The sequence below is a fragment of the Falsiroseomonas algicola genome (assembly GCF_011040385.1).
In the GTDB taxonomy this organism is placed as follows: domain Bacteria; phylum Pseudomonadota; class Alphaproteobacteria; order Acetobacterales; family Acetobacteraceae; genus Falsiroseomonas; species Falsiroseomonas algicola.
Genome location: NZ_JAAIKB010000003.1, coordinates 225,341 through 281,675, shown reverse-complemented (window position 1 = coordinate 281,675; position 56,335 = coordinate 225,341). Strand labels below are relative to the sequence as shown.

Below are 56,335 nucleotides of genomic sequence, written 5' to 3'. Positions count from 1 at the left end.
GGGCGACCTGGATGCGAACAGCTACCAGCACCAGCCCTTCCTGGACCAGCAGGTGCGCGACCGCCGCCTGGCGATCGTGGCCGCGGGCAAGACGATGATCTTCCCGATGGGCCTCTACAGCCGCCGCCATCGCAGCGCGGAGGCGATCCCGGCCGGCGGGCGCGTCGCCATCCCGAACGACCCGACCAATGGCGGCCGCGCGCTGGTGCTGCTGGCGCGCAACAACGTCTTCAAGCTGCGCGACGGCGCCGATTTCCGCGCCACCATCGCCGACATCACGGAGAACCCCCGCCGCATCCGCGTGGTGGAGCTGGAAGCGGCGCAGCTGCCGCGCGTGCTGGATGAGGTGGAGGCCGCCACCATCAACACCAACTTCGCCATCCCCGCGGGGCTGAACCCGGTGCGGGATGCGATTGCGCTGGAATCCAGCGAAAGCCCCTACGCCAACCTCATCGCCGTGCGCCAGGTGGATGCGCAGGCCGCCTGGGTGCGGCGCCTCGTCTCCGCCTACCAGACGCAGGAGGTGAAGGACTTCGTGCAGACGACGTTCCAGGGCGCGGTCGTCCCCGCCTTCTGAGGAGAAGCATCATGCAGCGTCGCGCCGTACTCACCCTTCCTGCCCTGCTGCTGCCGGGCCTTGCCGTCGCGCAGGCGCCGGAACTGGGCACGGCGGCGCGGCCGCTGCGCGTCGGCGTCACCCAGGGCGTCCATGGCCAGACCTTCGAGAAGGTGCGTGAGGTCCTGGCGCGGGACGGCTTCGTGACGCGCGGCATCGAGTTCGGCGACTTCATCCAGCCCAATGCGGCGCTGGCGGCCGGCGACCTCGATGCCAATGCCTACCAGCACCTGCCCTTCCTGGAGGCGCAGCGCGCGCAGCGCGGCTATGATTTCGTGCCGGTCGGCAAGACGGTGCTGACGCTGATGGGCGTCTTCTCCCGCCGCCACCGCGACCTGACGGCGCTGCCCCAGGGCGCGCGCATCGCCATCCCGAACGACCCGACCAATGGCGGCCGCGCGCTGCTGCTGCTGTCGGAAGCCGGCGTCTTCAGGCTGCGCGCCGGTGCCGACCACCGCGCGACCATCGCCGACATCACGGAGAACCCGAAGCGCATCCGCATCGTGGAGCTGGAGGCGGCGTCCATCGTCCGCGCGCTGGAGGATGTGGACGCCGCCGCCATCACCGGCAACTTCGCCGTTCCCGCCGGGCTCAACCCGCTGCGCGACGCGCTGGCGCGGGAGACGGAGCAGAGCGTCTACACCGTGCTGGTCGTGGTACGCCGCGCCGATGCCGAACGCCCCTGGGCGCGACGCCTGGCGCAGGGCTATGCGCATCCCGAGGTGAAGGCCTTCGTGGAAAGCACCTTCGGCGGCGCGGTGATTTCCGGTGCGTGACAGGAAGCTCCATCTGGGCGCCTTCATGCGCCCGGTCAGCATCCACACCGGCGCCTGGCGCTACCCCGGCGCCTGGGCGGATGCGAATTTCAGCTTCCCGCGCCTGAAGTATCTCATCCAGCGGCTGGAGGCGGCGAAGTTCGACGCCTTCTTCATGGCGGACCACCTGGCGCTGCTGAACATGCCGATCGAGGCGCTGCGCCGCAGCCATACCGTGACCAGCTTCGACCCGCTGACCCTGCTGCCCGCGCTGGCCGCGGTGACGGAGCGCATCGGGCTGATCGCCACGGCCTCCACCACCTACAACGATGCCTATCACGTCGCCCGGAAATTCGCCTCGCTGGACCATATCAGCAATGGCCGCGCGGGGTGGAACCTGGTGACCACCGCCAACCCCGATGCCGCGCTGAATTTCGGCCATGACGCCCACATGGCGCATGGGGAGCGCTACAAGCGCGCGCGGGAATTCTACGACGTCGTCACCGGCCTCTGGGACAGCTTCGCCGACGACGCCTTCATCCGCGACCAGGAGAGCGGCATCTTCTGGGACCCCGCGCGGATGCATGTGCTGGACCACAAGGGGCCGGAGCTGTCGGTGCGCGGGCCGCTCAACGTCGCGCGGCCGGTGCAGGGCTGGCCAGTGATCGTGCAGGCCGGCGCTTCCGACGCCGGGCGGCAGATCGCCGCCGAGACGGCGGAGATGGTCTTCGCGGCGGGCGGCAGGCTCGAGGATGCGCAGGCCTACTACGCCGATGTGAAGGCGCGGGCCGCCGCCCATGGCCGCGATCCCGACCGGATCAAGATCCTGCCCGGCGCGTTGGTCATCGTGGGCGACACGGTGGAGGAGGCGCGCGCCAAGCACCGGCACCTCGACAGCCTCGTGCATCTCGACAGCGCGATCGGATCGCTGTCGGTGGCGCTCGGCGTCGATGCGCGGCAATTCGACCTGGACGGCCCGCTGCCGGAGATTCCGGAAACCGAGGGGGGCAAATCCGGGCGCGAGCGCGCCATCGCCATGGCACGGCGGGAGAAGCTGACGGTGCGCCAACTCGCGCAGCGGCTGGGCGGCTATGGCGGGCTGGCGCTGGTCGGCACGGCGGCGACCATCGCGGATGAGATGCAGCATTGGCTGGAGAGCCGCGGCTGCGACGGCTTCAACGTGATGTTCCCCTTCGTGCCCGCGGGCCTCGAGGAATTCTGCGACAAGGTGGTGCCGGAGCTGCAGCGCCGCGGCCTGTTCCGTACGGAGTACGAAGGCACGACGCTGCGCGATCACCTCGGCCTGGAACGGCCGGCGAACCGCTTCTTCCCGGGCTAGGCCGCCGCGCGGCGGTTCCAGGGCATCGCCGCCAGCGCATTCGCCATCGGGCAGAAGCCGGTGATGCCGGCCATCGCTAGCCCCGCGCCGACGAGGCCGGACAGGGCGATGAAGCCGGGATGCACCGTCGCCGCCAGCACGGCGCCCAGCAGCGCCAGGCTGCCCGCGACGATCTGCACCTGGCGCATCAGCGGGAGCGGCGCGCGGCGATCCTCCGCCACCGCGACGCCGGCGGCCCGCAGCGCGGCCAGGCCACCCTTGACGGCGAAGGCGTCGCAGACCCCGGCCCTGGCGGCCAGCGCCGCGGCATTCTGGGTGGTCCGGGCGCCGGAGGCGCAGTGGAAGATCAGCACCTCGGCGGTGGGGACCGGTGACTGATCCAGCCGCGAAAGCGGCCAATGGGCGGAGCCCGGCACATGGGCGCGCGCGCGTTCATCGGCCTCCCGCACATCCACCAGCGTGGCGCGGCCGTCGCGGAGCAGGGCGGCGGCTTCGGCGGCATCGATCAGGGGCAGGGACATGGCACCCTCCTTGGGTAGCGTGACGAGGTTACTATATCAGTCTTCACTAACTTAGTGGTTCCTTATATAAAGGGAAGACCCCGATGAGCGACTCCCTCACCCTCCCCTGTCCCCACTGCGCCGCGGCCAACCGCGTGCCGGCGGCGCGACTGGCGGAGACCCCCCGCTGCGGCGCCTGCCACCAGCCCCTCTTCACCGGCAAGCCGCTGGCGCTGGACGAGGCGGGCTTCCAGCGGCACCTGCGCCTGTCCTCCATCCCGCTGCTGGTGGATTTCTGGGCCTCCTGGTGCGGTCCGTGCCGCGCCATGGCCCCGGCTTTCGAGGCCGCGGCGGCGGAGCTGGAGCCGGCGATGCGGCTGGTGAAGGTCTCCACGGAGGAGGCGCCGGCGCTGGCCGCGCAGCTGCGGATCACGAGCATCCCGACCCTGGCGCTGTTCCGCGACGGGCGGGAGGTCGCGCGCCAGGCCGGGGCGCTCCCGGCCCGGCAGATCGTCACCTGGGCCCGGAGTCACCAGGCCCGCTAGCAAGGAGCCTTCTCCATGACCCGCAATGTCGGCGGTATCGATCGCGTGCTGCGCCTGGTGGCGGGCGCCCTGCTTCTGGCACTCGGCGCCTTCGGGCCGTTGGGCTGGTGGGGGCTGGTCGGGCTCGTGCCGATCGGCACGGCGCTGGCGGGGTTCTGTCCGCTCTATCCCCTCATCGGGGTCAACACCTGCCGCCGGGCTGGCTGAGGTCAGGCCACGTCGCCGCAGAACAGGTCCTTCAAGGTGCCGATCAGCGCGGCGACGCGTGGATCGGCGATGCGGTAATGGATGGTGGTGCCGCTGCGGCGCGTCGCCACCAGCCCGTCATCCCGCAGCTTCGCCAGGTGCTGGGAGAGTGCAGGCTGGGATAGGCCGACATGGGCGGCCAGGCTGCCGACGCTGGCCTCCCCTTCCACCAGAAGCTGGCACAGCAGCAGCAGGCGCCGTTCATTGCCGAGCAGGCGCAGCAGGGCGGCCGCTTCCGCGGCACGTTCCTGCATCAGGGCGGCGCCAGGCGGCGTGAGGGTATCGGGCATCACGGGGGTCATGTGTGCCGGTTGCGGCGATCAATCAAGCGACCTTGTTGCGAGTGCTTCTCATTTGCGTCATACTCGCTCCAACAGAGTTGGGACCTGCATCGTGACCGAGACACCCGTTCCTCCTGAGCCTGCCCCGGCCGCGGCGCCCACCGTGACCAGCGAGGAACTCCTCCAGGGCGGGCGGGAGGCCACGATCCTGCATGGGGCGGAGGTCTATCGCCTGCGCCTGACCAGCAAGGACAAGCTGATCCTGACGAAATAGGCGGCCGCCGGAGGATTGCCGCCCCCCGCCCGGCGCGGCACCTTCCCGCCACCAGGAAAGGCGGGGACACCGGCAATGGCGCAATGGCTGAAGCGTTCGATCGCGGCGGATGACAAGGAAGCCGCCCAGGCGCAGGTGCGCGCGACCGTGGAGTCGCTGCTGGCCGACATCGCGAAGCGCGGCGACGTCGCGGTGCGGGAGATGTCGGCGAAGTTCGATGGCTGGGACCGCAGCGATTTCCGCCTGACGGACGCCGAGATCCGCGCCTGCCTGTCCGAGCTGCCGGCACGCGCGCTGGACGATATCCGCTTCGCGCAGGAGCAGGTGCGCAACTTCGCGCAGCACCAGCGCGAGTCGATGAAGGACGTCGAGGTCGAGACGCTGCCGGGCGTGGTGCTCGGCCATCGCAACCTGCCCGTGAACTCCGTCGGCTGCTACGTGCCGGGCGGCAAGTATCCGCTGCTGGCCTCGGCCCACATGTCCGTGGTGACCGCGAAGGTGGCGGGCGTGCCGCGCATCGCCACCTGCGCGCCGCCCTACAACGGCAAGCCGGCGCCGGCGATCGTGGCGGCGCAGCACCTGGCCGGCGCCGATGAGATCCGCGTGCTGGGCGGCGTGCAGGCCGTGGGCGCCATGGCGCTGGGCACGGAGAGCATCGCGCCGGTGGACATGCTGGTCGGCCCCGGCAATGCCTATGTCGCGGAGGCCAAGCGGCAGTTGTTCGGCCGCGTCGGCATCGATCTGTTCGCGGGCCCGACGGAGACGCTCGTGATCGCGGACGACACGGTGGATGGCGAGCTTTGCGCCACCGACCTGCTCGGCCAGGCGGAGCACGGCCCGACCAGCCCGGCCATCCTGCTGACGGATTCCGAGAAGCTCGCCCGCGACACGATGCGGGAGGTGGAGCGCCTGCTGACCGTGCTGCCGACCGCCGCCATCGCCGCCAAGGCCTGGGCCGATTACGGCGAGGTGATCCTCTGCGAGGACAAGGCGGAGATGCTGCGGGAGGCCGATCGCATCGCCTCCGAACACGTGCAGGTCATGACCAGCGACGACGACTTCTTCCTGAAGAACATGACCAACTACGGCGCGCTGTTCCTCGGCCCGCGCACCAACGTCTCCTACGGCGACAAGGTGATCGGCACCAACCACACGCTGCCGACGCTGGGTGCCGCGCGCTACACGGGTGGGCTCTGGGTCGGCAAGTTCCTCAAGACGGTGACCTACCAGCGCGTGCTGACGGATGAGGCGAGCGCCATGGTCGGCGCCTACTGCTCCCGCCTCTGCATGCTGGAGGGGTTCGTCGGCCATGCGGAGCAGGCGAATATCCGGCTGCGGCGCTATGGCGGGCGGAACGTGCCCTATGGGCAGGCGGCGGAGTGATGGAGCTTCCCCGCACGCCGTCCTTCCGCCTGGACGGGCGCCGCGCGCTGGTGACGGGCGCGGGGCGCGGCATCGGCCTCGCCGCGGCCTCCGCCCTGGCGGAGGCGGGGGCGCATGTCGTGCTGGCCGCGCGCTCCGCCGAGGAGATCGGGCAGGCGGCCGAGGCGATCCGCGCGCAGGGCGGATCGGCGGAGGCGCTGGCGATGGATGTCAGCGACATCGACGATGCCGGCGCCAAGATCGCCAAGGCCGGGCCCTTCCATGTGCTGGTGAACAATGCGGGCACCAACCGCCCCGCGCCCTTCCCGGACGTCACGCCCGGCGACTTCGACGCGGTGATGAACCTGAATGTCCGCGCCGCCTTCTTCGTGGCGCAGGCCGTCGCGAAGCGGATGATCGAGGCCGGCATCCCGGGCTCCATCATCCATGTCTCCTCCCAGATGGGGCATGTCGGCGGGGCGCGGCGCAGCGTCTATTGCGCCTCCAAATGGGCGATGGAGGGCATCGCCCGCGCCATGGCGATCGACCTCGCGCCCCATGGCATCCGCGTCAACACGCTCTGCCCCACCTTCATCGAGACGCCGATGACGCGGCCCTTCCTGCAGGATGAGGGCTTCAAGGCGAGCGTGCTGCAGAAGATCAAGCTCGGCCGGCTCGGCCAGGTGGAGGATCTGATGGGCGCGATCCTGTTCCTGGCCGGCGACGCGGCCGGGCTGATGACGGGGTCGTCGCTGCTGGTGGATGGGGGCTGGACGGCGGGCTGAACCGGGGCTTAAAGGTCACATAAGTGACCTAAGACCCGGAGGAACGCGGTATGACGCTCGACGAGCTCGACGCGCTGGATGATGCCGCCTTCCGCCTGCATGTGCGGGAATGGGTGGAGGCGAATACGCCGGAGGACCTCCGCTTCCCCCGCCGGCGCCTGCATTGGCACGAGAACCGGCCCTGGTACCTCGCACTGTCGCGGCAGGGCTGGCTGGCGCCGGCCTGGCCGCGGGACTACGGCGGCATGGGGCTGGGCGCGGCGCGGCAGCTCATCATGATCGAGGAGTTCGAGCGCCATGGCTGCCCGCGCGTCAGCGACATGGGCGTGCTCATGCTCGGCCCGCTGCTGCTGAAGCATGGCAGCGAGGAACAGAAGCGCCGCTTCCTACCGCGCATCCTCTCGGGCGAGGACATCTGGGCGCAGGGCTATTCGGAACCCGATGCGGGGTCGGACCTGGCGGCGCTGCGGCTGGAGGCGGTGCTGGATGGCGATGACTGGGTGCTGAACGGGCAGAAGACCTGGATCACCTTCGCCAATGACGCCAACTGGATCTTCGTCCTCGCCCGCACCGACAAGGCGGCGAAGAAGCAGGAGGGAATCAGCTTCCTGCTGATGCCGACCGCGACGCCAGGCATCACCATCCGGCCCATCCTGAACCTCGACCAGCATGACGAGTTCTGCGAGGTCTTCTTCGACAATGTCCGCGTGCCGAAGGACATGCTGGTCGGCGAGGTCAACAAGGGCTGGACCTATGCCAAGGCGTTGCTGGGCTTCGAGCGCATCGCCATCGGCAGCCCGCGGCTTTCGGCCAATGCGCTCGCCGCGATGAAGCGCCTGGCGGAGAGCATGGGCCGCGCCGATGATCCCGCCTTCCTGGAGATGCATGCGCGCTTCCGGCTGGAACTCGCGGACCTCAAGGCGCTGTACGAACGCTGTGCGGCGGCGCTGAAGCGGGGCGAGACGCTGGGCGCCGAGCCTTCCATGCTGAAGCTGGTGGCGACGGAGCTGTTCCAGCGCATCACCGATGCGATGCTGGAGCTGGCGGGCGACCATGCGGGGCTGCTTGACCCGATGCCGGGCGCGGCGCTGCATCCGGCGGGGCAGTTCCTGATCGCGCGGCCCTCCACCATCTTCGGCGGATCCTCGGAGATCCTGCGCAACGTGCTCGCGCGCGGCCTGCTGGAGCTGCCGGCATGAGCGGCCCCCTTCCCCGCCTCCGCGTGCTGGACATGACGCGGGTCTTCGCCGGCCCCTGGTGCGCCCAGATCCTCGGCGATTTCGGTGCCGATGTCGTGAAGGTGGAACAGCCCGGCACGGGCGACGATGTGCGCCGCATGGGGTTCCGCAACGCGGATGGCGGGGGCGAGACCTCCTCCTTCCAGGCGGTGAACCGCAACAAGCGCGCCATCACCCTCGACATCGGCAAGCCAGAGGGACAGGCGACGCTGCGCGCGCTGGTCGCGAAATCCGACGTGTTCATCGAGAACTTCAAGGCCGGCGGCCTGGCAAAATACGGGCTGGACTATGCGAGCCTGTCCGCGCTGAACCCGCGCCTGGTCTACTGCTCCATCACCGGCTTCGGGCAGGATGGCCCTTACGCGCCGCTGCCGGGCTACGATCCCGTCTTCCAGGCGATGAGCGGGCTGATGAGCATCACCGGCGTGCCGGATGGGCAGCCGGGCGCGGGGCCGAACCTGGTGGGCTACAGCGTCTCCGACATCAATGCGGGGTTCTACGCGACCATCGCGATCCTGGCCGCGCTGCACCACCGAGACACCGTCAGCGGCAAGGGGCAGCATATCGACCTCGCGCTGCTGGATGCGCAGATCGCGGCGCATTCGCACATCGCGATGAACCACCTCGTCTCCGGCCGCATGCCGGTGCGGGCCGGCGCGGCGAGCCAGATCAACACGCCCTGGCAGGCCTTCGAGACGGCGGACCGCCCGCTGATGGTGGCCATCGGCAACGACAAGCAATTCGCGGCCTTCTGCCGCGTGCTGGGGCTGCCGGACCTGCCCGCCGATGAACGCTACACGACCAACCGCGCGCGCATGGCGAACAAGCCGACGCTGCTGCCGGCCTTGCAGGCGGCGCTGATGGCGAAGACCGCGCGCGAATGGATGGATGCGCTGAACGAGGTCGGCGTCGCCTCCGGCCCCATCAATGATTTCGGCGCGGTGGCAGAGGATCCGCAGGTGAAGCACCGGCGCATGTTCCGGCAGCTGCCGGGGCAGGATGGCAACGCGCTGCCGATGATCGCCAACCCCGTGAACTTCTCCGACACGCCGGTCGATTACCGGCGGCCGCCGCCACGCCTCGGCGAACACACGGATGAGGTGCTGCGCGACTGGCTGGGAGAGGATGCATGAGCGACAGCTACGCCGAGCGGCAGGAAAGCATCCGCCTGGTGCGCGACAGCGCGGCCGCCGTGGTGCCCGGCGATTTCCGCCGCATCCGCGATTTGCGCTTCACGGAAGCGGGCTTCGATGCCGCGACCTTCGCGGAGATGGCCGCGATGGGCTGGCTGGCGCTGCGCGTGCCCGAGGATGCCGGCGGCGCGGGTCTCGGCATGGCGGAATATGTGGCGCTGACAGAGGCGCTGGGCCGCGGGCTGGTGCCGGAACCGCTGATCCCCGGCGCGCTCTCCGCCACGCTGCTGGCGGCGGCCGGCGAAACGCCGCCGGAGGAGTATGTCGTCACCGCCTGGCAGGAAGCGGCGGACCGGCTGGTGGCGCCGGGCACGCCGGCTGCGGCGCGCGTCTTCGTGCCGATGGCGCGCGGCGCAGCGCGGGTGCTGCTGCCAGTGCGGGAGGCATCGGGGCTTGCGCTGTATGAAGCCTCGGCGCTGCCGCTCGACGTGCAGATGATGCAGGATGGCGGCCATGTCGCGACGCTGCGTCCGGCGCTGACGGGCGCGCGGCGGATCGCCGATGACGTCGCGGCGGCGATGGACCAGGCGCTGGATGAGGCCGCGCTGGCGACGGCGGGCTATCTGCTCGGCGTGATGGAGCAGAGCTTCGCCATGACGCTCGACTACCTCCGCACGCGCCGCCAGTTCGGCAAGGCCATCGGCAGCTTCCAGGCCCTGCAGCACCGCGCGGTCGATCTGCAACTCCAGATCACGCTGACGCGGGCGAGCGTGGAGGATGCGGCGGCGGTGCTGGATGCCGGCGCCACCGTGCCGCAACGCCGCGCCGTGGTCAGCCGCGCCAAGGCGCGCGCGGCGGAGGCCTCGATGCTGGTGACGCGCAGCGCCGTGCAGCTGCATGGCGCCATCGGCTATACCGACGAATACGATGTCGGCCTCTTCGTGCGGAAGGCGATGGTGCTGGCCAATGCCTTCGGCTCCGCGCAGCTGCACCGCCGGCGCTTCGTGGCGGAGATGGCGGAGGAGGATTAGGTCGGTTGCGCCGACCCCCACCCCAACCCTCCCCCGCAAGCGCGGGGGAGGGAGTCGTCGTCAACGCTCGCCGAGCTTCGTCACGCCGCATTCCTCGGCCAGCCGGTCCAGCTGCGCCATCAGCGGCGCGGGCAGCGGCACGCCCTGCGCGGCGCGTTCGCGACGTCGGGTGGCGCGCATCTCGCCGGGCAGGCGGATGCGTTCCACGCCGGGCAGGCGGGCGGAGTTGCGGAGATCCTCGAGGTGGCGCGTCACCTCCGCCTGGAAGGCCTTGGGGTCCAGGAACCGCGCGACATCGAGGGCGATGAGGACGTGCCCCGTCTCCGTCACCGTACGGTCATCCGCGTTGAAATCCACCACGTCCCGCCCGAAGGCCGCGCGGTTCAGCGGGCCGGCGAGCAGGCCGAGCATCAGCGCGAGCCCGCTGCCCTTGTAGCCGCCGATGGGCAGCAGGATGCCGTCCTTGCTGCGCTTCGGATCGGTCAGCGGCTCGCCGGTCTTCGCATCCACCATCCAGCCTTCCGGCATCGGCGTGCCCAGCAACGCATGGCCCTTCACCGTGCCGTAGGAGACGACGGTGGTCGCCATGTCCAGCACCACCGGATCGGCATCCCCCATCGGGATGGCGATGGCGAGCGGGTTGGTGCCGAGCAGGCTGTCAGTGCCGCCCCAGGGCGCCATGTGGTTGGCGCTGGCCACGACGGTGTAGATGCCGATCATGCCGGCCGGCAGCGGCAGGCAGGCATGCACCGCGCCGCTGCCCGCATGGTTGGACCGACGCGCGCCGACCCAGGCGACGCCGGCCTCCTTCGCGATCTCCACCGCCGTCTCGCCCGCCTGCGACATCACCAGATGGCCGAGGCCGTTGTCGCCCTCCACCATCGCCACCGCCGGCGCCAGGCGCTTCACGGTGATGGCGGGGCGCGGGTTGGAGCCACCGGCCCGCAGGCGGCGGACATATTGCGGCAAGCGGAAGATGCCGTGGCTGTCGGCGCCGGTCAGGTCAGCCTCCACCATCAGCTCGCCGGCGCGGCGCGCATGGGCGTCGGAGAAGCCTTCATGCCGGAAGACATCGGCGACGAAGCCGATCATCGCCTCCGCGCGATGGCGCGGCAGCGTCGCGGCCAGGGTGTCCTCGATCGCCATCGTCTCAGCCCTCCAGCCCGAAGAAGCGGCGGGCATTGCCTTCCAGCAGCTTCGCGCGCACGGCCGCGTCGGGGATCGCTTCCTCGATCTCCTCCACGCCGCGCGTCGTGCCCATGTCGAAGGGGTAGTCGGTGCCGAAGACGATGCGATCCGCGCCCACTTCCTCCAGCAGGAAGCGCAGCGGGCCCGGGGCGTGGGTGATGCTGTCATAGACGAAGCGCGCCAGGCTCTCCGCCGGGTCGCCCTTCAGCCGCACATGCGGCTCCTTCCGCACCTTCCAGCCATGCCGGAAGCGCCCAGCCTGGAACGGCGTGAAGCCGCCGGCGTGGGAGAGGCAGAAGCGGATATCCGGATGGCGCTCGATCACGCCGCCGAAGACCAGCGAGGCCGCGGCGATCGTCGTCTCCAGCGGGTTGCCCACCAGGTTCGTCAGGTAGTAGCTGCCCATGCGCTGCGCGGCGACGACCTTGTGCGGGTGGACCAGCACGAAGAGGCCGTGGCGGTCCGCCACCTCCCACACCGGATCCAGCGCGGGGTCATCCAGGTTCCGGCCCGCGACGTTGGAGCCCACATGCAGCCCGCGCAGCCCATGCGCGGTGACGGCGCGATCGAGCGTGGCAGCGGCGCGCGTCGGCGACTGCATCGCGACCGTCGCCATGCCGATGAAGCGCGTGGGATGGGCGCGGACCAGCGCGCCGATGGCCTCGTTCTGGATTTCGCTGACGGTATCGGCCAGCGCGCCATCGGCCTCATAGAGGAAGGTGTGCGGGATGTTGCAGACCACATGCATGTCGACCCGCTGCGCCGCCATCTCCGCGAAGCGCCGTTCCAAATCCCAGGCGGAGCGCGGGAAGGGGTTCTGCTTCACGTCGAGGATTTCCAGCACCGCGCTGTCGTCATCCACCCGCGTCAGCCTGGGCGCAAGGGAGGGGACCTCCTTCGCGATGGCGGCGATCATCGCCTCCGTCAGGATGTGGGTGTGGCTGTCGATCACGGTCATGGCGGTCCCCCCGGCTCGTCCCGCGCGGGCGGCCTTCCCGCCTAGTGAAGGGCGGCTGGGGGAATGGTCAAGATGCGGGATTGCTTGACAGAGGCGGCGCGCCGCATTGTCTTGGGCGGAACGGCCAGCGGCATCGATCCGCGGCCCCTCGGGAGGATTCGTCGATGCGCCGCTGGCTGCTGGCCGCCCTGCTTGCCCTTTTCGCCGTGCCGGCTTCCGCCCAAACCGCCGCTGGTCAAACGGATCGCCCGATCCGCGTCATCATGCCGCTCGCCGCCGGCAGTGCCGTCGATGTCGTGGTCCGCATCGTGGCGGAGCGGATGGGGGAGACGCTGGGCCAGCGACTGGCGATCGAGAACATGACGGGCGCGTCGGGCATGATCGGCATGCGCACCGGCGCGCGGGCGGCGCCGGACGGGCTGACCCTGCTGGCCGTGAACGACGCCGTGCTGACCATGCTGCCCAACATGAATTCCCAGGCGGGCTACGACCCGCTGAAGGATTTCGCGCCGATCGGGCAGATCGTGCGCATCCGCTGGGCGCTGGTGGCGCATCCCTCCTTCGCCGCCACCACGGTGCCCGCGCTGATCGAGGCCGCGCGCGCCAGGCCAGGGCAGATCGACTATGCGTCGGGCGGCGCGGGCAGCCCGCAGCATGTGGCGATGGAGATGTTCCTGCAGGCCACGGGGCTGCGCATGAACCACATCAGCTACCGCGGCGCGACGCCGGCGCTGACGGCGGTGACGGCCGGCCAGGTGCCGGTCGGCTTCTTCGGCCTGCCGACGCCCAATGCCTTCGTGCGTGACGGGCAGCTGCGGCTGCTCGGCACCGCGGGGCCGGCGCGGATCGACACCTTCCCCGACGCGCCGACGATTGCCGAGAGCGTGCCCGGCTTCACCTTCCACACCTGGGGCGCCTTCCTGGCGCCGGCCGGCACGCCCGCGCCGGTGGTGGCGCGCATCAACGGCGCGCTGCGGGAGGCGGTGAACCATGCGCCCGTGCGCTCCCGCCTGGAACAGCTGGGCTACGAGGTCGTGGGCAATACGCCGGAGGCCTTCGCGGCCGCGCTGGCCAGCGACCACGCGACCATGGGCACGCTGATCCGCAGCGCCAACATCACCATGGAATGAGGGGGACGGACGCATGCTGACCCGAAGGCATCTGCTGGGCGCGGCCGCCGCGCTGGCCGCCCTGCCCGCCACCGCGCAGCCCGCCTGGCCATCGCGCCCGGTGCGCATGGTCGTGCCGCTGGTGCCCGGCGGCACCACGGATCTCATCGCGCGCGTGATCGCGGAGCCGCTGTCCCGCGCCATCGGCCAGCCGGTGGTGGTGGAGAACCGAGCCGGCGCGAATGGCTGGATCGCGAATGACCAGGTGATGCGCGAAAGGCCCGATGGCCACACGCTCATCGTCAACAACGTCTCGACGCATGGCATCAACTCCGCCATGGCGCCGGCGGACCGGCCACTCGTGCCCTCCCGCGGCCTGGCCGGCATCACCAACCTGATCGAGGCGCCGCAGGTGATGCTGGCGCCGGCGGAGTTTCCGGCCACCACGCTGGCGGAGTTCGTGGCACGCGCGAAGGCGTCGCCGAACCCGCTGGTCTTCGCCTCGGCGGGTGTCGGTTCCTACCAGCACATCGACCTCGAGGCTTTCGCGAAGCGCGCGGGCATCACGCTGGTGCACCTGCCGCTGCGCGGCGCCGGTGAGATGGTGCCCGTCATCCTGCGCGGCGATGCGCAGATCACGGAATTCAACCTGGTCTCCGCCCTGCCCCACATCCAGTCCGGGCGTCTGCGGGCGCTGGCCGTCGTGTCGCATGAACGCCTGCCGCAGCTGCCGGAAGTGCCGACGACGGTGGAGGCCGGGTTCCCGGACCTCGTCACCACCTTGTGGAACGGCCTCTTCGCGCCGGCGGGGACGCCGGAGGCGATCGTCACCGCGCTGCACGGCCATGTCACGCGCATCCTGCGCGATCCCGACGTCTCCTCCGGCCTGCTGCGCCAGGGCGTGCGCATCACGCCGAGCGAGACGCCCGCCGCCTTCGCCGACTACGTCGCGCGCGACGTGGCGCGCTGGACGGCGCTGACGCGGGAATTCGGAATCGCCGCCAACTAGTCCGGCTTGTGAGCCCCTTTGGCGCACGGTAGCGTGACGGCGCAACGGCGCCGGCCTCGAAGCACGGCGCTACGGAGGAAATGGCCATGCTGCGGATCACGGTGAATGGCCGTGCGACGGAGGTCGATGCCGACCCCGCCACGCCCCTGATCTACGTCCTGCGCAACGATCTCGCGCTCAATGGTCCGAAGCTCGGCTGCGGGCGGGCGCAATGCGGCGCCTGCACCGTGCTGGTCGATGGCCATGCCGCGCGGTCCTGCCAGGTGAAGCTCGGCGATGTCGCCGGCGCGCAGCAGGTCACGACGCTGGAAGGCCTCGGCACGCCGGAGGCGCCGCATGCGCTGCAGGCCGCCTTCATCGCCGAACAGGCCGCGCAATGCGGCTACTGCACCAGCGGCATGATCATGCAGGCGGCGGCGCTGCTGGCGGAGAAGCGCGCGGCGCTGACGGAGGCGCAGGTGGCGGAGGCGCTGGACCACAACCTCTGCCGCTGCGGCACGCAGCCGCGCATCGTGCGCGCCGTGATGCGCGCCTCTCGCCAGCAAGGGGCCTGAGCCATGGGTGTGCAGACCCCGACCCGCCGCGGCTTCGTCGCGGGCCTCGCCGCCGGCGCCGCCGGCCTCGCCATCGGCTTCCGGCTGGATGCCCGCGCGCAACAGGCCGCACCGGTCGGCCCGCCGATGCTGCGCGCGAACCCGAAGCTCGACAGCTGGGTGCGCATCACGCCGGATGGTCGCATCGTGGTGCTGACCGGGCGTGTCGAACTCGGCCAGGGCGTGCTGACCGCCATGCGCCAGATCGCGGCGGAGGAGCTGGATGTCGCGCCCGCGCGGCTGGAGCTGATTTCCGGCGATACGGCGGAGACGGCGAATGAAGGCGTCACCGCCGGCAGCCAGTCCATCAAGTTCGGCGGCGAGGCGCTGGCCGTGGCCTGCGCCGATGCGCGCGCGACGCTGGTGACTGCCGCGGCCGAGACCTGGGGCGTGGAGCGCGCCGCGCTCAGCGTGACGGATGGCGTCATCGAGGGCATCGGCGGGCGCCGCATGACCTATGCGGAGGCCGCTTCGCTGGTGTCGCTGGTGCGGCCCGTGAACCTGGCGGCGCAGCGCAAGCCGCCGCATGCGGGCACGATCATCGGCACCTCCCTGCCCCGCACCGACATCCCCGCCAAGGTCTTCGGGCAGCAGGTCTTCATCCATGATCTGCGGCCGGAAGGGATGCTGTTCGGCGCCGTCGCGCGTCCGCCTGCCTATGCGGCGCGGCTCGTCTCGCTCGACATGGGCTGGGCGGAATCGCTGCCGGGTGTCGTGAAGGTGGTGCGCGACGGCAGCTTCATCGGCGTGATCGCGCGGCGGGAGGAACAGGCGAATGACGCCGCGCACAGGATCACCGCGGCGGCGCAGTGGCGGGACGGCGAGGCGATCTTCGGCGGCAAGGGCGTCTTCGAACACCTAAAGACACAGCCCGCGCTGACGCGCACTATCCACAGCAAGGACGCACCCGCCGCCGCGGCCGCCCGCACCCATGTCGCGGAATACCGACGCGGCTTCCAGGCCCATGCCTCGATCGGCGCCTCCTGCGCGCTCGCGACCTTCGAGGATGGCAGGCTGACGGTCTGGTCGCATGCGCAGGGCCCGTTCCCTCTGCGGGGCGATCTGGCACGTGGGCTGCGGATGGACCCGGCCGCGATCCGCGTCATCCATGCGCAGGGCAGCGGCTGCTACGGCCACAATGGCGCGGATGACGTGGCGCTGGATGCCGCGCTGCTCGCCCGCGCCATGCCCGGCCGCCCGATCCGCGTGCACTGGACGCATGAGGAGGAGATGGTGTGGGAGCCCTGGGGCTCCGCCATGGTGGTGAAGCTGGAAGCGGCGATGCGCGCGGATGGCTCCATTGCCAGCTGGGGCCATGATGTCTGGTCCTTCCCGCATTCGACCCGGCCGGGCGACCGCGTCGGCTGCAACCTTCGTTCGGCCTGGTATCTGGAGAATCCGGTCCCGCCATCGCCCATCGTGGATGGCGCGCTGCCGAACGGGGCCTCGGCCCGCAACGCGGTGCCGATCTACGACTTCCCCGGCCAGCGCGTGACGACGCATTTCCACACGGCGATGCCGGTGCGGACCTCCGCGCTGCGGACGCTGGGCGGCTACTTCAATGCGGTCGCGGCGGAGATGTTCATCGATGAATGCGCGGCGATCGCGGGCGTCGATCCCGTGGCGTATCGCATCCGCCACCTGGCGGACCAGCGCCTCGTCGCCGTGCTGCGCAAGGCCGTCGAGATCAGCTTCTGGCAGCCGCGGCCCGTGGTGATGGGGCGGGGCAACGCGCAGGGCGCGCGCCTGGTCGGCACGGGCGTCGGCATGACGAAGTACAAGAACAGCGACAGCCATGTCGCCGTGGTCGCCCGCGTCTCCGTCGATCCCGCCACGGGTGTCGTGAAACTCGAGAAGATGTGGGCGGCGACGGAGGCGGGGCGCGCCATCAACCCCGACGGCATCGCCAACCAGATCGAGGGCGGCATGGTGCAGGCCGCGTCCTGGACGCTGCTGGAGGAAGGGCGCTGGGATCGCAACCGCATGGTGAGCGAGGACTACCACGCCTATCCCATCATCGATTTCGACCGCATTCCGCCGATCGAGAGCGTGCTGATCGACCGGCCGGACCTGCCCTCGCTCGGGGTCGGCGAGGGCAGCCAGGGCCCGACGGGTGCGGCGATCGCCAACGCCATCCTGGATGCGACGGGGCGGCGCGTCCCGGAGATCCCGTTCACGCCGGAACGGGTGCTGGCGGCCTTGAGGGCCTGACCGCGGCGGCGGCGGGGCGCTACACTCGGCGCCCCGCCACCGCCGAAGGCCAGACATGACCAGCACGCCACCGCTGATCGGCGTCATCAATGCCGGCTCCTCCTCCGTGAAGGCCGGGGTCTTCGCGGGGGAGCGGCGCGTGCTGTCCTGCGTGGTGGAGGGCATCGGCGCCCATCCGGCGACGCGGGCGAAGGATGCGGATGGCACCGCGCTGCCGCCGCCGGCGCTGGACCCGGCGCCGCGCAACCCGGGCGAAGCGGCCTCGCTGCTGCTTCCCTGGCTGCGCGCGCAACTCGGCGGGCAGGCGCTGTCCGCCATCGGCCATCGCGTCGTGCATGGCGGCGCGCATCACGCGAAGCCGGAGCGCATCACGCCCGCGCTGCTGGCGGAGCTGGAGGCCCTGGTGCCGCTGGCACCGCTGCATGAGCCGCACAACCTTGCGCCGATCCGCGCCATCGCGGTGATGGAGCCCACGCTGCCGCAGGTGGCCTGCTTCGACACCGCCTTCCACCGCTCCATGCCCGCGGTGAACCAGGCCTTCGCCATCCCAGCCGCGCTGGCGGAAGCCGGCATCCGCCGCTACGGCTTCCACGGCCTGTCCTACGAATACATCGCCTCCGCCCTGCCCGCGCCGCTGCCGCAGGGGCGCGTCGTGGTCGCGCATCTCGGCAATGGCGCCTCCGCCTGCGCCATGCGGGCGGGCGTCTCGGTCGCCACCACCATGGGCTTCACGGCGCTGGACGGGTTGCCGATGGGCACGCGCAGCGGTGCCATCGATCCGGGGGTGGTCCTGCACCTGATGCAGGCGCGCGGCATGAGCGCGGACGAGGTGCAGGACCTGCTCTACAAGCGCTCCGGCCTGCTCGGCCTGTCGGGCGGCCTCTCCTCCGACATGCGCACCCTGCTGGCCAGCGACGATCCGCGCGCGGGCTTCGCGGTGGAGGTCTTCTGCCTGGCGGTATCGCGCGCCATCGCGTCGCTCGCCGTCACGCTGGGCGGGCTGGATGGAATCGTGTTCACCGCGGGCATCGGGGAGCATGCGGCGCCGGTGCGCGCCGCCGTGCTGCGACACCTGGCCTGGCTGGGCGTGACGCTGGACGAAGTGGCCAACGCCACCCATGGCCCCCGCATCAGCACGGCGGATAGCCGCATCGCCGCGCTGGTGCTGCCGACGGATGAGGAACGCATGATCGCGCGCCACACGGCGAGCCTCGCCCTCAGCTGATCCGCCGCGCCTCCCGCGCCCGCACCCGTTCGCGATGCGCGGTGTAGAGGCCTGCGGCGGCGATCACCGCGCCACCCGCGAAGGTCCAGCTGTCCGGCACCGCGCCGAAGCCGATGAATCCGACCAGGCTGGAGGTGACGAGCTGCACATAGGAAAAGGGCGCCAGCACGCTGGCCGGCGCGGCGCGATAGGCCAGCACCACCAGCGCATGCGGGATGGAGGAAACGAGCCCCACCAGCATGCCGAAGCCCACCTGCCCCGCATCCGGCGTCTGCCAGCCGAAGGGCAGCAGGACAGTGAACAGCAGGAAGCCTACCCCCGCGCTCCAGATCAGCGTGGTCTCCGGCGGGTCGCCGCCCGCGCCCGCCATCTTGCGCGTCGCGATCACCGCGCCGGCCCAGAAGGCCGCCGTCAGCAGCGGCAGCAGCGCCGCGGCCTGGAAGACGCCCGATCCCGGCCGCACCACGATCAGCACGCCGACCAGCCCGACCGCGATGGCGGACCAGCGGCGCCAGCCGACCTTCTCCGCCAGGAAGATCACCGACAGCACGGTGATGAAGGCGGGGGAGACGAAGTTGATGGCCGTCGCCTCCGCCAGCGGCAGCACCCGGAGCGCGAAGGTCATGGCCAGCGCCGATCCCGCCACGCCGAGGCCGCGCGCCACCTGCAGCCAGGGGCGCCGCGCCGCCAGGAAGCGCGTGCCGCCGCGGCGCGCCACGAACAGAAGCGCCAGCAGGAAGAAGGTCGCGAAGCGGATCCAGGCGACCATGAGGGGCGAGAGCGTCTGCGTCAGCTGCTTCGACATCGCATCCGCGATCGAGAACAGCGTGATCGCCGCCAGCATGAGGAGGATGCCGCGCACCGGATCGTCGGGCCGGGGCGGCGGGGGGATGCTGGCGGACATGCGGGCAGGAAACCATGCCGGCACGCGTCGCGTCCAACGCTGCGTCAGTAGCCCCGGTCCAGCCCCACGACCTGGTGAAGCGCCTCGCCTGCCCGGAAGCGCGCGACATTGGCGAAGAAGGCGCGCAGGCAGCGTTCCGCATAGGCGCCGGGATCGTAGAGCCCGCAATGCGGCGTGATAATGAGGTTCGGCGTGTCCCAGAGCGGGCTGTCCGCCGGCAGGGGCTCCGTGGGCAGCGCGTCCAGCACCGCGCCACCCAGCGTGCCGTCCCGCAGCTTCGCCGCCAGCGCATCCGCATCCAGGATCTCGCCCCGGCCGATATTCACCACGCCGGCATGGGGCGGCAGCAGGTCCAGCGCCTCGCGGCCCACCAGGCCGTTCGTCGCCGGTGTCAGCGGCAGGGCGATGATCAGGAAATCGGCGCGCGGCAACTGCGCGCGGAAGCCATCGCCCTGCGACATCTCCGCGACGGCGGGATGTGGCCGGCCGGACTGGCTGTTGCCCAGCACCACCATCCCCTGCGCCGCCAGCGCCTCCGCCGCCGCGCCGCCCAGCGCACCCATGCCGAGGATCAGCACGGTCTTGCCCGCCACGGTGCCGCCGGATCGCGGCGCCCAGCGATGCTCGCGCTGCGCCGTGACCAGGGCGGGGATGAAGTTGTTCAGCATCAGCACCGCGGCCAGGCTGTATTCGGCGGCCTTGGGGATATGCGTGCCGCTGGCATTGGTCAGGGTGACGGAAGCCGGCAGCCCGGCCTTCAGCAGCCATTCCACGCCGGCGCTGGAATAGCTGATCCAGCGCAGCCTCGGCGCGCGGCGCGGCAGGTCATGCAGGGGCGCGGGGCCGACGAGGAAAAGCGCCTCGGCCTCCGCCAGCGCGGCGTCGAAACCGGCGGGATCGGTGGAGTGGCTGGCCGCCAACCCCTCCCCCACCGTCTCCGCCCGCAGCCTGTCCCACAGCGCGGCATTGAAGGCCCCCGCCTGCATGGAGGCGGGGTTCACCTGCGCGTGGAGGCGCAGCGGCGGCATCGCTATTCCAGCCTCACATTGTTGGCGCGGATGATCTCGCCATAGGATTCCGTCTGCGCCACCAGGCGGCGGCGGAAGGACTCCGCCCCATCGGCCTGGACCTCGCCGCCGATCTCGCCGATCCGGGCCTTGATGGCGGGTTCGTTCAGCACCGCCGCGATCTCCCGCTCCAGCCTCGCGATGATCGCGGGCGGGGTCTGCCCCTGGACCAGGATGCCCTGCCAGGTGCCGGCATCGGGCTCGGGCCAGCCGAGTTCGCGGAAGGTCGGCAGGTCCGGCAGGTTGGCGAAGCGGCGCGGGCCGGTGACGGCGATGCCACGCATCTGGCCGTTGACCACGTAGTTCATGGACTGGGTGGAGCCCGCCATGGTCAGGTTCGATTCGTTGGAGACCAGCGAGAGCAGCGCGGGCGCGCCACCGCGATAGGGCACGTGCTCCATCGCACCGCCCCAGTGGCGGGCGAGTGACAGCGCGACCAGGTGGGTCAGCGTGCCGGTACCGGAATTGGCGGCGTTCAGCCGGCCCGGATTGGCCCTGGCATAGGCCGCGAGCTCGGCCGCGTTCTGCACCGGCAGGGCGCTGTTCACCGCCAGGATGTAGGGGGCGAAGACCACCATCTGCACCGGCGCCAGATCCTTCAGCGGGTCGAAGGGCATGCGCGCGAAGAGCCAGGGATTGGTGGCGAGCGCGGAGATATCCAGCAGCACCATGCTGTGGCCGTCAGGCCGGCTCTTCGCCACCGCATCGGCACCGATGTTGCCACCCGCGCCGGGGCGGTTCTCCACGATCACGTTCTGGCCGACCCGGGCGGCCAGGGATGGCGCGATCAGGCGCGCCAGGATGTCGCTGGTGCCGCCAGGCCCGAAGGGAACGACGATGCGAAGCGTCTGGCTGAAATCCTGCGCGCGCAGCAGGGCGGGCGTGCCGAGCAGCGGCGCGGCGATGCCGGCCTGGAGGATCGTGCGGCGGTTCATCGGATGGTTTCCTTCCCCGGTTGCTGCGCCCTGATCGGGCGTCGATGCCGCAACCTTGCGCGCGGCGCACGGGGGCCACAACCTCGTCCGCGCACGGCGGGGTGCCGGCGCGACAGGATGTGACGGCGTGCGACTGACCGACCAGCGTTTCACCGCCGCCATTGTCGTGGCGCAGACCCTGGCGCAGATCGGCGCCTTCACGCTGCCCGCTTTGCTGCCGGGCTATCTCGATCGATGGGATCTCTCGGCCACGGAGGCCGGGTGGCTCGTGGGCGCCTTCTTCGCGGCCTATGTCGCCGCGGTGCCGGTGCTGGTTTCCCTGACGGATCGCGTGCCGGGGGTGCGCATCTACCTCGTCGGCGCCGGCTGCACGGCGGTGGCGCATCTCGGCTTCGGGCTGCTGGCGGAAGGCTTCTGGTCCGGGCTCGCATTCCGCGCCATCGCGGGCGTGGGCTGGGCGGGCTGCTACATGCCCGGGCTGAAGGTGCTGGCGGACCGGCTGGAGGGCGCGGCGCAATCCCGCGCCGTGTCCTGGCATGCGGCGGGGGTGGGGATCGCGGGCGCGGCCTCCTTCGCCATGGCGGGGCTGCTGGATGCCCTGGGCGGGCCGGCGGCGGCCTTCAGCTTCGGGGGTATCGCCGCCCTGGTGGCGGGGGCGATCGGGCTGGCGGTCATGCCGCGCCAGCTGCCGCCGCGCGCGCCGGATGCGCCGCCGCCCGCCGCGCTGCTGGATTTCCGCCCGGTCTTCCGCAACCGCGCCGCCATGGCCTGGATCGCGGGCTATACCGTCCACACCTGGGAACTCGCCGCGCTGCGCGCCTGGGGTGTTGCCTTCCTCGCGGCGAGCTTCGCGCGGGATGGCGCGCCCGCCTGGATGCCGGGGCCGGCGGCGATCTTCACCGCGGCGGGGCTCGTCGGCATCGCCGTCTCCGTCACGGGGAACGAGACGGCGCAGAAGCATGGCCGCGCGAAGGTGGTCACCTGGGCCATGGCGATGGCGGCGGGATTCTCCCTCGCCACGGGCTTCGCGGGCATCGCTTCTCCCATCCTGGCGGCCTTCTGCGTCATTGCGTGGAATGCCTGCATCTACCTCGACAGCTCGGCGCTGACGGGCGGCACGGTGCAGTCGGCTGCACCGGGCATGCGCGGCGCCACGATGGGGCTGCACAGCATGTGCGGCTATGCTGGTGGCTTCCTCGGCCCGCTTGGCGTCGGCGTGGCGCTGGACCTGGTGGGGGCGGATCGCGCCGTGGCCTGGGTGCTGGCCTTCGGGCACCTGGCGCCCTTCACGCTGCTGGGGCTGCTGGTCCTGCGCCGGCTGTCCCGTTAACGGCGCGAAACACGCGCAACACGGCGCGATGCCGCCGTGGTGCCGCCATGCTTGCGCCATGCGCGGATGCTCGGCTTAGTGGATCATCAAGACCCGCGATCGTTTCATCGCCGGGACTCCTCGGGGATCCAGCATGGCAGCGCCGCATTTCCTCCTGCAGACGCCGGTGGGGTCGGTGGTGCCGGTCGAGCTTGGCGGCCAGCCGGTACAGGCGCGCTTCGCCGACCTGCAGCGCGCGGCCGGGGCGCAGGCCGGGCTCTTCGCGGAACCGGTGGCGACGCGCGATGCCTCGGGCGCCATCCTGTCCTTCGCCTGGTACGCGCCGGGCGCGGAGGCGCAGCCGCTGTCGAGCCTCGGCCAGCCACAGCGTGCCGCGGCCGAGTCGCAGTTGCGCGCCGCCCTCGCCGACCTCGCCCCGCGGGCACAGGGCACGGGTGGCGATGCCGCGCTGATCGCCGCGGCGCTGGCCCTGCCGAACAGCAGCGCCGTGCTGGTGGTGGATGGACGGCCCGTGCTGGCGGGCTGGGGCCTGGTGCCGGCGGGGGATGCGCGGGATGCGGCGACGCGCATCGCCGCCGTGCTCGGCCCCTTCCTGCCCGGCCCCGCATCCCCGCAGGCCGCACCGCGCGCCGCGCCGACGCGCAGCGCCCCGCCCCCGCCGCCACCCGTGCTGCCGACTGCGACCGCCGCGCCCATCGGCCCGCGCCGCTTCTGGCTGGTGCCGGCGGCCATCGCCGTCGCCCTCATCTTCCTGGCGCTCGGCTTCTGGCTGGGCTGGAAGCTGCTGGCGGAGGCGGTCGCCAACCGCCCGCAGACCGCGGAGTTCGTGGACCGCGACCGCGTCCGCCAGGCGATCGAGCTGCAGCGCCGCGCCAATGAGGGCCTGGCCGAGGAGGTGGAGCGCGCCCGCCGCGCCGCCGAGGGCAATGTCTGCCAGGCGACGCCGCTGACCACGCCGCCCGGCCGCGGCCCGCTGCCGCAGGATTTGCCCGCCCGCCCGACGCCGCCCGCGACGCCGGATGCGCCGCTGGCGCCGCGACCCAACAACCTGCTGCAGCTTCTCGACCAATCCGTCGTGCTGGTGGCAGGGCCGGGGCGGGATGGGCTGTCCATCGGCACTGGCTTCTTCATCGCGCCCGGTGTCGTCGTGACCAATGCGCATGTGGTGGCGGATGTCTCGGGGCAGCTCGTGGTGGCCTCCCGCCACCTCGGCCGCGCCTTCCCGGCGCAGGTCACGCGCCGCACGCCGCAGGCGCGGCCGGGCGAGGCCGATTTCGCGCTGCTGAGCGTCTCCGGCGTGCCGTCGCTCACGCCACTCACGCTGACGCGCCAGGCGCAGCGGCTGGATGAGGTGATCGCCGCCGGCTACCCCGCCGCCATCGTGCAGAACGATGCGCGCTTCCAGGCCGTGCTGCGCGGCGAGATGTCGCAGATGCCGGAGATGGTGGTGACGGATGGCCGCATCTCCGCCATCCAGACGCTGGCTTCCGGCCTGGTCGCCATGCCGCATTCCGCCAATATCAGCCCCGGCAATTCCGGCGGGCCGCTGGTGGATCGCTGCGGCCGCGTGGCGGGGGTGAACACCTTCAACCACATCAACGCGCAGCTGGCCGAACGCGTGAGCTACGCGCAGAAGACGGATGCGCTGCTGGCCTTCCTGCGGGAGGCGGGGATCAGCGTGGAGCCGGTAGACAGCGCCTGCGCGCCGACGCCGGAACCCGCCGCGGCCCCCGCCACGCCCCCGGCCGCGACGCCCGGCACCCCGCCCGCCGCCCCCGCGCCGGCCCCGGCCACCCCCGCCCCGGCCGCCCCCGCGCCCCCCGCCCCGACACGGACGCGCTGAGCCATGTCGCGCAGCCTTGCGGCCACGACACGGGATGCGGAACTCCGCGCCCTGGCGGCGGGCGGGCAGCCCGTGGCAGGCGCCTGGGCGCAGGTCACCGGCCACCTGATCCGCCGCCTCTCCTCCGACCACGCCGCCATCTTCGCCGAACCCAGCCCCGACCCCGCCCGCGGCACCACCGACTGGTACGCGGAGGGCGAGGGCGAGAGCATCGCGATCGACGAGGCGCCGGAGGCCGCCGCGCGGTTCGAGGAACTGGCTGCCGGCATCCGCAAGGAGGCCGAACGCCTCTCCGGCGAGCGCGACGAGGGGCTGCGGCTGCTGGGCGAGCTGCTGCGCCAGGCCATCGAGGTACCGGGGCGCGAATTCATCCGCCTGCGTGGGGAGAGCATCTTCCTGGTGGCCTGGGGCCATCACCGCGCGGGCCGGGCGGCGCCGGCGGAGCTGGTGCGCGCCCTGCCCGCCGCCGCCGCCCCCATGGCCATGCTGGCGCTGGCGGCGACGCGGCGCGCGGCGACCTGGCTCTGGGCCCTGCTGGCGGCAGCGCTGCTGGCGCTGATGCTGGCGCTCGGCCTGTTCCTCGCCTGGCGCGATCCCTTCGGCTGGCTCGTGCCCCCGCCGATGCAATGCGTGGCCAACCCCGACGATCTGGCGCTGCTGGAGGAGCTGAACCGGGTGCGGGAGGAGGAGGCCGCGCTGCGCCGCCAGATCGCCGACGCGGCGGAGGAGCTGGGCCGCCGCCGCCTGCTCTGCGAACCGCCGCCACCCCCGCCGCGCCCCGTGCCGCCGCCCGCGCCGGAGCCGCCCGCGCCGCCCCCGGCACCGGAGCCCGAGCCGGAACCCGTGCCGCCGCCCCCGCCCCCGGCGCCGCCCCCGCCGGAACCGCCGCGGCCGCCCCAGAATGACGATGCCGACCGGGCGCGGCGCGAGGGGGCGCAGGAGGGCCGGGTGCAGGTCATCCTGGGCTGGGATTCGCGCGATGACCTCGACCTGTCCATCGTCTGCCCGGACGGGACCGTGATCTCCTACATGCAGCGGCAGGGCTGCGGGGGCACGCTCGACGTGGACCGCAACGTCGGCAACCAGCGCACGCGGACGCCGGTGGAGAACGTCTATTTCGACAATCCCCAGCCCGGCACCTACCAGGTGCGGGTCCACCAGTATGACCATGTGGACCGGCAGGAGACCCCCTACCGCGTGACCATCCGCATCGCGGGCCAGCCCGACCGCACCATCACCGGCGTGGCGCGCCCCGGCCCGCCGCGGGTGGTGGACCGCTTCACCATTCCGGGCCGGTGACCGCCATGCAGCGCCTTGCCGAACTGCCTGACAGCCGCCTCCGCTGGCTGGGGCCCCAGGGCCTCACGCCGCCGGATGCCCTGGCGAAGCTCAAGCCTTTGCTGGCCGAACTCGGCCCCCACCACGCGGCCCTGCTGGCCACGCCGGTGCGGACCAGCGACGGCATCGCCTGGGAGGCGCCGGGCGAGTCCTCGCTCGCCATGCCGCGGATGACCGCCGACCAGCGCCAGGTCTTCGACGCCACGCTGACCCTGCTGTTGTCGGATATCCGCCGCGCGGCGGAGACGGCGCGGGCCAAGGGCGATGCGGCGTCGGCCGAGTTGCTGGATCTGGTGCGCCGCGTGCCGGCGCCGGAGCTGGTCTTCGCCGTGGATGGCGCGCCGGTGCTGGCGGGCTGGGGCTTCGCGGCGCCGCAGGGGCCGGCCATCACGGTGCTCGGTCCCTTCGATGACGGGCGCGGCGCCGCTGCCCTGCCGGGCGACCGCACCGCGATCGCGCTGGCCGGCGGTTCGCTGCTGGCCCTCGCCTTGGCGGCCGTGCTGGCGGCGCCCTTCCTGGTGGCGCTGCTGAACCCACCCCTGCCCGCCTGCCGCGTGGATGCGGCGGGGCTGGCGGCGCTGGAGGAGCTGGACCGGGCGCGGGAGGAAGGGCGCGGGCTGATGGCCGAACGTGACCGGCTGCGCCAGGACCGTGGCCGCCGCATGGCCGAATGCCCGCTGCCCGAACCGCCGCCGGCGCCGGAACCGCCCACGCCGCCGGCACCGCCGGCACCGCCCGCCCAGCCCCCCCGCGCGGCCCTGCCGCAGGAACGCTGGGATCGCGGCGACGTGGCGCTGCTGGAGGGGTGCTGGAACCTCGATTCCAACTACCGCACGCGGGACGTCGATACCGGCCGCATCGATACCGTCCGTTCATGGCGCATGTGCTTCGACCGCAACGGCCGGGGCACCCAGACCATGGTCTATGACAACAACCGCCGCTGCACCGGGCCGGTGGCGGGCCGCTTCGAGGGACAGACCCTGCTGATCGACGACACCGCCGACCTGCCCTGCGACGATGGCTACCGCGTGCTGCACCGCCTGGCGCGCTGCCAGCGCAGCAACGAGACCCGCGCGGAATGCGAGAGCCGGAACGTGCGCAACCCCGCCGCCCCCGGCAGCCGCTTCACGCTGCGCCGATGAACAGGGGTCGGTCTTCCTTGCCGCGCCAAGGGGTTGCGGGCGATACTGCGCATCCACCGACCGGACCGGGAAGCCGCGCCACGCCATGATCCGCGCCGCCCTGCACAGCCTGATCCCGGCCTCCGGCATCCAGTTCCTGGACGTGGATTTCGACATCAACGCCCTGCCCCGCATCAGCCGGCCCTTCTGGGACGAGAAGCCGATGCATCTGCGCGACGCCAATGGCGACCAGCAGGTGCTGCTGCGCGCGCTGGAGCAGAGCGACGAGGGCGAGCTGTTCGACCCGGTGGGCCGCAACCACCCGCCGGAGGAGGAGGTCTACCGCATCACCCGCACCCAGGCGCTGGAGCCCTTCCTGGGCCAATGGGTGCCCCTGCCCTTCCTGCGCGTGCAGTCCCGCACCGCGGATGGCGCGCCGATCTTCGACGAGGGTCCGACCAACTGGGCCAGGCTGCGCGTGGTGGAGCTGGCGCCGGGCACGGTGCGCGGCGCCACCCATCGCGCGGTGCTCGCCTTCGACACCACGCTGGTGCCGCGGCGCGACGGCCGCGCCTATGCGGGACCGAGCGCCGAGGATGCGGCGGAGGAGCAGGAATTCGGCTTGGCGGCGCAGCTGGCCGACAATGCCTCCTTCCTCGCGGAGGGCTGGTTCGGGCAGTGGCTGGAGACGATGTTCCTCGACTTGGTATCCGCGCAACGTCGGGGGAAGGCCGTCAAGCTCGAAGACCTTCCGTATCGCATGGAGCCCTTCGCGCGCTACCTCACGCTGCTGGAGGTGCTGGGCCATGCGGGCGCGGCGCCGCGCGTACGGCTGGTGGATGCGGGTGTCTCCGGCCGGCGCAGCGCGATGGTGGATGTCGATCTGCTGCTCGACATCGGCAATGCGCGGACCTGCGGCATCCTGGTGGAAAGCGCGCCGGACGGGCCGCTGTCGCTGAACGATTCCTACCCGCTGGCGCTGCGGGACCTGTCGAAGCCGGAGCATGTCTCGGCCAGGCCCTTCGAGAGCCGCGTCGAATTCTCCCGCGCCAGCTTCGGACAGGATGCGCTGTCGCGCCGTTCCGGCCGCGCGGCCGCCTTCGCCTGGCCGTCTCCGCTGCGCGTGGGGCCGGAGGCGGTGCGGCTGGCGGGGCTGTCCGTGGGCAACGAAGGCGCGACGGGGCTGTCCTCGCCCAAGCGGTATCTGTGGGATGAAAGGCCCTCCGTACTCGGCTGGCGCTTCGGCGCGGGATCGGCACCGGCGGCCTTCGGCACGGCGGGCGAGCAGCCCGTGACCGGCGCCTTCATGAATGAGCTGACGGAGACGGGGGAGCTGCTGTCGAAGCATCGCAACGCGACGCCGGCGGTGCGGGCTCGCTTCTCGCGGTCTTCGCTCTACACGCTGATGCTGGCGGAGATCCTGTTGCAGGCGATCAGCCAGATCAACGCGCCGGCCACGCGCGCGGCGCGCCGCAACGCCGATGTGCCGCGCAGGCTGCGCCGCGTGACGCTGACCTTGCCGACGGCGATGCCGGTGGCGGAACAGCGCATCGTGCGGCGGCGCGCGGAAGCGGCGGTGGAACTCGTCTGGGCCTGGATGGGCTGGACGGCGGGCAGCGCGGAGCGTGCCATCGCGGCCCCGCTGCCGCCGCGCGTCTCCGCCAACCTCGATGAGGCGACGGCGACGCAGCTCGTCTGGCTCTATGCGGAATCGGTGCACCGGCTGCAGGCGGATCCGCGCCAGTTGTTCTCCCTGATGGGCCGCGTCCGGGATGGCGCGCAGCCCTCGCTCCGCATCGCCAGCATTGACATCGGCGGCGGCACCACAGACCTCGCCGTCACGACCTACGCCCTGGCGCAGGACCAGGAGATCCGGCCCACGCAGAATTTCCGCGAGGGCTTCAAGATCGCGGGCGACGACCTGCTGCAGGCCGTGATCGAGCGCGTGGTGCTGCCACCGCTGGAGGCCGCGCTGGGCGAGGCCGGGCTGCGTGACCCCAAGGCCTTCCTCCGTCGCGTGCTGGGCGGGGCCCGTGGCGGGCAGTCGGAGGCCGAGCGGCAGCTGACGCGGCAATTCGTGGCGCGCGTCCTGGAGCCCTGCGCGCTGGCGCTGCTCTCGGGCTATGAGGTGATGGAGCCCGGCGCCATCGGCGTTGTCGCGCGGCTCGGCATCGCGGAGGGTCCCGGACGGCCGCGGCATGACCGCGCCATCGCCTTCTTCGAAAGGATGGCACTGGATGCGGGTGCCGGCGATTTCCGGCTGGGCAGCGTCGAAGTTGCGCCCGAAGCGGCCGTGATGGATGGGCTGGTCCGCGGCACGCTCGGCCCGATCCTGGCCGATCTCTGCGAGGCGACGCACGCCTATGATTGCGACGTGCTGCTGCTGTCCGGCCGCCCCTCCCGCCTTCGCGCGGTGATGGACATCGTGCTGGCAAAGCTGCCCGTGGCCGCGCATCGCATCGTCCACATGCAGGGCTACCCCGCGGGCGGCTGGTACCCCTTCCGCGACGCCCATGCGCGGATCGAGGACCCGAAGACCACCGCCGCCGTCGGCGCCATGGTGGCGGCGCTGGCGGAGGGATCGCTGCCGGGCTTCCTGCTGCGCGCCTCGCGGCTCGGCATGAAATCGACGGCGCGCTACATCGGGCGGCTGGAGACCTCTGGCCAGCTGCTGAGCCGCAACGAATACATGCGGGACATCGACCTCGATGCCGATACCGCGATCGCGGTGGAGGTGGAGATCCCCTTCGAGGCGCCCTCCATGCTGGGTTTTCGCCAGCTGCCGCTGGAACGGTGGCCGGCGACGCCGCTCTACGCGCTGGAATTCGGCAATGCGGATGATGTGCGCAACCTCGCTTTGCCGCTGACCGTGCGGCTGGCGCGCGGCATCGCGGACCCCGGATCGCCGGAGGCGGAGGCGAGCCGGGAGCAGTTCAAGCCGGCCAGCATCCGCGACGCGGAAGGCCAGGAACGCCACCCGACGACGGTGCGCATGCGCCTGCAGACCATGCGCGACGAGGGCGGCTATTGGCGCGACACGGGCGCGCTGGGGGTACCGTGACGGAGCTGGATCAGAAGCTCGCCGCCGAGGCGAAGAAGGTCGGCGAGGTCGCGGGACGCGCGCTGGACTGGTTCGCAGGCGCGGCGCGGCCGGGGCTGGACGCGGCGGCGCTGGCGCGGGAATTGCGCGGCGTCGGGCTGCGCGCGGGCAGGCTGGCGGCGGCGGCGGCGCGGCCCATGTGCGTCGGCGTCTTCGGGCCGTCCCAGGCCGGGAAATCCTATCTGATCTCGGCACTGGCGCAGTCGGCGGATGCGCCGCTGATGGCGATGTTCGAGGATCGCGCGGTGGATTTCGTGCGCGACATCAACCCGGAAGGCGGGCGGGAGGCGACGGGCCTGGTGACGCGCTTCACCATGAAGCGCATCGCGACGCCGCCCGGCATGCCGGTGGCGCTGCGGCTGCTGTCGCAGACCGATGTGGTGAAGATCATCGGCAATGCCTTCCTCTCCGACTTCGATCCCGCCGATGTCGAAGCGCCCTCCCCCGGCGCGATCGAGGCGGCGCTGGACCAGGCTCGCGGGCGGATGCTGCCCGGTGCGTTCGACAGGCTCAGCGAGGACGATGTCTATGTCGATCTTCGCGAATACTTCGAAAGCCGCTTCGGCGGGCATGCGCTGGTGCAGGCGCTGAAGGCGGCGCGCTTCTGGCAGGCGGCAAGCGAGATCGCGCCGAAGCTGGACCACCCCGCGCGCGCCGCGTTGTTCGGCCTGGTCTGGGGCCGCGTCGCGCGGCTGGATGATGCCTATCTGCGGCTCGCGGGCGCGCTGGCGCAGCTCGGCCATCCCGATGATGCCTTCTGCCCGCTGGCGGCGCTGGTGCCGCGGGAGACCAGCATTATCGATGTGCTGACGCTCAACCGCTTCGGGCAGCCGGACGACACGACCATCGCAGTCGCCACGCGGTCCGGCCTTCGCGCCGATCTGCCGCGCGCGGTGCTGGCCGCGCTGGTCGCGGAAGTCACGGTGCAGCTGCGCGACAAGCCCTGGGATTTCTTCGACGTCACGGATCTGCTGGACTTCCCCGGCGCCCGGTCCCGCGAGCAGATCCGCGACCCCGCCCGGCATCTCGCCGATCCCGCGAAGCTCCCCGCCGTGCTGCTGCGCGGCAAGGTCGCCTATCTGTTCGAGCGCTATTGCGCGGAGACGGAGCTGACCGGGATGCTGCTCTGCATCGGTCCCTCCAACCAGGAAGTGCGGACGCTGCCGCGCATGGTGGAGGAATGGATCAACGGCACGCATGGCGACACGCCGGCGAAGCGCGCGACGCAGCCGACGGCGCTGTTCTTCGTGCTGACCAAGTTCGACATGGAGTTCGAGAGCAAGAAGGGCCAGGCGGAAGGCGGCGGGCGCTGGACGGCGCGGCTGGCGGCCTCGCTCATCGACTTCTTCGGCAAGGAAAGCACCTGGCCGCGCGAGTGGCATCCGGGCCGGCCCTTCGACAACCTCTTCTGGCTGCGCAACCCCAACGTCGCGAACAAGGCGATCCTGGATTACGACGAGCAGGGGAAGGAGACCGGCATCCGCCCGCAGGAAGCCGCCCGCGTCGCGCAGCTTCGCGCCGATTTCATCGGCAATGACGACGCGCAGAAGCACTTCGCCGATCCGGCGCTGAGCTGGGACGAGGCGATGCGCCTGAATGATGGCGGCATCGGCCACCTGGCCGCGCGGCTGCGGCCGGTCTGCGATCCCGCGCTGAAGCGCAGGCAGGTGGCCGCGCGGCTGGCTGACCTGGGGGAGAGGCTGCGCGCGCGGCTGCTGCCGCATTGGCATTCCGCCGATCTCGCGCAGGAGCTGGCGAAACGCCGCGCGGCGTCCCGCGCCGTGGCGGTCGCGCTGGCCAAGGCGGTGGAGCGGCAGCGCTTCGGCCATCTGCTGCGGGCGCTGGCGCCGGAGGCCGATGAGATCGCGGCCGTGCTGGCGCGCACCCGCTTCGCGGCGACGGAGGCCGGCGCCGTGCCGGTCGGCACCCGCACCGCCGCGGCCGGGCTGCTGGCGGAGCTCGATTTCGGCGACGAACCGCCGCCAGAGGTGGAGAGCTCGGGGCCGGAGGATGAGGCGGACCACCTCGCCTCCGTCGCGCTGAAGCTGTGGGCGGACCGGCTGCATGCCTTCGCCGATGCGCCGGCGACGCACGCGCTCTATGGCATGACGCCGGAAGTGACGGGGACGCTGGTGGCGGAGCTGCTGCGATCCGCGCGGCGGGAGAAGCTGCAGACGGCGCTGGCGGCGGAACTGCGGGGCATTCTCGGCTTCCGGCGCCATGCCTCGGCGGCGGCGGCCATCTGCGGGCTCTGCGCGGCGCTGCGCATCGGCGGCTTCGTCGCCGCGCTGGGCTTCGACACCAAGCCGATCGCGGAACGCCCGGTGGTCGGCGCCGAACGCCGGCCGGTCTTCGCGCCACGGCCGAAGATCGATGGCCTGCCGCCGCTCGGCGTGGTGGCCGCCGACTACGACCGGCAGCAGAGCCTGGACTGGGTGCAGGCCTTCCTCCGCTCCACCGACCTGAACGTGCAGGGCGATGGGGAGGATGCGGTGGATGTCGCGCGCAACGCGGCGCTGGGGCGGATCCTGTCCGACCTCGACACCGCGCTGCATGGCGCGAAGGCGGCGTGATGCGTCTTCGCATCGAGGAAGACCCCTACCGCCCCGGCGAGGGCTGCGCGCGGATCATCCTGCCCGGGATGGCGGGCCGCGAAGCGCCTGCCGTGACCTTCACGCGCGAGGGATTCGGCGCGGACAGCCTTGGCCCCGATGGCTGGCAGGTCGCGGCGGGGCGCCTCGTGCCGATCGAGAGCGGCAGCGAGAGCGATGCGCTGGTGCTGGTGCTGGGGCCGGAGGCGGCGGAGCATCTGGAACCCGGGCCCGTGCGGCTCGGCATCCCCGCGCTCGGCATCGACCAGGTGGTGATCTGGCCGGAGATCGCGCCCGCCCAGGCGGGCAAGCGCGGCGGCTTCGGCGCCAATCGGCCCGGCCAGGCGCAGCCGCGCCGCGTGCCGGGGCGCGTGGAGGCGCCACCACCGCCGCCGAAGCCGCCCGCCGGCGACGAGACGGTGGTGCTGCGACCCGCGCCCCGCGCGGAACCGCTGCTGCCGCCGCGCCCGGTCGATCCGCCGCCGATCCGCCCGCCGGAGGCACCGGCGCAACCCTCCCGCCTGCCGCTGATCCTGCTGGCGCTGCTGCTGCTGGCCGGGGGTGGCGGCGCTGCCTGGTGGTTCTGGCCGGCGGCGCGGGATCGGCAGGTGGCCCTGCCGGCCACGCCCGCCGCACCGGCCACGCCGGCCACGCCCGCCGACCCCACGGCGAATGCGACCCCCGCCGAGATTGCCGCCATGAACCTGCCGCCCGCGCGGGTCCTGGAGATCGGCCAGGCGCGCCAGGCCACGCGGCCGCAGGATGCGCTGCTGCTGATCGAACTCGCCGCGGATGCGGGACACGCGCCGGCGATCAGCGCCCTCGCGCGGCTCTATGATCCCGCCACCTTCACGCCGGGCGGCGCTCTCTCCATGCCCAACCCGACCAAGGCCGCGGAGTTGTGGCGCAACGCGGAACGCGCGGGCGACACCGCCGCGGCCGCGCCGCGCGCCATCCTGCGCGACCGGCTGGAGACGGCGGCGCAGGGCGGCGACACGGTGGCTCAACGCGCGCTTCGGGATTTCTGGCCATGATGCGCTTCCTCGCCCTGATCTTTGCCGCCTTCATCGCGTTGCCCGCGCTGGCACAAGCGCCCACCGGCGCGCGGCGCGCGCTGCTGATGGAAGGCAAGCAGACGCTGACGCAGAAGGTGCTGACGCGCCCGGGCGCCACGCTGCACGCCACACCAGGCGCCGGCACCGGAACCCCCGTGCCGGGCTTCACCCTGTTCCACGTCTATGCCCGCCAGGGCAGCGGCGCCGAGGCCTGGATCGAGGTCGGCCGCGACGCCACCGGCACCACCGAAGGCTGGATGCGGGAGGAACGCGCCCTCCCCTGGGGCCAGACCATGGTGCTGGCCTTCACCAACCCCGCCGGCCGCGAGCGCACCATGTTCTTCGCGGAAGGCGCGGCGCTGCGGCGCGTGATCCTGGCACGCGACATGGCGGCGGCCGGGGCGGAGGCGCGGCGCGCCAATGATGGCCGGGTCATCGCCCTCGAACCCGAGACCTATGTCGATATCAGCCGCAATTTCTACCTGTTGCCCGTTCTGTCGGCGGAGGAGGTCGAGAACGAACGCGGCGACCGGATGCGGCTGCTGGAAGTCGCCTCCGCCCCGGCCGAGCGCCGCGCGCCGCCGCCTGCGCGCGATCCCCTCGCCGATTTCCGCGGCGCGCTCGTCTTCGTGGTGGACACCACGCTGTCCATGCAGCCCTATCTCGACCGGACGCGGGAGGCGATCCGCAACGTCATGGCGCGGATCGGCACCACCGCGCTGCGGGACCGCTTCCGCTTCGGGCTCGTCGTCTATCGCGACGACCTCGGCGGGAATCCCGCGCTGGAATACGTGACGCGCACCTATGCCCGCGCCGATTTCTCCGCCCCCGCCGACGCCATCCTGCCCCGCATCGCCGAAGCCAGCGCCGCCACCGAAAGCAATGAGGGCTTCGACGAGGATGCGGTGGCGGGGCTCCGTGCCGCGCTCGATGCCGCCGACTGGAACAGCCTCGGCGGGCGCTTCATCATCCTGGTGACGGATGCGGGGACGCGGGAGGCGACGGATGCGCGATCCTCCACGCGCCTCGGCATCGCGGAGATGCGGGAGCTGCTGAAGCAGCGCGCCATCGCGACCTTCGCGCTGCACCTGCTGACGCCGGAAGGCCGCAACAATCACGCCCGCGCCCGCGCCCAGTACCGCGAACTGACACGCTTCGATGGCGCGCCGGAGCCCTTCTACTACCCGATCCCGAATGGCGAGGTCGCGGCCTTCGGCCAGACGGTGGAGGCGATCACCGAAGCCCTGCTGCGCCAGGTCGCCGCCATCACCAACACGCCCATCGCCCAGCTCCGCGGCAATGCCCCCGCCGCGCCCCAGGTGCAGCAGCAGATCGACGTGGTCGGCCAGGCCATGCGCCTTGCCTATCTCGGCCGCGTGCAGGAAGCCGCGGCGCCCGATATCGTGCGCAGCTTCACGACCGACCGGGACCTGGCGGACAGCAACCGCGCCAACCTCGATGTCCGCATCCTGCTGACGCGCGACCAGCTCTCTGATCTTCGCAGCGCGCTGCGCCTGGTGATCGACGGCGCCAATGCGGGGCGGCTGCAGCCGCAGACGGTCTTCGCCAATATCCGCAACGCCGCGCTCTCCGCCGCGCGCGATCCGCGGCGCATCGGCAATCTGGAGCGCCTCGGCGCTGCCTTCGGCGAATATCTCGACGGACTGCCCTATCGCAGCCAGGTGATGGAGCTGACCGAGCGCGGCTGGCTGGAACTGCAATCCGGCGGGCAGCGCGAATTGCTGAACGCGCTGGAGGCGAAGCTGCGCCTCTATGACGAATACGCGCGCACGCCGGCGCTCTGGACGCAACTCGGCAGCGGCAACGATGCGGGCGCGGCGGTGTTCCCCATGCCGCTCGACCAGCTTCCGTGACCGAGGCGCCCCTGGTGCTGGAGGGGGTGGTCGCCACCCGCCGCGCCGGCGGTGCCGCCTTCACGCTGACGATCGAGGCCCTCCGACTCGAGGCCGGTTCGCTGGTGGCGGTGACGGGGGCGAGCGGTACCGGCAAATCCACCCTGCTCGACATCGCCGCGCTGGCGCGACGGCCGGACAACGCGACGGTGATGGCAATCTGCGGCACGGACGCTGCGGCACTGTGGGCACGGGGTGCGAAGGACGCGCTGGCAACACTCCGCGCGCGGCATTTCGGCTATGTGCTGCAGACCGGCGGGCTCGTGCCCTTCCTCAGCGTCGGCGCCAATGCCGCGCTGGCGCAGGACCTGGCGGGGCGGCGGGATGCCGCGCATCTGGTGGCGCTGGCCGGGACGCTCGGCATCGATGACCTGCTGGCGCGCATGCCGGCCTCGCTTTCCGTGGGCCAGCGGCAGCGCGCCGCCATCCTGCGCGCGCTGGCCCATCGCCCGGCGCTCGTCCTGGCCGACGAGCCTACCGCCAGCGTCCATCCCGACATGGCGGCCACCATCCTCGCCCTGCTGGCCGACCAGGCGCGGCAGGCTGGCGCGGCCGTGCTGCTCGCGACGCATGACGCGCCCGCCGCCCGCGCGGCCGGATTTCACGAAGTGCCCCTGCAACCCGGGCCGGCCTCCTCCCGCCTCCCTGCGCTGCTTCCCGCGTGATGCGATCGCTCCACCTCGCCCTGGCAGACCTTCGGCGCGAACCCGCCTTCACCCTCTGCTCCGTGCTGGCGCTGGCCGCGGTCATCGCGCCGCTGATCCTGCTGGCGGGGCTGCGCGCCGGCGTCATCGCGGGGCTCAAGGACGACCTCTCCGCCAGCCCCCGCACGCGGGAGATTGCGAACATCCAGAACCTGGCGCTGGACCCTGCCTGGTTCGAGGCGCTGGCCGCACGACCGGAGACGGGCTTCCTGATCCCGCGCACGCGCCTGCTTGCCGCCACCGGCAGCCTGGAAGCCGCCGCCCGCCCGGGCCGCATCGCCACCGTCGAGATCCTGCCGACGGCGCCGGGCGACCCACTGCTGCCCGGCATCCCCGCCGCGACCGACAGCCAGATCATCGTCACCGCCGCCGCCGCGCAGCGCCTCGCGCTTCGCCCCGGTGACGCGCTGCGGCTGCGCATCATCCGCCGCGTCGGCGAGGGGCGAGAGGTGCTGGCGCTCGACCTCACGACGCTCGCCATCGCCCCGGCCGGCGCCTTCGACCGCGACGCGATCTTCGCGCCCCCCGCACTGGGCCGCCGCGTGCAGGATTTCCTCGACGACCGCACCGCCGACACCACTCCACGCCGCGCCGAGGGCTTCCGCCTCCATGCACGTCGGCTGGAGGACGTGCCGACCCTCGTCGCCCTGCTGCAATCCCAGGGCATCGAAACCCGCTCCCGCGCGGACGAGGTCGCAGCCCTGCTGGCGCTCGACCGCAACCTCACCGCCGGCTTCGCCGTCATCGCGCTCGTCGGCGGCACCGGCTTCATCCTCGGGCTCGGCGCCGCCCTCTGGGCCAGCACGGCCCGCAAGCGCCGCACCCTCTCCCTGCTCCGCCTCATGGGCCTCGATCGCACCACCCTCACCCTCATCCCCATCTGGCAAGGCCTGGCCTACGCGCTGGGCGGCAGCCTGGCCGGCACGGCCCTCGCCCTCGCCGCCGCGGAAGCCGTGAACCGCCTGCCCCTCCTCGGCCCCAACGACGGCCAGAACCTCGCCCGCATCGGCGCCCCCGAATTTGGCGCCGCCCTCGCCCTCTCCCTCCTCGCCGCCACGCTCGCCGCAACCGCCGCCGCCCAGCGCGCGGCGAGCGCCGACCCGGCCGAGGGGCTGCGCGATGAGTGAGCGCGTCGCGGGTGGCAGGTCGGGGGAAACGCCGTTTCCCCCGAACCCCCTTTGCCAGGGGCCAGCGGGCCCCTGGACCCCAGGCTTTGCATCGGGTGGTGGTGGGAGGGGCATGGCGGAACCGCCGGTTCGGCGCGCGCGCAGTGCCCCTCCCACCACCACCCGATTGAAGGGGGATCAAAGGGGCCGCTGCCCCTTTGCAGGGGGTGCAGGGGGACGGCGTCCCCCTGCCCTGGCCACCCTCGCCGCCCTCCTCCTCACCGCCGCCCCAGCGCTGGCGCAGCCCGCGCCGACCTGGCCGGCGGCGGCGTTCAATCCGCGGCCCTTGGCGGATGATCTGGTGTTGCCCTTGCCTTGTGGGGGGGCGATGGCCTTCAGGCGCGTGGATACGCCGGCGGGCGATGGCGGGTTGGATGACCGCACCTTGCTGCTGGGCAGTGCGGAGACCGAGACGGGCTACATCGAGTATCTGCGGCGCACCTATCTGGTGGGGCCGTTCGGCGGCGGGGCGGAGCCGCGGCATTACTGGATGTCGAAGTATGAGGTGACGCGCACGCAGATGGAGGCGTTGCGCAACCCCGCCTGTCCGGCGGCGAATACTCCCGCGGCGCGGCTGCCGGCGGTGGAGGTGAGCTGGTTCGAGGCGATGGAGGCGGCGCAGCGCTACTCGGGCTTCCTCGCGCGCAATGGCGGGGCGCGGTTGCCGCGGCGGGGGGGTGCGCCGGCCTTCGTGCGCCTGCCGACGGAGGCGGAGTGGGAATATGCGGCGCGCGGGGGTGCCGCGGTGGCGGAGGCCGAGTTCCAGGCCCGCACCTTCCCGATGCCGGAGGGGCCGGAGGCCTATGCCTGGTTCCAGGGACCGCGCAGCGCGGCGGGGCGGCTCTCGCCGATCGGGTTGAAGCGGCCCAATCCGCTGGGGCTGCACGACATGCTGGGGAATGCGGCGGAGTGGGTGCTGGAGCCGTTCAGGCTCAATCGCGTCGGGCGGCAGCACGGGCTTGCCGGGGGCCTGGTTGCGCGGGGTGGCGATTACCGCAACACGGGCGAGGCGCAGCTCCGGTCCAGCCTCCGGATCGAATACGCGCCCTATGACGCGACGAGCGGCGAGCCCATGCGGATCACGACCGTCGGCTTCCGCTTCGTCCTCGCTGCCCCGGCGCAGGGGAGCCTGGCGGATACGGCCGCGCTGCGCCAGGCCTTCGACGCTGAGAGCCAGGCCCGCGCCAGCACGCAGGACGACCCCGCCGCGCTGATCGCGGCGTTGCGGCGGGAGCAGTCCGATCCCCTGATGCAGACGGCGCTGGATCGGTTGGGCGCGGCCTATGCGCGGGAGACGCGGGAGAGGACGGATCGCGCCCGGGTCGCGGCGCGGGCGCAGGTGCAGGCCGCGGCCGTGCTGTCCCGCAACGTCTTCATCGCGCAGCAGCGCGCGAATGGCTTGCAGGGCATGGTGGAGAACCCGGGTGCCTTCGGCGCCACGGCGCAGCAGGCCCAGGCCTGGCGCCCCATGCTGGCGGCGGTGCAGGCGGAGGTGGAGGGAGGCGTCCGCGCCTATGCCGCCATCATCGCCCAGCTCTCCCAGGCCAGCGACGTGGCGCTGCCGGCGGAGCTGGAGGTGGTGAGCCAGGAACTGCGCGCGCAGAACGTGCCGGCACTGCTGCCCTATGTCGCCCTCGTCGGCACCCATGCGGCATCGGCACGGCGCGGCAGCGTGCCGCCCGTGGCGACGCTGCGGGCCGATATCCTGCGCACCACCGCCCCGGCCTCGCCACGATGAGATCGCAAGCTGGCCGTCGCATCCCCTATCCTGGGGACGCTTTGCACCGGGAGACCCCCTTGTTCCTGCGCGCCGCCGCCCTGGCCGCCCTGCCTGTCCTGCTCGCGCTGCCGGCGCGCGCGCAATCCTTCGAGGGGCCGGTGACCGGCACGCTGGATTGCCCGGCCCGCAGCCTCTTCGACAGCGGCAGCACGCCGGTGCGCGGCCAGGTCCGGGGCGGGGAGATGACGGTCACGTTGCCGGAGATGGTGGTCAGCGGCCGCATCCTGAACCTGGGCGCGGCAGCGGTGCGGCTGGAGGGGGAGAACCGCCAGGGCACCGCCGCCTTCACGGGCGTGGTGCTCGCGGGGGGGCAGCTGCATGCGCGCGGGGTGATCGGCGACCGGCCCTGCAACCTGAACCTGGTGTTGTCCGCCGGCGCGGCGCCCCCCTCGGCAACCCCGCAGGCCGCGGCGCCTCGGCCGGCGGCGGGCGCGGCCAGCATGGACGGCGCCTGGGCCGGCACGGTGAGCTGCCCGACCCGCAGCCTGTCGGATAGCGGGGAGATGGCGGCGCGCGCCACCGTCGTGAACAACGTCCTGACGCTGTCCTTCGAGGATGTGCGCATGCAGGGCCGCATCATCGGGGTGAACCCGACGCCGCTGATGCGGCTGGACGGCCAGGGGCCCCGCAGCGGCGCCGCCAGCTTCGATGGCGTCATCGTCACGCCCGCCCGCATCCACGCCCGCGGCCTGGTCGGGCAGCAGCCCTGCAACGTGAACCTGACCCCGGCGCGCGCGGTGCCGCCGCCCGTCCAGGCCGCGCCGAGGCCGCCGGTGGCGCAGCCCCCGGCGCAGCAGGCGGCTCGCCCGCCGCTGGATGGCGGCGTCGGCAAGCCCGGCGGCCCGATCAGCCAGGGTGGCCAGGGTTTCGGGGAGGAGAAGTCGCCGATCCCCGGCCCGGCGCCGCCGGCGCCGGACCCCGTGCGCCCGCCGCCGGTTGCCAGCGCGCCACGCCCGGTGGTGCCTGCGCCCGCCGCATCGCCCGCACCGGCCCCGGCGCCCACCGCCAGGCCACCCAGCGCGGCAGCGGCAGACCAGTTGGCCTGCGCGCTGGCCGGGACCTGCCCGCCGCCCCAGCGATAGGGTTCAGGCCGGGCGCGCGGCGGGCGCCTTCCGGCGAAGCCGCGTCAGCCCCCACGCCGCTGCGATGCCGAGCGCCAGCACCCCGATGGCGATCAGCGGCCGGTAGAACAGCCAGGCCACGGCGATGACGCTGGGCGCCAGCAGCATGGTGGCCACGCCCGCCACCAGCGCGGTGCCGAAGCCGACCAGCGCGCCGAGCGGCGGGATGATGTCGGCCAGCACCCGCACCGGGCGCATCAGCAGCGCGAAGGCCACGAACATCAGCACCGCGCCGACGACGCGCAGGATCCAGGTGAGGAAGACGTTCCCCTCCTCCGCCGCGCGGAACATCTCGGCGGGGGTGCGGCGACCTGCTTCGACCATCATCAGCCGGTCCCCGGCGCGGGTGGCGTAGGGGGCGAAGCCTTCCCCGGATTGCGCGGCGATGACGGAGATGGCCTCCGGCCGCGCCGCGCTCCAGGTGATGCGCAGGTCACCGATGCGCGGGCTGGCCGGATCGGCGCCGATATAGCGCACGCCATCGCCCTGGGCATTGGGCGGCGCCACCCGCTCGCTGGCAGGCAGCCCCGAGAGTTGCGCGTCGGTCAGGCGGTAGCCGTTCAGCGTCACGCCCTGGGCGACGAAGCCGGCGCTGGCCTGGCGCGGATTGGGGTTCTGGTGGCCGTCGGGCTGCCGGAAGCGGCTGCTGTCGATGCGCCCTTCCGCCCAGCCACGGGTGTAGCGGTAGGTCGTCACCGTCTCCGTCCCGCCACCGAGCTTGTTGCGCGTCTCGCTCTCCTGCTCCTCGCGCCACTGGAACATCTCCACCGTGCGGAGGAGGCGGATGGTGCCTTCGGGCACGGCGGCGCCGAGTTCGGGGTCACGCGGCGGTGTCGCAATGCGGGCGGGGCCGGAGACATGGACCAGGCGCCCTTCATTGGCGCGGTCCAGGCGCTCCACCGGCAGCACCAGCCCGGCGCCTTCCGCCAGGGACTGCGCGGTCTGGACGGCGCGGCCCTCGTTCCAGAACAGCAGCACGGAGGAGCCGGGGACCAGCACCAGGCCGATCAGCAGCCCCGTCAGCGCACCGCCCAGGCGGGAGAACCAGGACTGGCTGGTGGTCTCGGTGAAGACATCCTCGATTCCGCTATCCGGCATGGCGAATCACTCCTGTTGCCGGCAAGGGGTATCAGGAACGGATTGACTGTCCATTGCCCTGCATGGCGCGGCGGTGTCGCGGTGTTTCAGGCTACGCGGTCCCTGGTCGGGCCGTGCGGGCTGGGCTTAGATGGGGCCCCTCCCCTCGGCCGATGGAACCGCATGAAATACTCGGTTTTTTCCATCCTGCGGAACGCGCTGACCGGCAACCGCGCCTGGACGCCGGTCTGGCGCTTCCCGACGCCGCGCGCGGCCTATGACACGGTGATCGTCGGCGGCGGCGGGCATGGGCTGGCGACCGCGCATTACCTGGCGAAGCTGCACGGCATCACCGATGTCGCGGTGGTGGAGAAGGGCTATCTCGGCTCCGGCAATGTCGGGCGCAACACCACCATCATCCGGTCCAACTACCTGCTGCCCGGCAACACCCACTTCTACGAGCATTCGATGAAGCTGTGGGAGGGGCTGGAGCAGGACATCAACTACAACGCCATGGTCAGCCAGCGCGGCGTGCTGAACCTGGCGCATAGCGACGGGCAGCGCGATGCCTATGCGCGGCGCGGCAATGCGATGCGCATCGCGGGCGTGGATGCGGAGTTGCTGGATGCGGCGCAGGTGAAGGCCATGCTGCCGCTGCTGAACACCGACAATCCGCGCTTTCCCGTCAAGGGCGGGCTGCTGCAGCGCCGCGGCGGCACGGTGCGGCACGATGCCGTGGCCTGGGGCTATGCCCGCGCGGCGGACCAGCGCGGCGTCGACCTGCTGCAGAACACGGAAGTCACGGGCATCCGGGTGGAGGGCGGCCGCGTGCGCGGCGTGGAGACCACGCGCGGCTTCATCGCGGCGAAGCGCGTGGGGCTTGCGGTCGCGGGCAATACGTCCCGCGTCGCGGCGATGGCGGGGCTGCGCCTGCCGATCGAGAGCCATTTGCTCCAGGCCTTCGTCAGCGAGGCCGTGAAGCCGATGATCGACTGCGTCGTGACCTATGGCGCCGGGCATTTCTACGTCAGCCAATCAGACAAGGGCGGGCTCGTCTTCGGCGGCGACATCGATGGCTACAACTCCTACGCCCAGCGCGGCGGCCTGCCGGTGGTGGAGGATGTGATGGAGGGCGGCGTGCAGCTTTTCCCCGCCATGTCGCGGCTCCGCTACCTGCGGCAGTGGGGCGGCATCATGGACATGTCGATGGATGGCTCGCCGATCATCGACCGCACGCCGATCGAGGGCCTCTTCCTGAATTGCGGCTGGTGCTATGGCGGCTTCAAGGCGACGCCGGCCTCGGGCTGGTGCTTCGCGCACACCATCGCGACCGGGGAGCCCCATGCGCTGAACGCCGCCTTCCGGCTGGACCGCTTCGCCAGCGGCGCCGTGCTGGACGAGAAGGGAGTCGGCGCCCAGCCGAATCTGCACTAGTGCTGATCCCCTGCCCCTTCTGCGGCCCGCGTGGCAGCGCCGAGTTCTCCACCGTTGGATCGAAGCCACCGCCGCGCCCGGTGCCCGATGCGCCGCCCGAGGCGTGGCACGACTACGTCAATATCCGCGACAATCCCGCGGGCGTGCATGAGGAGCTGTGGCAGCACGTCCATGGCTGCCGGCAATGGCTGGTGGTGACGCGCGACACGCGCAGCCACGCCATCGCCGCCGTGAAGGCCGCGCGGCCATGACCCGGCTTGCGACCGGCGGCGCGATCGACCGCGCGACGACGCTGCGCTTCACCTTCGACGGCCAGGCCTATACCGGCCATGCCGGCGATACGCTCGCCTCCGCACTGCTGGCCAATGGCGTCACGCTGATGGGACGCAGCTTCAAGTACCATCGCCCGCGCGGTGTCTGGGGCATCGGCGCGGAGGAACCCAACGCGCTGGTGGAGTTGCGCGGCGGCGCGCGGCGCGAACCCAACACCCGGGCCACGGTGGCGGAGCTGTTCGACGGGCTGGAGGCGAATTCCCAGAACCGCTGGCCGAGCCTCCGCTTCGACGCCTTGGCGGTGAACGGGATGCTCGGCCCCGTCTTCTCCGCCGGCTTCTACTACAAGACCTTCATGTGGCCGGCCTCCTTCTGGGAGAAGGTCTATGAACCGCTGATCCGCCGCGCCGCGGGCCTCGGCCGCGCGCCGGACGCGCCCGATCCCGATGCCTATGAGCGGTCGCACCTGTTCTGCGACGTGCTGGTGATCGGCGCCGGTCCCGCCGGCCTGGCGGCGGCGCTGGCGGCGGCGCGCACCGGCGCGCGAGTGGTGCTGGCGGATGAGGATTCACGGGTCGGCGGCAGGCTGCTGCAGGACCGGCAGGAGATCGATGGCGCGCCGGCCGCGCTATGGGCGGAACAGGTGGTGGCCGAACTGCGCGCGATGCCCGACGTGACGCTGCTGCCGCGCACCACCGTCTTCGGCGTCTTCGACGATGGGCACTATGGCGCGCTGGAACGCGTGGCGGACCATGTGGCGGAACCGCCGCCCGGCACGCCGCGCCAGCGCGCCTGGACCATCGTCGCGAAGCGTGCCGTGCTGGCCGCGGGCGCCGTCGAACGGCCCATCGCCTTCGCGGGCAATGACCGCCCCGGCGTGATGTCGGCCGCCGCCGCGCGCGGCTATCTCAACCGTTTCGCCGTGCTGCCGGCCAGGCGCGCGGTGGTCTTCACCGCCGGCGACGATGGCTGGCGCACGGCGGCGGACCTGCTGGGCGCGGGCGCGGAGGTCACGGTGGTGGATGCGCGGCGGGATGTCGCGCCCGCCGTCACGGCGATGGCCGCGAAGGCGCGCCAGGTGCTGGGCGGGCGCGTGACGGGCACCACGGGACGGCTGGCGCTGACGGGCGTGGAGATCGACGGCAGCAGGACCGAGGCCGACCTGCTCGCTGTCGCCGGCGGCTGGAACCCGACGTTGAACCTCAGCGCGCATCACGGGGGCAGGCCCGTCTGGAACGAGGGCATCCACGCCTTCACCCCCGGCACGCCGCCGCCCGGCCTCACCGTGGCGGGTGCGGCGGCGGGGCGCATGACCTTGGCCGCCTGCCTTGCGGATGGCGCGAGCGCGGGCCTCGCCGCGGCGCGCGACGCGGGGCATGACGGACAGGCGCTGACCCTGCCGCGCGCGGATGACGAACCCGCCGCGCTGGCGCCGTTCTTCCATGTGAAGGGCGGGCGTGGGAAGGCCTTCGTCGATTTCCAGCACGACGTCACCGCCGACGACATCGCGCTGGCCGCGCGCGAAGGATTCCGCAGCGTCGAGCATGCCAAGCGCTACACGACGCTCGGCATGGCGACGGACCAGGGCAAGACGGCGAATGTCGTGGGCCTCGCCATCCTCGCGGCCGAGACGAGGCGTACGATTCCCGAGACGGGCACGACGATGTTCCGCCCGCCCTACACCCCCGTCGCGATCGGCGCGCTGGCCGGCCACCATGTCGGCCGCGCCATCAAGCCCACGCGCCGCACGCCGCTGCATGATTGGGCGAAGCGGAACGGTGCGAGCTTCGTCGAGACCGGTCCCTGGCTGCGCGCCGAATGGTATGCGCGCGCGGGCGAGAAAGGTTGGCGCGACAGCGTGGACCGGGAAGTGCTGAATGTCCGCGCTGCCGCGGGGGTCTGCGATGTCTCGACGCTCGGCAAGATCGAGGTCGTCGGGCCGGGCGCCGCCGCGCTGCTCGACCTCGTCTATGCCAACGACATCTCGACGCTGGCGGTCGGCCGCATCCGCTACGGCGTGATGCTGCGGGAGGACGGCTTCGTCATGGATGACGGCACCGTCGCCCGCCTGGCGGAAGACCGCTTCTTCGTCACCACCACCACGGTGAACGCGGGCAAGGTGATGCAGCACATCGAGTTCTGCCACCAGCTGCTGCGCCCCGACCTCGATGTCGCGATCCTGTCGGTGACGGATGCCTGGGCGCAGGTCTCTCTGGCCGGGCCGCGGTCGCGCGACATCCTGGCCGCGATCACCAGCGCCGATGTGTCGAATGCGGCGCTGCCGCACATGGCCTGCGTGGAGGCGATGGTCGCGGGCGACATCCCCGCGCGGCTCTACCGCCTCAGCTTCTCCGGCGAACTGGCCTATGAGATCGGCGTGCCGCCCGATGACGCCGAGCGCTTCATGGACGCGCTGATGGCCGCCGGCGCGCTGCATGGGCTCTCGCCCTACGGCACGGAGGCGCTCAGCGTGCTGCGGATCGAGAAGGGCCATGCGGCGGGCGGAGAGCTGAACGGCCAGACCACGGCGGGCGACCTTGGCCTCGGGCGCATGCTGTCGCGGAAGAAGGATTTCATCGGCCGCGTGATGGCGCAGCGGCCCGCCCTCACCGATACCGCACGGCCGGTGCTGGTGGGGCTGAAGGCGCTCGATCCCGCGCAGGTCATCAAGGCGGGATCGCACCTCTTCGAGCCCGGTGTCGCCATCAGCACCGACAACGATCTCGGCCACGTCACCTCTGCCTGCTGGTCGCCGCATCTCGGGCACATGATTTCGCTCGGGCTGCTCTCGGGCGGTGCCGCGCGCATCGGCACGCGCATCCGCATCCATGACCCCGTGCGGGGGAACGATTCCGAGGCCGAGGTGGTGAAGCCCGTCTTCATCGACATCGAGGGAGGCCGCACCCGTGGCTGACCTCACGCTGACGGAGATCACCGGCCTGGCCTGCACCGCGCTGCACGGCCCGCCGGACCTGCTGCCCGGCCTGCCGGACCGCCCCGCCGCCGTCACCCTGCCGCTGGGGACGGCGATCTGGACCGCGCCGCGGCAATGGCTGCTGCTGCACGACCCCGCCTCGCCGCCCGCCGTGCCTGCGTCTCACCGCACATCGCTCACCGGCGCGCGCCGCATCCTGGAACTGGCCGGGCCTCGCGCGCGTGAGGCGCTGGCGACAATCCTGCCGATCGACCTTCACCCGCGCGCCTTCCCCGACGGCGCCGCAGCCGCCACCATCGGCGCCTATATCCCGCTGCTCGTCTGGCGCCAGGGCGAGGCCTTTCGCCTCGCCTGCTACCGCTCCTACGGCGACAGCCTTGTGGAGACGCTGCACACCGCCATGCGCGGCCGCGCATAAGGATCGACGCCATGCCCGTCTTCGACCACGGCCCCGTCCGCATCCATTACGAGGAAGCCGGCAGCGGCTTTCCCCTGCTGATGATCCCGGGCGGGGGGCTCAATTCCACCATCCCCTTCGTGCGGGAGAAGGGGCCCTTCGACGCGCTCGCCACCTTCAGCGACGAGTTCCGCTGCATCACCCTAGACCTCCGCAATGCGGAGGGCGGCGGATCGCAGGGCCCGCTGGAGCCCGATCGCCCCTGGGACTGCCACATGGACGACCAGCTGGCGCTGATGGACCATCTCGGCATCGATCGCTTCCTGGTGCTGGGCTTCTGCATCGGCGGACCCTTCATCTGGAACCTGCTGAAGCGCGCGGGCCATCGCATCCCCGCCGCGATCCTGGCGCAGCCCAGCGGCTTCCGGCCGGAGAAGCCGACGCTGTTCTACGACAACAACATGGCGGGCTGGGGCCCGGCGCTGGTCGCGCGCCGCCGCGACATCTCCATGGCGCAGGTCGAACAGTATCTGCGCCGCATGTATGCGACCGATCCGGACTTCGTCTTCACCGTCACGCGCGACTTCGTGCGTGAATGCCAGACGCCGGTGATGATCCTGCCGGATGACGTGCCCGCGCATCCCTATGCCGTGGCGATGGAGGCCGCGATGCTGGCGCCGCAGGCGCAGCTCAGCCTCTATCCCTGGAAGGACCCGCCATCGCGCATCCCGATGGCGGTGCGCCACATGCGGAGCTTCCTCCGCGCGCACACGCCGCGCTGAGTCACAGGCGCTTCAGCGCCTCGATCGCCTGTTCCGGCCGCGCCACCGTGATGGCGCCCGCCGCCTGCAGCGCCGCCAGCTTCGCCGCCGCCGTCTCACGCTCCGCCCCCGCCAGCGCGCCCGCATGGCCCATGCGCGTGCCCGCCGGCGCGTGGCGGCCCATCACCAGCGCGACCAGCGGCTTGCCGAGCGCGGGCAGCGCCTCCGCCAGCGCATATTCCTTGTCGCCGCCGAGTTCGCCGCAATAGAGCACGGCATGAGTCGCGGCATCCCGCGCCAGCACCGCCAGGTATTCATGCGGATTGCGCCCGATGATGAGGTCGCCGCCCATATGGATGACTGCGCGCTGCCCGATGCCCGCTTCCGTCAGCAGCCGCGCGATCGCGAGCGTCAGCGTCCCGCTGCGGCAGAGCAAGGTCACGCGCCCCGGCGTGATGAATTCCGGCGCGATGGAGCCCAGCAGCACCTGCCCCGGCACGGCGAGCCCCAGCGTGTTCGGCCCCACCAGCCAGCACCCGGCCTCCCGCGCCGCCACCGCGGCCTTCAGGCTGTCATGCACCGGAACGTATTCGGCCGCGGCGACGATCAGCGGGATGCGCGCCGCGCAGCAATCCCGCACGGCATCCAGCACGCCATCCGGCGGGGTGTAGAGCACCGCCGCATCGGCGGGCGCCTCCAGCTGCGAGAGGTCATCGAACAGCGGCAGCCCATCCTGCATCGTGCCGCCGCGCCCGGGCGCGATACCCGCCACCACGCGCGTGCCGGCGGCCCGCATGGCGGCGACCTGCGCGCTGGCGTAGCGTCCCGTGGGGTTGACGATGACGACGCGTTGCGGCGCGTTGTGCAGGAAGGCCGGGGTCATGGAGGCGGAGCATGCGGTTGACGGAGTGGGACGGCAAGGTGGCGCTCCGCCGCCACGGCATCGCGCTGCCCGATGCGGTGCTGATCCGGGATGACGCCGCACCCGAAGGCTTCGGCAATGCCGTGGTGAAGGCGCAGCTGCTGGAAGGCGGGCGCGGCAAGCGCGGCCTGGTGCGGCGCGCGGAAGGCGACGTCCCTGGCACCGCCCGCATCATCCGCGGCATACTTGGCGACGCCGCCGCGCCGCTGATGCTGGAACAGCCCGTCGCCATTGCGCAGGAGATCTTTCTCGCGCTGCGCGTGGACGGCACCGCCCAGGCGATCGAGATCCTCTGCGCGCCGGAAGGCGGCGTGGAGGTCGAGAGCGGCGCGCCCCCGCTCCGCTTCCACCTGCTGCCGGAAGCGCCCGGCGCCATCGCCACCGCGCTCCGCGCGCTGCGCACCCGCTTCGCGCCCGACATCGCCGCGCGCCTCGCGCGCCTCGCGCTGCGCCTGGCGCGCGTGATGGTGGCGGAGGATCTGGAGAGCCTGGAGATCAACCCCCTCGCCCGCCTCGCCGATGGCAGCCTTATCGCCTGCGACTGCAAGGCGGTGCGGGACGAGGCCGCTTCCTTCCGCCACGACACCGCCGGCACCGCGCTCTCCGCCGCGCTGGAGGAAGCGGCGCTGACGCCGCTGGAGCGCCGCGCGCGGGACCAGGGCTTCCAGATGGTGGAAATCCCGGGCGGGCGCGTCGCCATGGTCACGGCCGGCGCCGGCCTCGGCATGATGATGCTGGACCTGCTCGGCGATGCCGGCTGCCCCGCCGCCTGCTTCATGGACAACGCCCAGGGCGGCCCCGCCGAGACCGCGCCGCAGCGCTTCGCCGCCGCCTTCGAGATGGCGGAGCGGCCCAACATCGACGCGGTGCTGTTCTACACCACTCTTGCCTCCCGTCCCCTGAAGGGCCGCGTGGAGGCGCTGGCCGCGGCGCTGCGGGAGAAGCCCTCCCCCAAGCCGCTTTTCGTCGGGCTCGCCGCCGGCCACGCCGCGCTGGCGGGTTATTCGATGGAGCGTGCGGCGGCGGACCTCGCCGCCGTCGGCGTCACGGCGCTGGAGGCGGACCCGCATGCGCTGGTCCGCCGCCTGGCGGAGGCGATCGGCGCGCGCCTATAGCACCGCATAGACGTCGTAGATGGGCCCATCGGGAAAGCGATGGCCGACGGCCACCGCCAGCAGCCGGTTCAGCCATTCGTGCGGCCCCGGCCCGGTCTCGAAGCGGATGGCGGTGCGCATGTAATAGCTGCCGACCGGCACGGCCTCCCCGCCCGCCATGCGCGCCGCGACCTCCGGCGGCGCGTGGCGCACGCCCTGGTAGGTGATGCCGATCACCTGGCCGTCATCCGCCTGCAGCGTGGCGCGGACATCGAGGCGCGTGGCGCCGTCATTGCCCGTCAGCAGCCAGTCCGCGCCGCCCGGCAGCACCACGCCGTTCAGCCCGGGCCCATGGAAGCGTCCGCCGGTGATCAGCCCGATACGCCGGTCGCCGAGCGGCATGTCGCCGATGACCTGGGGCGCGGCGACGGCGATCTCCATGCGGAACAGGAAATCCGTCGCCAGCTCCATGCGCGGGGTCGCGTCGCTCATCGCTGGCGCCACGGCAGGCCATCCGCCTTCCAGCCGGCCACGCTGCCGCGATGGCCCTCGGCATCCACCGGCCCCTCGAAGCCATCGGCCACGTTGAAGGCGTGCGGGAAGCCCGCGGCCTGCGCCGCCTGGCCCGCCGCCAGGCTGCGCGCGCCCGACCGGCAGATGAAGTAGAGCTTCGACAACGGCGAGGCTCCGGCGCGGTGCAGATGCTCCGCGAAGGCGCCATTCACCTGCATGGTCGGATAGACCTGCCAGGGGATCAGCACGACCTGCTTGCCGATGACGGAAAGGTCCGGCACGCCGACGAAATTCCACTCCGCATCGGTCCGCACATCGACCAGCACCGCCTCGGGATCCTCCGACAACGCCTGGAACGTCGCGCGGGGACTGACATCCGGAACACCGGCCATGGGGGATCTCCCTCAAAGTTGAGTGACGGAAGGGTGGCCAAATCCATACCCGGCCGCAACCTTCCCGGCATCCCGGCGATACGAACGGGATGACTGCAAGGAAGAGGTAGCATCCATGTCAGGCATTACCCAGGACAACCGCGTGCCCCTGACGGGCCGCGACATCGAGTTGACCGACACCGACATCCCCGTCGCCGACCATCGGGACCATATGGGGCGCACCGCCCGGAATACGCTGGGCCAGGCTTTCGTGCAGGACCTGCCCTGGATCATCGCCCTGGCGGCACTCGTCGCCTTCTGCGTGGCCGCGATGGGCGGCTACATTCCGCGCTGACGCATTTCCAAGTCGGGCGGAATCGCCCGACGACCCGGAACATGCGTCAAGGCAGGCGCCTGGACCCGCTTCGGCGTCGCTGCCGACACCGTAGCTGGCCTAGGCGGTCTCTCGAAAGATCTCCCGCCCGATCAGCAGCCGCCTGATCTCGCTGGTGCCGGCGCCGATCTCGTAGAGCTTGGCGTCCCGCAGCAGCCGTCCGGCGGGGTAGTCGTTGATGTAGCCATTGCCGCCGAGGATCTGGATCGCATCGAGGGCCGCCCTCGTCGCGGCCTCGGCGGCAAACAGAATCGCCCCTGCCGCATCGCGTCGCGTCGTGCGCCCTTTGTCGCAGGCGCGCGCCACCGCATAGACATAGGCGCGACTGGCATTCAGCTGCGTCGCCATGTCCGCGACCTTGCCCTGGATGAACTGGAATTCCCCGATCGGCTGGCCGAACTGCTTGCGGTCATGGATGTAGGGAATCACGAGGTCGAGGCAGGCCTGCAGGATGCCGATGGGCCCGGCCGCCAGCACGGCGCGTTCATAGTCGAGCCCCGACATCAGCACGCGCACGCCGCCACCGACGGCGCCGAGCACATTCTCCTCCGGCACCTCGCAATCCTCGAAGACCAACTCGCTGGTCGGGCTGCCGCGCATGCCGAGCTTGTCGAGCTTCTGCGCCGGGCGGAATCCCTTGAAGTCGCGCTCGATCAGGAAGGCGGTGATGCCGCGCGGGCCGGCCTCGGGATCGGTCTTCGCATAGACCACCAGCGCCTCCGCATAATGCGCATTGGTGATCCAGAGCTTCGTGCCGTTCAGCACGAAGCGATCGCCGCGCTTCTCCGCGCGCAGCTTCATGGAGACGACGTCCGATCCCGCGGAGGGCTCGCTCATCGCCAGCGCCCCCAGATGCTCCCCGCTGATCAGCTTCGGCAGGTAGCGGCGCTTCTGCGCCTCCGTCCCGTTGCGGCGGATCTGGTTGACGCAGAGATTGCTGTGCGCGCCATAGGACAGCCCGACGGAGGCGCTGGCGCGGCTGACTTCCTCCATCGCCACGCAATGCGCGAGGTAGCCCATCCCCGCGCCGCCATATTCCTCCTCCACCGTGATGCCATGCAGGCCCAGCGCGCCCATTTCCGGCCAGAGGTAGCGGGGGAATTCGTCCGTCCTGTCGATCTCCGCCGCGATGGGCGCGACGCGGTTGTCGGAGAAGGCGCGGACGCTGTCGCGCAGCGCGTCGATCTCCTCGCCCAGGTCGAAATCCAGCATGGGCATGCGGTTGGAGATCATCGCGCCGTTCCTTTCATCGTCGCAGGTAGTTGGACCCGTCGATCACCAGCAGCCTGTCCGAATCGGCGTCCCCGCGGAAGATCGAGAGCCGTTCCTCGCCGCCCGCGGCATCGCGCAGCACCAGCACATGGCCGGAGAGGTCGTAGCGGCCGCTGCTCTCCCGCCGGGGCGCGGAGGTGGTGACGCCGCTGCGCCCGCCGCCCGTCTCCGTCGTGCTGCTGCCGCCGGCCCAGCCGGTGCGGCGCCAGCTCCCGTCGCGGGACAGCGCCAGGGTCCGCTCCACGGCGACGGAGCCGCTGGAGAAGCCAGTGCTGCCGCTGCTGGCGAAGCTGTAGCGCCAGGTGCCATCGAGCCGCGTGCCAGGCGCGAAGGGCTCGACGCGCCGCCAGGTCTCGCCATCGATGGTGAGGCCGGAGGGCGCCGCCGCGATCGGCACGCTGCGGCGGCTGACGCGGCCGAACTCGTCCTCGACCTCCCGCAGCACGATCGTGCCGCCCGAGACCGCGTAGCTGCCGCAGCCCGCGCGCGGGATGGCGCAGGCCTCCGCCAAGCCCTCCGGCGGCGGCGGGTCGGCGATGAAGCGGCCATCCGGCGCAAAGGTCAGGCTCTGCATCTCCGCCGTGAAGTCGGTGCCACCGAAGGCGTTGGGGCGAATCCCCGTCTGCATCCGCGTGAAATGCCCCTCCAGCCGGCCAGGGCCGGGTGGCGTGAGGGCCGGCGCATCGCCGTTGAGCCGCAGGGACCGCACCATCGCCGCGAATTCCTCGCGCGCCGCGCGCGATGCCTCCCGCGGCGGGTTGACGATGACCAGCAGCAGCAGGGCGCGCCGGCCTGCTTCCTCCATGCCGATATGGATCGCGCGCATGGTCGGGCGGCCGCCGCTGCGTTCCTCGATCCGCATGCGCCCGCCGCCCAGCGTCTCGCCCTCCCGCACCCGCGGGCGGTCCTGCGCCAGCTGCTCCGGCGTCCGCACCCAGGCCGCCATGGCCGTTGCCAGATCGGCGGAGGGCCGCGTCAGCAGGATCAGCGCCCGGCCCGGCCGCGGCGTGCCACGGCCCGCATCGGCGGGCAATTCCCGCGACAGCATGAGGCCGCCCGGCTGTTCCTGCCGCTGCCATCCCGGCGGCGGATCGAAGGACAGGCCGGCGAAACTGTCCGCCAGGGCGGGCGGCGCGGCGATGAGGAAGGCGAGCAGCAGGCGGCGCATCCGGGCATCCCGAGACTGTTCGCCTCGTCTCTGCCATGGTGGGGTGCTGGCGGCTGCTCACGATGCCGATGCCGCGAAGCGGCGGCGCAATTCGCCGCGCATGATCTTTCCCGTCGTCGTCTGCGGTAGCGCCTGCACGAATTCGACCTGGCGCGGATAGAGATGGCCCGCGAGGCGCGTGGCCACGCTGCGCTGGATGTCGCGCGCCAGCGCCTCCCCTGCCTCGATGCCGGGCTTGGGCACGATCACGGCGCAGACACGTTCCGTCCGCAGCGCATCGGGCAGGCCGATCACGGCCACCGCGGCCACCGCCGGATGCGACTGGAGGAAATCCTCGATCTCGCCGGGGCCGATGCGGTAGCCGGCGGAGGTGATGACATCATCGTCGCGGCCGACGAAGGTGACGTAATCCTCCTCATCCATCACGGCCTGGTCGCCGGTCAGCAGCCAATCGCCGTGGAACTTCGCCGCCGTCGCCTCGGGCTTGTTCCAGTAGCCCAGGAACATGACGGGATCGGGCGCGCGGATGGCGATGGTGCCCTCCACGCCGCGCGGCAGCACCGCGCCATCGGGGCCGAGGATCGCCACCTCATGCCCCGGCACCGGCTTGCCGATCGCGCCCGGCTTCACCGGGAAGAGGCCGGCACAGGACGCGATGGTCAGGTTGCACTCGGTCTGGCCATAGAACTCGTTGATCGTCAGGCCGAAGGCGCCGCGCCCCCATTCCAGCATCTCCACGCCCAGGCTTTCGCCCCCGCTGCCGATGCTGCGGAGTTGCGCGCCGAAGCGCGCGGGGTTCGGCACCTGGCGCAGCATGCGGAGCGCGGTCGGCGGCAGGAAGGCATTGCGCACGCCGCGTTCCGCCATCAGCCGCAGCGCATATTCCGGATCGAATTTCGGCATGCGGAGCGCGACGACGGGCACGCCGTGGAAGAGGCTCGGCAGCAGCACGTCGAGCAGCCCGCCGATCCAGGCCCAATCCGCCGGCGTCCAGAAACAGTCACCGGGCTGGGGGAAGAACTCCTGCGGCATCTCCACGCCCGGCAGGTGGCCGCGCAGCACGCGGTGGCCATGCAGCGCGCCCTTGGGGCTGCCGGTGGTGCCGCTGGTGTAGATGATCAGCGCGGGATCATCGGGGCCGGTCGCGACGCACACATGCCGGTCGCTGGCGGGCTCGATCAGCCTGTGCAGGTCGGCACCACCATCGATGTCCAGCACATGCCGCAGCGCCGGCAGCCGATCGCGGATGACACTGATTTTCGCCGCGCCGGTGCCATCCGTCACCAGCGCGACGGCGCCGCAATCCGCGAGGCGATAGGCCAGCGCTTCCTCCCCGAACAGGGTGAAGAGCGGCACGGAGATCGCGCCGATGCGCCAGGCCGCGAGATGCGTCAGCAGCGTCTCCTGCCGCTGCGGCAGCAGCACGCCGATGCGGTCCCCGCGTCCGATGCCCATCGACAGGAACAGGTTCGCCAGCTTGCGGGATCGATGGGCGAGTTCGTGGTAGCCGCTGAGTTCCAGCATGCCATCGCCCAGCACCTCGATCAGCGCGAGGCGCGGCTCGCCCGCGTTCCAGCGGTCGCACACCTCCTCCGCCAGGTTGCAGCGCGCGGGGATGTCCCAGCGGAAACCGGCGCGAAGCGCTGCGTAGCCGGTCATGCCGGGCGCGTGTCGTCGATCACCTTGCCGTCGTTCGGCAGGGCGCCGGGTTCGAGCAGTTCGACGACGCCGCGCAGCCGCGTATGCCCCTGCAGGCTGCGCGAGAGGCTTTCCACCAGGCTCGCGTCGCGCACCGGCGTCTCCACCCGCAGCACCATCGTGTCGCGCGTCCCGTCCAGCCCGATGACGAGGCGCGCGCGGCCGAGGCCCGGATGGTCGCGCATCACCGCCGCGACCTGTTCCGGCCGCACGAACATGCCCCGCACCTTGGCCGCCTGGTCCGCGCGCCCCATCCAGCCCTTGATGCGCATGTTGGTGCGCCCGCAGGGCGAGGCCCCCGGCAGCACCGCGGAGAGGTCGCCGGTGGCGAAGCGGATCAGCGGATAGGTATCGTTGAAGGTGGTGACGAGAACCTCGCCGACCTCGCCCTCCGGCACCGGGTCGCCGGTGCCAGGGCGCACGATCTCCAGCACCACATCCTCATCGACGATCAGCCCCTCCCGCGCCTCCGATTCATAGGCGACGAGGCCGAGATCGGCGGTGCCGTAGCTCTGCAGCACCGTCATGCCGCGATCGGCGTAGAAGCTGCGCAACGCCGGCAGATAGGCGCCGCCCGTGACATGGCCGAGCTTCAGCGAGGAAAGGTCGAGCCCGAGCGAGTCACCCGCCTCCAGGATCGACTTGAGAAAGTCGGGCGTGCCCGCGTAGCAGGTGGGCCTGAGATGCGCCGCCGCACGCGCCTGGCTCTCGGTGTTGCCGGGCCCCGCGGGGAAGACGGGGCAGCCCAGCGCCCGCGCGCCTTCCTCCAGCATCATGCCGGCGGGGGTGAAGTGGTAGGCGAAGCAGTTGTGCAGCAGCTGGCCCGCGCGCAGCCCCGTCGCGTGCAACGCGCGCGCGAAGCGCCAGGGATCGCGGCCTTCCGGCTGCGGTTCATGGATGGGCCCCGGTGAGGCGAAGACGCGCGGCAATGCGCCGAGCGGAAGCGTGGTGAAACCGCCAAGGGGTGGCGCCGCCGCCTGCGCCTCGATCAGCGCGGATTTCCGCGTGACGGGCAGGCGAGCCAGCGCGGCGCGATCCGTGACGGCGGCCGCGTCGACATCGGCCAGCGGCGCCGCATAGGCCGGCGCGCGCGCCTTGGCGTGCGCCACCAGGCGCGGCAGCGCGGCCCTCAGCGCGTCCTCCCGCGCCGCCGCGCTCCGCGTCTCCCGCTCGTCGTAATGCGCCGTCACAGCCACCGCTTCCGTCGTTTGTAGGATTTCAGGTTGCGGAAGGATTTGCGCTCCGCCCCGTGCCCGCCGAGGTAGAATTCCTTCACATCCTCGTTGTTCGCCAGCGCATCGGCGCTGCCATCCAGCACCACCTTCCCCTGTTCCATCACATAGCCATGGGAGGCGACGGAGAGCGCCATCCGCGCATTCTGCTCCACCAGCAGGATGGTGATGCCGAGATCCTCGTTCAGCTTGCGGATGATCCCGAAGACCTCCTTCACCAGCAGCGGCGAGAGGCCCATGGAGGGCTCGTCCATCAGGATCAGCTTCGGCCGCGCCATCAGCGCGCGGCCGATCGCGAGCATCTGCTGCTCCCCGCCGCTCAGGTAGCCGGCCAGCCCCGTGCGTTCCTTGAGGCGCGGGAAGTAGCCATAGACCATCTCGATGTCGCGCTTCACGCCGGCGCTGTCGCTGCGCGTGAAGGCGCCGAG

The 56,335-nt window shown here is 71.9% G+C and carries 51 protein-coding genes (2 of these 51 cut by a window edge); 35 read left to right on the top strand and 16 right to left on the bottom strand.

Annotated elements, in window-relative coordinates:
* The 3 genes in view from G3576_RS09940 to G3576_RS09930 are tightly spaced (at most 11 nt apart) and all read left to right on the top strand, a layout consistent with a single transcriptional unit that may run on beyond the window.
* Nucleotides 1–577 carry the 3' portion of a MetQ/NlpA family ABC transporter substrate-binding protein gene (locus G3576_RS09940; RefSeq protein ID WP_164694232.1) on the top strand. It extends 227 nt beyond the left edge of the window, so the window shows 577 of its 804 coding nt (coding positions 228–804); its start codon lies beyond the left edge, outside the window; it ends in the stop codon at nt 575–577.
* 11 nt (nt 578–588) lie between these two features.
* Entirely contained in the window at nt 589–1,392 is an 804-nt protein-coding gene (locus G3576_RS09935) for a MetQ/NlpA family ABC transporter substrate-binding protein (RefSeq protein ID WP_164694231.1), read from the top strand.
* On the top strand, nt 1,385–2,710 hold the full coding sequence (locus tag G3576_RS09930) for an LLM class flavin-dependent oxidoreductase (RefSeq protein ID WP_164694230.1): 1,326 nt from the start codon (nt 1,385–1,387) through the stop codon (nt 2,708–2,710). Before G3576_RS09935 ends, G3576_RS09930 begins: the two co-directional genes overlap by 8 nt.
* On the opposite strand, the gene G3576_RS09925 is transcribed toward G3576_RS09930, so the two are convergent.
* Nucleotides 2,707–3,231 carry a rhodanese-like domain-containing protein gene (locus G3576_RS09925; protein WP_164694229.1) on the bottom strand — a complete coding sequence of 175 codons (525 nt, stop codon included), beginning with the start codon at nt 3,229–3,231 and terminating at the stop codon, nt 2,707–2,709. The genes G3576_RS09930 and G3576_RS09925 overlap by 4 nt on opposite strands.
* Nucleotides 3,232–3,314: 83 nt before the next feature.
* Between G3576_RS09925 and trxC the strand changes: the two genes are divergently transcribed.
* Nucleotides 3,315–3,755, top strand: coding sequence for a thioredoxin TrxC (gene trxC, locus G3576_RS09920; protein WP_164694228.1), 441 nt, complete (start codon nt 3,315–3,317; stop codon nt 3,753–3,755).
* A 15-nt stretch (nt 3,756–3,770) separates the two neighbouring features.
* Nucleotides 3,771–3,962 carry a YgaP family membrane protein gene (locus tag G3576_RS09915; protein ID WP_164694227.1) on the top strand — a complete coding sequence of 64 codons (192 nt, stop codon included), beginning with the start codon at nt 3,771–3,773 and terminating at the stop codon, nt 3,960–3,962.
* 2 nt (nt 3,963–3,964) lie between these two features.
* Here G3576_RS09915 and G3576_RS09910 read toward each other — a convergent pair whose 3' ends face one another.
* Entirely contained in the window at nt 3,965–4,291 is a 327-nt protein-coding gene (locus G3576_RS09910; RefSeq protein WP_164694226.1) for an ArsR/SmtB family transcription factor, read from the bottom strand.
* A gap of 103 nt (nt 4,292–4,394) precedes the next feature.
* On the opposite strand from G3576_RS09910, the gene hemP reads away from it, so the two are divergent.
* The 6 genes from hemP (at nt 4,395) to G3576_RS09880 (ending at nt 10,105) form a co-directional block, all read left to right on the top strand.
* A complete protein-coding gene (hemP, locus tag G3576_RS32535; protein ID WP_235951711.1) occupies nt 4,395–4,556 on the top strand; it encodes a hemin uptake protein HemP in 162 nt (53 codons plus the stop codon).
* 75 nt (nt 4,557–4,631) lie between these two features.
* Entirely contained in the window at nt 4,632–5,939 is a 1,308-nt protein-coding gene (hisD, locus tag G3576_RS09900) for a histidinol dehydrogenase (RefSeq protein WP_164694225.1), read from the top strand.
* Nucleotides 5,939–6,703 carry an SDR family NAD(P)-dependent oxidoreductase gene (locus tag G3576_RS09895; protein WP_164694224.1) on the top strand — a complete coding sequence of 255 codons (765 nt, stop codon included), beginning with the start codon at nt 5,939–5,941 and terminating at the stop codon, nt 6,701–6,703. Before hisD ends, G3576_RS09895 begins: the two co-directional genes overlap by 1 nt.
* Nucleotides 6,704–6,753: 50 nt before the next feature.
* Complete coding sequence (locus G3576_RS09890) at nt 6,754–7,902, top strand: acyl-CoA dehydrogenase family protein (RefSeq protein ID WP_164694223.1); 1,149 nt, start codon at nt 6,754–6,756, stop codon at nt 7,900–7,902.
* Nucleotides 7,899–9,074 (top strand): CaiB/BaiF CoA transferase family protein, encoded by a 1,176-nt coding sequence (locus tag G3576_RS09885; RefSeq protein ID WP_164694222.1) that lies wholly within the window; start codon nt 7,899–7,901, stop codon nt 9,072–9,074. The genes G3576_RS09890 and G3576_RS09885 overlap by 4 nt, the downstream gene beginning before the upstream one ends.
* The gene (locus G3576_RS09880; protein ID WP_164694221.1) at nt 9,071–10,105 is read left to right on the top strand and encodes an acyl-CoA dehydrogenase family protein; all 1,035 of its coding nucleotides are present in this window, start codon (nt 9,071–9,073) and stop codon (nt 10,103–10,105) included. The genes G3576_RS09885 and G3576_RS09880 overlap by 4 nt, the downstream gene beginning before the upstream one ends.
* A 60-nt stretch (nt 10,106–10,165) precedes the next feature.
* On the opposite strand, the gene G3576_RS09875 is transcribed toward G3576_RS09880, so the two are convergent.
* Together G3576_RS09875 and G3576_RS09870 are read right to left on the bottom strand one after the other, a co-directional pair.
* Complete coding sequence (locus G3576_RS09875) at nt 10,166–11,251, bottom strand: Ldh family oxidoreductase (protein WP_207622745.1); 1,086 nt, start codon at nt 11,249–11,251, stop codon at nt 10,166–10,168.
* Between the two features lie 4 nt (nt 11,252–11,255).
* Nucleotides 11,256–12,251 (bottom strand): amidohydrolase family protein, encoded by a 996-nt coding sequence (locus tag G3576_RS09870; RefSeq protein ID WP_164694220.1) that lies wholly within the window; start codon nt 12,249–12,251, stop codon nt 11,256–11,258.
* A 164-nt stretch (nt 12,252–12,415) separates the two neighbouring features.
* Between G3576_RS09870 and G3576_RS09865 the strand changes: the two genes are divergently transcribed.
* The 5 genes from G3576_RS09865 to G3576_RS09845 all read left to right on the top strand — a co-directional run bounded on the left by G3576_RS09865 (nt 12,416) and on the right by G3576_RS09845 (nt 18,398).
* A complete protein-coding gene (locus G3576_RS09865) occupies nt 12,416–13,381 on the top strand; it encodes a Bug family tripartite tricarboxylate transporter substrate binding protein (RefSeq protein ID WP_164694219.1) in 966 nt (321 codons plus the stop codon).
* A gap of 13 nt (nt 13,382–13,394) precedes the next feature.
* A complete protein-coding gene (locus tag G3576_RS09860; RefSeq protein WP_164694218.1) occupies nt 13,395–14,369 on the top strand; it encodes a Bug family tripartite tricarboxylate transporter substrate binding protein in 975 nt (324 codons plus the stop codon).
* A gap of 86 nt (nt 14,370–14,455) precedes the next feature.
* A complete protein-coding gene (locus G3576_RS09855) occupies nt 14,456–14,923 on the top strand; it encodes a (2Fe-2S)-binding protein (protein ID WP_207622744.1) in 468 nt (155 codons plus the stop codon).
* Nucleotides 14,924–14,926: 3 nt separating this feature from the next.
* A complete protein-coding gene (locus G3576_RS09850) occupies nt 14,927–17,173 on the top strand; it encodes a xanthine dehydrogenase family protein molybdopterin-binding subunit (protein WP_164694216.1) in 2,247 nt (748 codons plus the stop codon).
* Between the two features lie 55 nt (nt 17,174–17,228).
* Nucleotides 17,229–18,398 carry an acetate/propionate family kinase gene (locus G3576_RS09845; RefSeq protein ID WP_164694215.1) on the top strand — a complete coding sequence of 390 codons (1,170 nt, stop codon included), beginning with the start codon at nt 17,229–17,231 and terminating at the stop codon, nt 18,396–18,398.
* Here the strand turns inward: G3576_RS09845 and G3576_RS09840 are convergent.
* Genes G3576_RS09840 through G3576_RS09830 form a run of 3 tightly spaced genes read right to left on the bottom strand, consistent with a single transcriptional unit; the run spans nt 18,391 to nt 21,304 of the window.
* Nucleotides 18,391–19,302 carry a DMT family transporter gene (locus G3576_RS09840; protein WP_164694214.1) on the bottom strand — a complete coding sequence of 304 codons (912 nt, stop codon included), beginning with the start codon at nt 19,300–19,302 and terminating at the stop codon, nt 18,391–18,393. The two genes, G3576_RS09845 and G3576_RS09840, sit on opposite strands and share 8 nt — an antisense overlap.
* A 44-nt stretch (nt 19,303–19,346) precedes the next feature.
* Nucleotides 19,347–20,330 (bottom strand): NAD(P)-dependent oxidoreductase, encoded by a 984-nt coding sequence (locus G3576_RS09835; protein ID WP_164694213.1) that lies wholly within the window; start codon nt 20,328–20,330, stop codon nt 19,347–19,349.
* 2 nt (nt 20,331–20,332) lie between these two features.
* Nucleotides 20,333–21,304: a Bug family tripartite tricarboxylate transporter substrate binding protein gene (locus tag G3576_RS09830; RefSeq protein ID WP_164694212.1), complete on the bottom strand. Its 972-nt coding sequence runs from the start codon at nt 21,302–21,304 to the stop codon at nt 20,333–20,335.
* Between the two features lie 127 nt (nt 21,305–21,431).
* On the opposite strand from G3576_RS09830, the gene G3576_RS09825 reads away from it, so the two are divergent.
* From G3576_RS09825 to G3576_RS09770, 12 genes are all read left to right on the top strand, one after another.
* Nucleotides 21,432–22,634 carry an MFS transporter gene (locus tag G3576_RS09825; protein ID WP_164694211.1) on the top strand — a complete coding sequence of 401 codons (1,203 nt, stop codon included), beginning with the start codon at nt 21,432–21,434 and terminating at the stop codon, nt 22,632–22,634.
* Between the two features lie 133 nt (nt 22,635–22,767).
* Entirely contained in the window at nt 22,768–24,477 is a 1,710-nt protein-coding gene (locus G3576_RS09820) for a trypsin-like peptidase domain-containing protein (protein WP_164694210.1), read from the top strand.
* Nucleotides 24,478–24,480: 3 nt separating this feature from the next.
* A complete protein-coding gene (locus G3576_RS09815; RefSeq protein ID WP_164694209.1) occupies nt 24,481–25,776 on the top strand; it encodes a YfaP family protein in 1,296 nt (431 codons plus the stop codon).
* Nucleotides 25,777–25,781: 5 nt separating this feature from the next.
* Nucleotides 25,782–26,957 (top strand): hypothetical protein, encoded by a 1,176-nt coding sequence (locus G3576_RS09810; protein ID WP_164694208.1) that lies wholly within the window; start codon nt 25,782–25,784, stop codon nt 26,955–26,957.
* Nucleotides 26,958–27,042: 85 nt separating this feature from the next.
* Nucleotides 27,043–29,997, top strand: coding sequence for a virulence factor SrfB (locus G3576_RS09805; protein ID WP_164694207.1), 2,955 nt, complete (start codon nt 27,043–27,045; stop codon nt 29,995–29,997).
* On the top strand, nt 29,994–32,609 hold the full coding sequence (locus tag G3576_RS09800; RefSeq protein WP_164694206.1) for a virulence factor SrfC family protein: 2,616 nt from the start codon (nt 29,994–29,996) through the stop codon (nt 32,607–32,609). Before G3576_RS09805 ends, G3576_RS09800 begins: the two co-directional genes overlap by 4 nt.
* Nucleotides 32,609–33,661, top strand: coding sequence for an SEL1-like repeat protein (locus G3576_RS09795; RefSeq protein WP_164694205.1), 1,053 nt, complete (start codon nt 32,609–32,611; stop codon nt 33,659–33,661). The genes G3576_RS09800 and G3576_RS09795 overlap by 1 nt, the downstream gene beginning before the upstream one ends.
* Nucleotides 33,658–35,556: a vWA domain-containing protein gene (locus tag G3576_RS09790; protein ID WP_164694204.1), complete on the top strand. Its 1,899-nt coding sequence runs from the start codon at nt 33,658–33,660 to the stop codon at nt 35,554–35,556. Before G3576_RS09795 ends, G3576_RS09790 begins: the two co-directional genes overlap by 4 nt.
* Nucleotides 35,553–36,260 carry an ABC transporter ATP-binding protein gene (locus G3576_RS09785; RefSeq protein WP_207622743.1) on the top strand — a complete coding sequence of 236 codons (708 nt, stop codon included), beginning with the start codon at nt 35,553–35,555 and terminating at the stop codon, nt 36,258–36,260. The genes G3576_RS09790 and G3576_RS09785 overlap by 4 nt, the downstream gene beginning before the upstream one ends.
* Nucleotides 36,260–37,426 carry an FtsX-like permease family protein gene (locus G3576_RS09780; protein WP_164694203.1) on the top strand — a complete coding sequence of 389 codons (1,167 nt, stop codon included), beginning with the start codon at nt 36,260–36,262 and terminating at the stop codon, nt 37,424–37,426. The genes G3576_RS09785 and G3576_RS09780 overlap by 1 nt, the downstream gene beginning before the upstream one ends.
* 367 nt (nt 37,427–37,793) lie before the next feature.
* A complete protein-coding gene (locus tag G3576_RS09775) occupies nt 37,794–39,203 on the top strand; it encodes a formylglycine-generating enzyme family protein (protein ID WP_164694202.1) in 1,410 nt (469 codons plus the stop codon).
* Nucleotides 39,204–39,262: 59 nt separating this feature from the next.
* Nucleotides 39,263–40,327, top strand: coding sequence for a hypothetical protein (locus G3576_RS09770; protein WP_164694201.1), 1,065 nt, complete (start codon nt 39,263–39,265; stop codon nt 40,325–40,327).
* A gap of 3 nt (nt 40,328–40,330) precedes the next feature.
* On the opposite strand, the gene G3576_RS09765 is transcribed toward G3576_RS09770, so the two are convergent.
* Nucleotides 40,331–41,464, bottom strand: a complete 1,134-nt coding sequence (locus G3576_RS09765) for a TMEM43 family protein (RefSeq protein WP_164694200.1) — start codon at nt 41,462–41,464, stop codon at nt 40,331–40,333.
* 162 nt (nt 41,465–41,626) lie between these two features.
* On the opposite strand from G3576_RS09765, the gene G3576_RS09760 reads away from it, so the two are divergent.
* The 5 genes from G3576_RS09760 to G3576_RS09740 are packed head-to-tail and all read left to right on the top strand — an operon-like array spanning nt 41,627 to nt 47,264.
* Nucleotides 41,627–42,877: a sarcosine oxidase subunit beta family protein gene (locus tag G3576_RS09760; RefSeq protein WP_164694199.1), complete on the top strand. Its 1,251-nt coding sequence runs from the start codon at nt 41,627–41,629 to the stop codon at nt 42,875–42,877.
* The gene (locus G3576_RS09755) at nt 42,877–43,128 is read left to right on the top strand and encodes a sarcosine oxidase subunit delta (RefSeq protein WP_164694198.1); all 252 of its coding nucleotides are present in this window, start codon (nt 42,877–42,879) and stop codon (nt 43,126–43,128) included. Before G3576_RS09760 ends, G3576_RS09755 begins: the two co-directional genes overlap by 1 nt.
* Nucleotides 43,125–46,064, top strand: a complete 2,940-nt coding sequence (locus G3576_RS09750; RefSeq protein ID WP_164694197.1) for a sarcosine oxidase subunit alpha family protein — start codon at nt 43,125–43,127, stop codon at nt 46,062–46,064. Before G3576_RS09755 ends, G3576_RS09750 begins: the two co-directional genes overlap by 4 nt.
* Nucleotides 46,057–46,503, top strand: a complete 447-nt coding sequence (locus G3576_RS32245; protein WP_164694196.1) for a sarcosine oxidase subunit gamma — start codon at nt 46,057–46,059, stop codon at nt 46,501–46,503. The genes G3576_RS09750 and G3576_RS32245 overlap by 8 nt, the downstream gene beginning before the upstream one ends.
* Nucleotides 46,504–46,514: 11 nt before the next feature.
* Nucleotides 46,515–47,264 (top strand): alpha/beta fold hydrolase, encoded by a 750-nt coding sequence (locus tag G3576_RS09740; RefSeq protein ID WP_164694195.1) that lies wholly within the window; start codon nt 46,515–46,517, stop codon nt 47,262–47,264.
* A 1-nt stretch (nt 47,265) separates the two neighbouring features.
* On the opposite strand, the gene G3576_RS09735 is transcribed toward G3576_RS09740, so the two are convergent.
* Nucleotides 47,266–48,126, bottom strand: a complete 861-nt coding sequence (locus tag G3576_RS09735) for a CoA-binding protein (protein ID WP_164694194.1) — start codon at nt 48,124–48,126, stop codon at nt 47,266–47,268.
* A gap of 11 nt (nt 48,127–48,137) precedes the next feature.
* Here G3576_RS09735 and G3576_RS09730 point away from each other — a divergent pair, with 11 nt between their 5' ends.
* Nucleotides 48,138–49,280: an ATP-grasp domain-containing protein gene (locus G3576_RS09730; RefSeq protein WP_164694193.1), complete on the top strand. Its 1,143-nt coding sequence runs from the start codon at nt 48,138–48,140 to the stop codon at nt 49,278–49,280.
* On the opposite strand, the gene G3576_RS09725 is transcribed toward G3576_RS09730, so the two are convergent.
* Nucleotides 49,275–49,751, bottom strand: coding sequence for a DUF3237 domain-containing protein (locus G3576_RS09725; RefSeq protein WP_164694192.1), 477 nt, complete (start codon nt 49,749–49,751; stop codon nt 49,275–49,277). The genes G3576_RS09730 and G3576_RS09725 overlap by 6 nt on opposite strands.
* A complete protein-coding gene (locus G3576_RS09720) occupies nt 49,748–50,164 on the bottom strand; it encodes a rhodanese-like domain-containing protein (protein ID WP_164694191.1) in 417 nt (138 codons plus the stop codon). The genes G3576_RS09725 and G3576_RS09720 overlap by 4 nt, the downstream gene beginning before the upstream one ends.
* 115 nt (nt 50,165–50,279) lie before the next feature.
* On the opposite strand from G3576_RS09720, the gene G3576_RS09715 reads away from it, so the two are divergent.
* Nucleotides 50,280–50,498 (top strand): hypothetical protein, encoded by a 219-nt coding sequence (locus tag G3576_RS09715; RefSeq protein ID WP_164694190.1) that lies wholly within the window; start codon nt 50,280–50,282, stop codon nt 50,496–50,498.
* 99 nt (nt 50,499–50,597) lie between these two features.
* Here the strand turns inward: G3576_RS09715 and G3576_RS09710 are convergent, their stop codons facing one another.
* The 5 genes in view from G3576_RS09710 to G3576_RS09690 are tightly spaced (at most 57 nt apart) and all read right to left on the bottom strand, a layout consistent with a single transcriptional unit that may run on beyond the window.
* Entirely contained in the window at nt 50,598–51,770 is a 1,173-nt protein-coding gene (locus G3576_RS09710; protein WP_164694189.1) for an isovaleryl-CoA dehydrogenase, read from the bottom strand.
* A 13-nt stretch (nt 51,771–51,783) separates the two neighbouring features.
* Nucleotides 51,784–52,977: a hypothetical protein gene (locus G3576_RS09705; RefSeq protein WP_164694188.1), complete on the bottom strand. Its 1,194-nt coding sequence runs from the start codon at nt 52,975–52,977 to the stop codon at nt 51,784–51,786.
* Nucleotides 52,978–53,034: 57 nt separating this feature from the next.
* On the bottom strand, nt 53,035–54,636 hold the full coding sequence (locus G3576_RS09700) for an AMP-binding protein (protein ID WP_164694187.1): 1,602 nt from the start codon (nt 54,634–54,636) through the stop codon (nt 53,035–53,037).
* Nucleotides 54,633–55,871 (bottom strand): phenylacetate--CoA ligase family protein, encoded by a 1,239-nt coding sequence (locus tag G3576_RS09695; protein ID WP_456237333.1) that lies wholly within the window; start codon nt 55,869–55,871, stop codon nt 54,633–54,635. The genes G3576_RS09700 and G3576_RS09695 overlap by 4 nt, the downstream gene beginning before the upstream one ends.
* Nucleotides 55,862–56,335, bottom strand: the 3' portion of a protein-coding gene (locus G3576_RS09690; RefSeq protein ID WP_164694186.1) for an ABC transporter ATP-binding protein. It continues 369 nt past the right edge of the window; 474 of the gene's 843 nt are visible here — the last part of the coding sequence; its start codon lies beyond the right edge, outside the window; it ends in the stop codon at nt 55,862–55,864. Before G3576_RS09690 ends, G3576_RS09695 begins: the two co-directional genes overlap by 10 nt.

Excerpts from the sequence above, each read along its gene's own strand:
- G3576_RS09935 (WP_164694231.1), top strand. The coding sequence starts at position 589 with ATGCAGCGTCGCGCCGTACTCACCCTTCCTGCCCTGCTGCTGCCGGGC.
- G3576_RS09925 (WP_164694229.1), bottom strand. The coding sequence starts at position 3,231 with ATGTCCCTGCCCCTGATCGATGCCGCCGAAGCCGCCGCCCTGCTCCGC.
- trxC (WP_164694228.1), top strand. The coding sequence starts at position 3,315 with ATGAGCGACTCCCTCACCCTCCCCTGTCCCCACTGCGCCGCGGCCAAC.
- G3576_RS09915 (WP_164694227.1), top strand. The coding sequence starts at position 3,771 with ATGACCCGCAATGTCGGCGGTATCGATCGCGTGCTGCGCCTGGTGGCG.
- G3576_RS09910 (WP_164694226.1), bottom strand. The coding sequence starts at position 4,291 with ATGCCCGATACCCTCACGCCGCCTGGCGCCGCCCTGATGCAGGAACGT.
- hisD (WP_164694225.1), top strand. The coding sequence starts at position 4,632 with ATGGCGCAATGGCTGAAGCGTTCGATCGCGGCGGATGACAAGGAAGCC.
- G3576_RS09895 (WP_164694224.1), top strand. The coding sequence starts at position 5,939 with ATGGAGCTTCCCCGCACGCCGTCCTTCCGCCTGGACGGGCGCCGCGCG.
- G3576_RS09890 (WP_164694223.1), top strand. The coding sequence starts at position 6,754 with ATGACGCTCGACGAGCTCGACGCGCTGGATGATGCCGCCTTCCGCCTG.
- G3576_RS09885 (WP_164694222.1), top strand. The coding sequence starts at position 7,899 with ATGAGCGGCCCCCTTCCCCGCCTCCGCGTGCTGGACATGACGCGGGTC.
- G3576_RS09880 (WP_164694221.1), top strand. The coding sequence starts at position 9,071 with ATGAGCGACAGCTACGCCGAGCGGCAGGAAAGCATCCGCCTGGTGCGC.
- G3576_RS09875 (WP_207622745.1), bottom strand. The coding sequence starts at position 11,251 with ATGGCGATCGAGGACACCCTGGCCGCGACGCTGCCGCGCCATCGCGCG.
- G3576_RS09870 (WP_164694220.1), bottom strand. The coding sequence starts at position 12,251 with ATGACCGTGATCGACAGCCACACCCACATCCTGACGGAGGCGATGATC.
- G3576_RS09865 (WP_164694219.1), top strand. The coding sequence starts at position 12,416 with ATGCGCCGCTGGCTGCTGGCCGCCCTGCTTGCCCTTTTCGCCGTGCCG.
- G3576_RS09860 (WP_164694218.1), top strand. The coding sequence starts at position 13,395 with ATGCTGACCCGAAGGCATCTGCTGGGCGCGGCCGCCGCGCTGGCCGCC.
- G3576_RS09855 (WP_207622744.1), top strand. The coding sequence starts at position 14,456 with ATGCTGCGGATCACGGTGAATGGCCGTGCGACGGAGGTCGATGCCGAC.
- G3576_RS09850 (WP_164694216.1), top strand. The coding sequence starts at position 14,927 with ATGGGTGTGCAGACCCCGACCCGCCGCGGCTTCGTCGCGGGCCTCGCC.
- G3576_RS09845 (WP_164694215.1), top strand. The coding sequence starts at position 17,229 with ATGACCAGCACGCCACCGCTGATCGGCGTCATCAATGCCGGCTCCTCC.
- G3576_RS09840 (WP_164694214.1), bottom strand. The coding sequence starts at position 19,302 with ATGTCCGCCAGCATCCCCCCGCCGCCCCGGCCCGACGATCCGGTGCGC.
- G3576_RS09835 (WP_164694213.1), bottom strand. The coding sequence starts at position 20,330 with ATGCCGCCGCTGCGCCTCCACGCGCAGGTGAACCCCGCCTCCATGCAG.
- G3576_RS09830 (WP_164694212.1), bottom strand. The coding sequence starts at position 21,304 with ATGAACCGCCGCACGATCCTCCAGGCCGGCATCGCCGCGCCGCTGCTC.
- G3576_RS09820 (WP_164694210.1), top strand. The coding sequence starts at position 22,768 with ATGGCAGCGCCGCATTTCCTCCTGCAGACGCCGGTGGGGTCGGTGGTG.
- G3576_RS09815 (WP_164694209.1), top strand. The coding sequence starts at position 24,481 with ATGTCGCGCAGCCTTGCGGCCACGACACGGGATGCGGAACTCCGCGCC.
- G3576_RS09810 (WP_164694208.1), top strand. The coding sequence starts at position 25,782 with ATGCAGCGCCTTGCCGAACTGCCTGACAGCCGCCTCCGCTGGCTGGGG.
- G3576_RS09805 (WP_164694207.1), top strand. The coding sequence starts at position 27,043 with ATGATCCGCGCCGCCCTGCACAGCCTGATCCCGGCCTCCGGCATCCAG.
- G3576_RS09795 (WP_164694205.1), top strand. The coding sequence starts at position 32,609 with ATGCGTCTTCGCATCGAGGAAGACCCCTACCGCCCCGGCGAGGGCTGC.
- G3576_RS09790 (WP_164694204.1), top strand. The coding sequence starts at position 33,658 with ATGATGCGCTTCCTCGCCCTGATCTTTGCCGCCTTCATCGCGTTGCCC.
- G3576_RS09780 (WP_164694203.1), top strand. The coding sequence starts at position 36,260 with ATGCGATCGCTCCACCTCGCCCTGGCAGACCTTCGGCGCGAACCCGCC.
- G3576_RS09775 (WP_164694202.1), top strand. The coding sequence starts at position 37,794 with ATGGCCTTCAGGCGCGTGGATACGCCGGCGGGCGATGGCGGGTTGGAT.
- G3576_RS09765 (WP_164694200.1), bottom strand. The coding sequence starts at position 41,464 with ATGCCGGATAGCGGAATCGAGGATGTCTTCACCGAGACCACCAGCCAG.
- G3576_RS09760 (WP_164694199.1), top strand. The coding sequence starts at position 41,627 with ATGAAATACTCGGTTTTTTCCATCCTGCGGAACGCGCTGACCGGCAAC.
- G3576_RS09750 (WP_164694197.1), top strand. The coding sequence starts at position 43,125 with ATGACCCGGCTTGCGACCGGCGGCGCGATCGACCGCGCGACGACGCTG.
- G3576_RS09740 (WP_164694195.1), top strand. The coding sequence starts at position 46,515 with ATGCCCGTCTTCGACCACGGCCCCGTCCGCATCCATTACGAGGAAGCC.
- G3576_RS09735 (WP_164694194.1), bottom strand. The coding sequence starts at position 48,126 with ATGACCCCGGCCTTCCTGCACAACGCGCCGCAACGCGTCGTCATCGTC.
- G3576_RS09730 (WP_164694193.1), top strand. The coding sequence starts at position 48,138 with ATGCGGTTGACGGAGTGGGACGGCAAGGTGGCGCTCCGCCGCCACGGC.
- G3576_RS09725 (WP_164694192.1), bottom strand. The coding sequence starts at position 49,751 with ATGAGCGACGCGACCCCGCGCATGGAGCTGGCGACGGATTTCCTGTTC.
- G3576_RS09720 (WP_164694191.1), bottom strand. The coding sequence starts at position 50,164 with ATGGCCGGTGTTCCGGATGTCAGTCCCCGCGCGACGTTCCAGGCGTTG.
- G3576_RS09715 (WP_164694190.1), top strand. The coding sequence starts at position 50,280 with ATGTCAGGCATTACCCAGGACAACCGCGTGCCCCTGACGGGCCGCGAC.
- G3576_RS09710 (WP_164694189.1), bottom strand. The coding sequence starts at position 51,770 with ATGATCTCCAACCGCATGCCCATGCTGGATTTCGACCTGGGCGAGGAG.
- G3576_RS09705 (WP_164694188.1), bottom strand. The coding sequence starts at position 52,977 with ATGCGCCGCCTGCTGCTCGCCTTCCTCATCGCCGCGCCGCCCGCCCTG.
- G3576_RS09700 (WP_164694187.1), bottom strand. The coding sequence starts at position 54,636 with ATGACCGGCTACGCAGCGCTTCGCGCCGGTTTCCGCTGGGACATCCCC.